General features: G+C 35.9%; 47 protein-coding genes, 3 other RNA genes and 3 riboswitches. Of the genes, 12 read left to right on the top strand and 38 right to left on the bottom strand.

Annotated features, from left to right (window positions below):
* Positions 1-106 precede the first annotated feature (106 nt).
* Positions 107-592, bottom strand: a complete 486-nt coding sequence (locus DN410_RS00345; RefSeq protein WP_001026467.1) for a QueT transporter family protein — start codon at positions 590-592, stop codon at positions 107-109.
* Between the two features lie 6 nt (positions 593-598).
* Positions 599-643, bottom strand: a riboswitch (PreQ1 riboswitch).
* A gap of 132 nt (positions 644-775) precedes the next feature.
* Between DN410_RS00345 and DN410_RS00350 the strand changes: the two genes are divergently transcribed.
* The 3 genes from DN410_RS00350 to DN410_RS00360 all read left to right on the top strand — a co-directional run bounded on the left by DN410_RS00350 (position 776) and on the right by DN410_RS00360 (position 3,023).
* Positions 776-1,648 carry an aldose 1-epimerase family protein gene (locus tag DN410_RS00350; protein ID WP_149174876.1) on the top strand — a complete coding sequence of 291 codons (873 nt, stop codon included), beginning with the start codon at positions 776-778 and terminating at the stop codon, positions 1,646-1,648.
* Positions 1,649-1,717: 69 nt separating this feature from the next.
* On the top strand, positions 1,718-2,104 hold the full coding sequence (locus DN410_RS00355) for a reverse transcriptase-like protein (protein WP_088231524.1): 387 nt from the start codon (positions 1,718-1,720) through the stop codon (positions 2,102-2,104).
* Positions 2,105-2,117: 13 nt separating this feature from the next.
* Complete coding sequence (locus tag DN410_RS00360) at positions 2,118-3,023, top strand: DMT family transporter (protein ID WP_149174877.1); 906 nt, start codon at positions 2,118-2,120, stop codon at positions 3,021-3,023.
* Between the two features lie 2 nt (positions 3,024-3,025).
* On the opposite strand, the gene DN410_RS00365 is transcribed toward DN410_RS00360, so the two are convergent.
* Complete coding sequence (locus DN410_RS00365; protein WP_001195212.1) at positions 3,026-3,286, bottom strand: DUF6123 family protein; 261 nt, start codon at positions 3,284-3,286, stop codon at positions 3,026-3,028.
* Positions 3,287-3,468: 182 nt separating this feature from the next.
* Here DN410_RS00365 and DN410_RS00370 point away from each other — a divergent pair, with 182 nt between their 5' ends.
* Complete coding sequence (locus DN410_RS00370; RefSeq protein ID WP_149174878.1) at positions 3,469-4,029, top strand: cysteine hydrolase family protein; 561 nt, start codon at positions 3,469-3,471, stop codon at positions 4,027-4,029.
* Positions 4,030-4,070: 41 nt separating this feature from the next.
* Here DN410_RS00370 and DN410_RS00375 read toward each other — a convergent pair whose 3' ends face one another.
* Positions 4,071-4,931, bottom strand: coding sequence for a GNAT family N-acetyltransferase (locus tag DN410_RS00375; RefSeq protein WP_149174879.1), 861 nt, complete (start codon positions 4,929-4,931; stop codon positions 4,071-4,073).
* Between the two features lie 122 nt (positions 4,932-5,053).
* Here DN410_RS00375 and DN410_RS00380 point away from each other — a divergent pair, with 122 nt between their 5' ends.
* Positions 5,054-20,080 (top strand): DUF7507 domain-containing protein, encoded by a 15,027-nt coding sequence (locus tag DN410_RS00380; RefSeq protein WP_149174880.1) that lies wholly within the window; start codon positions 5,054-5,056, stop codon positions 20,078-20,080.
* A gap of 74 nt (positions 20,081-20,154) precedes the next feature.
* Here DN410_RS00380 and DN410_RS00385 read toward each other — a convergent pair whose 3' ends face one another.
* The 6 genes from DN410_RS00385 to DN410_RS00410 form a co-directional block, all read right to left on the bottom strand.
* The gene (locus DN410_RS00385) at positions 20,155-20,295 is read right to left on the bottom strand and encodes an FbpB family small basic protein (RefSeq protein ID WP_001227801.1); all 141 of its coding nucleotides are present in this window, start codon (positions 20,293-20,295) and stop codon (positions 20,155-20,157) included.
* A gap of 182 nt (positions 20,296-20,477) precedes the next feature.
* On the bottom strand, positions 20,478-21,344 hold the full coding sequence (locus DN410_RS00390; protein ID WP_149174881.1) for a 5'-3' exonuclease: 867 nt from the start codon (positions 21,342-21,344) through the stop codon (positions 20,478-20,480).
* 129 nt (positions 21,345-21,473) lie between these two features.
* On the bottom strand, positions 21,474-22,199 hold the full coding sequence (locus DN410_RS00395; RefSeq protein WP_149174882.1) for a P-type ATPase actuator domain-containing protein: 726 nt from the start codon (positions 22,197-22,199) through the stop codon (positions 21,474-21,476).
* Between the two features lie 346 nt (positions 22,200-22,545).
* Positions 22,546-22,709: riboswitch (M-box (ykoK) riboswitch) on the bottom strand.
* A gap of 106 nt (positions 22,710-22,815) precedes the next feature.
* Entirely contained in the window at positions 22,816-23,202 is a 387-nt protein-coding gene (locus DN410_RS00400) for a DUF350 domain-containing protein (RefSeq protein WP_088231533.1), read from the bottom strand.
* Positions 23,195-24,433, bottom strand: coding sequence for a glutathionylspermidine synthase family protein (locus DN410_RS00405; RefSeq protein WP_149174883.1), 1,239 nt, complete (start codon positions 24,431-24,433; stop codon positions 23,195-23,197). Before DN410_RS00405 ends, DN410_RS00400 begins: the two co-directional genes overlap by 8 nt.
* Positions 24,434-24,436: 3 nt before the next feature.
* Positions 24,437-24,748, bottom strand: coding sequence for a hypothetical protein (locus DN410_RS00410; RefSeq protein ID WP_149174884.1), 312 nt, complete (start codon positions 24,746-24,748; stop codon positions 24,437-24,439).
* A gap of 83 nt (positions 24,749-24,831) precedes the next feature.
* Between DN410_RS00410 and DN410_RS00415 the strand changes: the two genes are divergently transcribed.
* Positions 24,832-25,281, top strand: a complete 450-nt coding sequence (locus tag DN410_RS00415) for a hypothetical protein (protein ID WP_149174885.1) — start codon at positions 24,832-24,834, stop codon at positions 25,279-25,281.
* A 54-nt stretch (positions 25,282-25,335) separates the two neighbouring features.
* Here the strand turns inward: DN410_RS00415 and ssrS (DN410_RS00420) are convergent.
* The 5 genes from ssrS (DN410_RS00420) to DN410_RS00440 form a co-directional block, all read right to left on the bottom strand.
* Positions 25,336-25,519, bottom strand: a non-coding RNA gene (ssrS, locus tag DN410_RS00420) — 6S RNA.
* Positions 25,520-25,540: 21 nt separating this feature from the next.
* Positions 25,541-25,723, bottom strand: a non-coding RNA gene (ssrS, locus tag DN410_RS00425) — 6S RNA.
* A 116-nt stretch (positions 25,724-25,839) separates the two neighbouring features.
* Entirely contained in the window at positions 25,840-26,673 is an 834-nt protein-coding gene (locus DN410_RS00430) for a sulfurtransferase (protein ID WP_149174886.1), read from the bottom strand.
* 2 nt (positions 26,674-26,675) lie between these two features.
* Positions 26,676-26,948: a YpbS family protein gene (locus DN410_RS00435; protein WP_000451820.1), complete on the bottom strand. Its 273-nt coding sequence runs from the start codon at positions 26,946-26,948 to the stop codon at positions 26,676-26,678.
* Between the two features lie 24 nt (positions 26,949-26,972).
* Positions 26,973-27,440, bottom strand: a complete 468-nt coding sequence (locus DN410_RS00440; protein ID WP_097949070.1) for a GNAT family N-acetyltransferase — start codon at positions 27,438-27,440, stop codon at positions 26,973-26,975.
* Positions 27,441-27,511: 71 nt separating this feature from the next.
* Between DN410_RS00440 and DN410_RS00445 the strand changes: the two genes are divergently transcribed.
* Positions 27,512-27,766 (top strand): DUF3931 domain-containing protein, encoded by a 255-nt coding sequence (locus tag DN410_RS00445; RefSeq protein WP_000369735.1) that lies wholly within the window; start codon positions 27,512-27,514, stop codon positions 27,764-27,766.
* A 3-nt stretch (positions 27,767-27,769) separates the two neighbouring features.
* On the opposite strand, the gene DN410_RS00450 is transcribed toward DN410_RS00445, so the two are convergent.
* Entirely contained in the window at positions 27,770-31,429 is a 3,660-nt protein-coding gene (locus tag DN410_RS00450) for a dynamin family protein (protein WP_149174887.1), read from the bottom strand.
* A gap of 549 nt (positions 31,430-31,978) precedes the next feature.
* Between DN410_RS00450 and DN410_RS00455 the strand changes: the two genes are divergently transcribed.
* Positions 31,979-33,142, top strand: coding sequence for a DUF418 domain-containing protein (locus tag DN410_RS00455; protein ID WP_149174888.1), 1,164 nt, complete (start codon positions 31,979-31,981; stop codon positions 33,140-33,142).
* A gap of 15 nt (positions 33,143-33,157) precedes the next feature.
* Here DN410_RS00455 and pbuX read toward each other — a convergent pair whose 3' ends face one another.
* The 13 genes from pbuX to DN410_RS00525 form a co-directional block, all read right to left on the bottom strand.
* Positions 33,158-34,480 carry a xanthine permease PbuX gene (gene pbuX, locus DN410_RS00460; protein ID WP_071709743.1) on the bottom strand — a complete coding sequence of 441 codons (1,323 nt, stop codon included), beginning with the start codon at positions 34,478-34,480 and terminating at the stop codon, positions 33,158-33,160.
* Positions 34,481-34,483: 3 nt separating this feature from the next.
* The gene (locus DN410_RS00465) at positions 34,484-35,077 is read right to left on the bottom strand and encodes a xanthine phosphoribosyltransferase (protein ID WP_149174889.1); all 594 of its coding nucleotides are present in this window, start codon (positions 35,075-35,077) and stop codon (positions 34,484-34,486) included.
* 107 nt (positions 35,078-35,184) lie between these two features.
* A riboswitch (purine riboswitch) is annotated at positions 35,185-35,286 on the bottom strand.
* 116 nt (positions 35,287-35,402) lie between these two features.
* Complete coding sequence (locus tag DN410_RS00475) at positions 35,403-36,149, bottom strand: type I methionyl aminopeptidase (RefSeq protein WP_149174890.1); 747 nt, start codon at positions 36,147-36,149, stop codon at positions 35,403-35,405.
* A gap of 139 nt (positions 36,150-36,288) precedes the next feature.
* On the bottom strand, positions 36,289-36,762 hold the full coding sequence (locus DN410_RS00480) for a GNAT family N-acetyltransferase (RefSeq protein WP_149174891.1): 474 nt from the start codon (positions 36,760-36,762) through the stop codon (positions 36,289-36,291).
* A gap of 46 nt (positions 36,763-36,808) precedes the next feature.
* On the bottom strand, positions 36,809-38,326 hold the full coding sequence (ypwA, locus tag DN410_RS00485) for a carboxypeptidase (RefSeq protein ID WP_149174892.1): 1,518 nt from the start codon (positions 38,324-38,326) through the stop codon (positions 36,809-36,811).
* 101 nt (positions 38,327-38,427) lie between these two features.
* On the bottom strand, positions 38,428-40,365 hold the full coding sequence (locus tag DN410_RS00490) for an ATP-dependent DNA helicase (RefSeq protein ID WP_000493699.1): 1,938 nt from the start codon (positions 40,363-40,365) through the stop codon (positions 38,428-38,430).
* 138 nt (positions 40,366-40,503) lie between these two features.
* Positions 40,504-40,686 carry a DUF3921 domain-containing protein gene (locus DN410_RS00495; protein WP_000376898.1) on the bottom strand — a complete coding sequence of 61 codons (183 nt, stop codon included), beginning with the start codon at positions 40,684-40,686 and terminating at the stop codon, positions 40,504-40,506.
* Between the two features lie 61 nt (positions 40,687-40,747).
* The gene (locus DN410_RS00500; RefSeq protein WP_071723219.1) at positions 40,748-41,887 is read right to left on the bottom strand and encodes a THUMP domain-containing class I SAM-dependent RNA methyltransferase; all 1,140 of its coding nucleotides are present in this window, start codon (positions 41,885-41,887) and stop codon (positions 40,748-40,750) included.
* 180 nt (positions 41,888-42,067) lie between these two features.
* An RNA gene (gene rnpB, locus DN410_RS00505) (RNase P RNA component class B) lies at positions 42,068-42,458 on the bottom strand.
* A gap of 87 nt (positions 42,459-42,545) precedes the next feature.
* The gene (gpsB, locus tag DN410_RS00510) at positions 42,546-42,881 is read right to left on the bottom strand and encodes a cell division regulator GpsB (RefSeq protein ID WP_000622432.1); all 336 of its coding nucleotides are present in this window, start codon (positions 42,879-42,881) and stop codon (positions 42,546-42,548) included.
* A gap of 97 nt (positions 42,882-42,978) precedes the next feature.
* Positions 42,979-43,533 carry an SLOG family protein gene (locus tag DN410_RS00515; protein WP_149174893.1) on the bottom strand — a complete coding sequence of 185 codons (555 nt, stop codon included), beginning with the start codon at positions 43,531-43,533 and terminating at the stop codon, positions 42,979-42,981.
* A 56-nt stretch (positions 43,534-43,589) separates the two neighbouring features.
* Positions 43,590-44,027, bottom strand: coding sequence for a CotD family spore coat protein (locus DN410_RS00520; protein ID WP_149174894.1), 438 nt, complete (start codon positions 44,025-44,027; stop codon positions 43,590-43,592).
* Positions 44,028-44,182: 155 nt separating this feature from the next.
* Entirely contained in the window at positions 44,183-44,719 is a 537-nt protein-coding gene (locus DN410_RS00525) for a YppG family protein (RefSeq protein ID WP_149174895.1), read from the bottom strand.
* A 177-nt stretch (positions 44,720-44,896) separates the two neighbouring features.
* On the opposite strand from DN410_RS00525, the gene DN410_RS00530 reads away from it, so the two are divergent.
* Positions 44,897-45,088 carry a YppF family protein gene (locus DN410_RS00530; protein WP_149174896.1) on the top strand — a complete coding sequence of 64 codons (192 nt, stop codon included), beginning with the start codon at positions 44,897-44,899 and terminating at the stop codon, positions 45,086-45,088.
* 25 nt (positions 45,089-45,113) lie between these two features.
* On the opposite strand, the gene DN410_RS00535 is transcribed toward DN410_RS00530, so the two are convergent.
* Both DN410_RS00535 and DN410_RS00540 read right to left on the bottom strand, forming a co-directional pair.
* On the bottom strand, positions 45,114-45,458 hold the full coding sequence (locus DN410_RS00535; RefSeq protein ID WP_149174897.1) for a YppE family protein: 345 nt from the start codon (positions 45,456-45,458) through the stop codon (positions 45,114-45,116).
* A gap of 15 nt (positions 45,459-45,473) precedes the next feature.
* The gene (locus DN410_RS00540; RefSeq protein ID WP_001252037.1) at positions 45,474-45,716 is read right to left on the bottom strand and encodes a hypothetical protein; all 243 of its coding nucleotides are present in this window, start codon (positions 45,714-45,716) and stop codon (positions 45,474-45,476) included.
* An 85-nt stretch (positions 45,717-45,801) separates the two neighbouring features.
* Here DN410_RS00540 and DN410_RS28695 point away from each other — a divergent pair, with 85 nt between their 5' ends.
* Positions 45,802-45,981 (top strand): phage portal protein, encoded by a 180-nt coding sequence (locus DN410_RS28695; protein ID WP_370456761.1) that lies wholly within the window; start codon positions 45,802-45,804, stop codon positions 45,979-45,981.
* Between the two features lie 115 nt (positions 45,982-46,096).
* On the opposite strand, the gene DN410_RS00545 is transcribed toward DN410_RS28695, so the two are convergent.
* Positions 46,097-47,122 carry a DUF2515 domain-containing protein gene (locus DN410_RS00545; RefSeq protein WP_149174898.1) on the bottom strand — a complete coding sequence of 342 codons (1,026 nt, stop codon included), beginning with the start codon at positions 47,120-47,122 and terminating at the stop codon, positions 46,097-46,099.
* Between the two features lie 103 nt (positions 47,123-47,225).
* Between DN410_RS00545 and recU the strand changes: the two genes are divergently transcribed.
* Positions 47,226-47,828, top strand: coding sequence for a Holliday junction resolvase RecU (gene recU, locus DN410_RS00550; protein WP_000155592.1), 603 nt, complete (start codon positions 47,226-47,228; stop codon positions 47,826-47,828).
* A gap of 66 nt (positions 47,829-47,894) precedes the next feature.
* Positions 47,895-50,564 (top strand): PBP1A family penicillin-binding protein, encoded by a 2,670-nt coding sequence (locus tag DN410_RS00555; RefSeq protein WP_149174899.1) that lies wholly within the window; start codon positions 47,895-47,897, stop codon positions 50,562-50,564.
* A 25-nt stretch (positions 50,565-50,589) separates the two neighbouring features.
* Here DN410_RS00555 and DN410_RS00560 read toward each other — a convergent pair whose 3' ends face one another.
* The 7 genes from DN410_RS00560 to dinG all read right to left on the bottom strand — a co-directional run bounded on the left by DN410_RS00560 (position 50,590) and on the right by dinG (position 57,546).
* Complete coding sequence (locus DN410_RS00560; RefSeq protein WP_149174900.1) at positions 50,590-51,108, bottom strand: YpoC family protein; 519 nt, start codon at positions 51,106-51,108, stop codon at positions 50,590-50,592.
* Positions 51,109-51,111: 3 nt separating this feature from the next.
* Entirely contained in the window at positions 51,112-51,759 is a 648-nt protein-coding gene (nth, locus tag DN410_RS00565) for an endonuclease III (protein ID WP_000933029.1), read from the bottom strand.
* Positions 51,760-51,774: 15 nt separating this feature from the next.
* Positions 51,775-52,482 (bottom strand): DNA replication protein DnaD, encoded by a 708-nt coding sequence (gene dnaD / locus DN410_RS00570; RefSeq protein ID WP_149174901.1) that lies wholly within the window; start codon positions 52,480-52,482, stop codon positions 51,775-51,777.
* A gap of 121 nt (positions 52,483-52,603) precedes the next feature.
* Entirely contained in the window at positions 52,604-53,791 is a 1,188-nt protein-coding gene (gene aspB / locus DN410_RS00575) for an aspartate transaminase AspB (protein WP_149174902.1), read from the bottom strand.
* An 18-nt stretch (positions 53,792-53,809) separates the two neighbouring features.
* On the bottom strand, positions 53,810-54,313 hold the full coding sequence (locus DN410_RS00580) for a cell wall elongation regulator TseB-like domain-containing protein (RefSeq protein ID WP_149174903.1): 504 nt from the start codon (positions 54,311-54,313) through the stop codon (positions 53,810-53,812).
* A 7-nt stretch (positions 54,314-54,320) separates the two neighbouring features.
* Positions 54,321-54,491: a YpmA family protein gene (locus DN410_RS00585; protein ID WP_000412179.1), complete on the bottom strand. Its 171-nt coding sequence runs from the start codon at positions 54,489-54,491 to the stop codon at positions 54,321-54,323.
* A gap of 253 nt (positions 54,492-54,744) precedes the next feature.
* Positions 54,745-57,546 (bottom strand): ATP-dependent DNA helicase DinG, encoded by a 2,802-nt coding sequence (gene dinG / locus DN410_RS00590; protein ID WP_149174904.1) that lies wholly within the window; start codon positions 57,544-57,546, stop codon positions 54,745-54,747.
* Positions 57,547-57,671: the final 125 nt, after the last annotated feature.

A 57,671-nucleotide genomic window follows, 5' to 3' on the forward strand; every position in this document is an offset into this window, starting at 1 on the left:
ACTTCTTATATATATTTTATTATATTTTACCAAGAGTCACAGTATTATATTCACTATAATCACATACAAAAAGAGCTATCCCCTATAGGGATAGCTCTTTCATCTATTACATAAATCTTTCAAATTGTACTCGTTTATTAATCCAGTACATTACAGGCATACCGATCGCCATGACAACAAATTCACCGATTGCACATGTTAACCAAGTCAACATAAATGGTAAATCAAATGCAAGATGAAGTTCGATCGCAATCATAAACATTGTAATCGTAAAGATAACTGTATTAAAAATCATACGAGCCCAAACACCTTTAATAAATCGCATAGAAATAATCGTTGCAACTAATGCAAGAATAGATTGCCCTACTCCAAATACTAAATCGTAAGCGATCATTGGTGAGAAAAAGAGATTCGTTAAAAATACACCTAATACAATTCCGTAAATTGCTTTCTTATTAAATACAACGAGATGATTAAACATCTCTGAAATACGAAACTGTACATTCGTAAAGCCAAATGGCTGAATAAGCATAGAAACAGCAATATATAATGCCGCTAAAATACCATTACCGACTAATGTTCTTATATTCATGACAAAATCTCTTTAGTTTTTTTACGTGGGATGGTTTCGAACCACGTTATTCGTTTTTTAAGCAACAAGATTATATTTTAAGCGGTAGCCCCCCTTTCGTCAATAGATCCCTATCATAAACTACCTTTTTCCTTGTAGACAACGTATAATGAAACATATGAAATATTTAGGAGGTTTCACTTCATGACTGCAACAATTCAAAACGAAAAAGTGATCGTTTCCATCTCTGACAAAGGTGCAGAATTACAAAGCGTTCGCTTAAAAGAAGACAACACAGAATATTTATGGCAAGGTGATTCTACTTATTGGGGACGCCGTGCACCAATTTTGTTCCCGATTGTTGGCCGATTAGTAGATAATACATATTATGTAGATGGAAAACCTTATTCTTTAACACAACACGGCTTTGCACGTGATCTTACATTCTCTGTAAAAGAACAAAGTGAAACGAAAATTACTTATATTGTTAAGAGTAATGAAGAAACATTAAAAAAATACCCATACGAATTTGAATTACTCGTTTCTTATGAGCTAGATGGACAAATCGTTCATGTAACATATGACGTAAACAACCCTACTTCAAAGGAGATGTTCTTCTCAATCGGTGCACATCCTGGATTCAATTTCCCGTTATTAGACGGCGAATCATTTACAGATTATCATCTATCTTTTAATGGTCCAGAACGATTAGAAACAAGTGTACTAGAAGGACCTTATCTTTCAAATAACAAGCAATTAATCGCTGAACATACGAATGAATTACCACTTACATACGATTTATTCAAAAATGATGCGCTTATTTTTGAAAATATGAATACGAATGAAATTTCGATTCGTTCTCATAAACATAATAAATTTGTAAAAGTAGAATTTGACGGATTCCCATTTGTCGGTGTATGGACCCCAGGGAATAATGCACCTTTCTTATGTATCGAACCTTGGTATGGAATCGCTGATGAAGTAAAACCAGCAAAAGATTTCAAAGAAAAAAAAGGAATTCAGTCTTTACAAGCGAATGAAACATTTACATGTCGTTACAGCATTACAATTGGATAAATACTCTATCCCCTACTTTGAGAACACTTGTAAGTAGGGGATAATCTTATAATTTGGAGGTTTCTCATTTTGATTGAAGTATATATTGATGGTGCAACAAAAGGAAACCCTGGCCCTTCTGGTGCTGGAGTGTTTATTAAAGGCGTACAACCACCTGTACAATTGTCATTACCACTTGGGACAATGTCCAATCATGAAGCAGAATACCACGCTTTACTTGCAGCATTAAAGTATTGCACGGAGCATAATTATAGCATTGTATCTTTTCGTACAGATTCTCAGCTTGTTGAGCGAGCGGTTGAAAAAGAATACGCAAAAAATAAAATGTTTGCACCACTTTTAGATGAAGCATTGCAGTACATAAAAAGTTTCGATCTCTTTTTTATTAAGTGGATTCCAAGTAGTCAAAATAAAGTAGCTGATGAATTAGCTAGAAAAGCTATCTTACAAAATTAATGGGGGTATGAGTGTGAAAAGAGAGTGGATTGCTCCTCTTGCTTTATTATTTGTCTCTTTTATTTGGGGAGCTACGTTTGTTGTCGTTCAAAATTCTATGTCTTTTGTCGGGCCATTTACTTTTAATGGTATTCGTTTTTTATTCGCCGGAATTATTTTATTATTCGTTCAAATGATTTTCTCAAAAAAAACTTCAAAACAAGATATAAAACAGAGTAGTCTCGCTGGATTAACCGTTGGATTGTTTTTATGCGTTGGCTATGTATTACAAACATTCGGTTTACTTTATACAACTTCTTCAAAAGCTGGTTTCTTAACAGGGCTTAGTATCGTTATGGTACCAATTTTGTCTTTTATCTTTTTAAAACAAAAAGCTACCATTTTTATCGTAATTGGCATTGCTGTAGCAACAGCAGGTCTATACTTATTAACAGCTGGTGATTCTTTTCAATTAAACATTGGAGATATTCTCGTTCTCGGTTGTGCTGTCGCATTCGCTGCACATATTCTCATTAACGGATTTTTTTCTAAAAAAATCTCCCCTTTATTATTAAGCACGTCACAAGTATTAGCTGTTGGTATGTTTTCTTCTATTTGCGCTTTTTTATTTGAAGATTGGGAAAAATTGTTTTCAGTAGCACTATGGACGAATTCTTCCTTTTTATTCGCTCTATTTCTAACTTCCCTATTCGCGACATCCATTGCTTTTTTCATTCAAACATCAGCACAAAAACATACGTCTCCAACGAGAGTAGCAATTATTTTCGCAATGGAGCCCGTTTTTGCTGCCTTAACAGGCGTTCTCGTTGCAAACGAACAACTTTCTATTTCCGCTATTATTGGATGCCTATGTATTTTCCTAGGCATGGTTTTTGTTGAATTACCTTCAAAAACAAAAAAAGAAGCGCAGGCTGCGTGAAGTTACGCTTGTAACTTCCGCATAAAAGCCTTAGCGCTTTTTTTATCTGTAATTTCTTCCTCTTTCAATCGTTCTAATAACGCAACAAAATAACTGCCATCAAACTGCAATTGATGTTTAATTGTCGCTTCTATTGCTGCATTTACAATCCCATCAGATGCACCCGTATATCCTTGTCCGAACATAATAAATCCTTGTGCTTCCTCTGATAATTTAAATCCTTTCGTATGTAAGAATGAAAGATAATCTTCTACTGTTTGCATGTTATTCCCACCTACTCAAAAATTCTCCATCTCCTATCATACATGTTTTTACACGCTATGAGAATGAAATTTCTTTGACAACTTTGTAAATCAATCATCTACTTCACTTACAATGGAGGATTTCCTTACAATATGAAGGAATATGTACAGTGGAACTTATTTCATATTAAAGGGGAGACATGATGAAACAAGCACTATTAATTATCGATGCTCAGCAAGAATTAATTGATGGAAATGAACAAGAAAGTGAAGTTTTTCGTAAAACCGAGTTATTATCTACACTCAATACAGCTATACAGAAAGCAATAGATTCCAATGCTCTTATTGTTTTCGTAAGAGATATCGATGTTGCTTCTGGTAGTGGCGTAGGCTTTGAAGTACATAATCAAATTAAAGTACCTCAGTCTGCAATTCTTATTAATAAAGCAGCAACAAATTCATTCTACGGTACTTCATTACTTGAACTTTTAAAAGAAGAAAAAATCAATCATATTGTAATAGGTGGCTGTAAAACAGAATATTGCATCGACACCGCCGTTAGAACAGCCACTGTACAAGGATTTGATGTTACATTAATTAAAAACGGTCATTCAACAACTGACTCTAACGTATTGTCTGCCGAGCAAATTATTGGTCATCACAATAAAACTTTACATGGGCATTATAACGTTGATCATTTTTCTATGGTGAGGGATATCGAGGAAGACCTCTTTCAACCTACTCATGACCAATATCGTGATTAAATTATCTAAAAAAGAATCCTTACGTGAAAAGGATTCTTTTTTCATCCAAAAATTTGCGCTGCAATACTGTATAGTTCTCCATTTCTTTTCAAAAATTGACCACTATTTTTCATCATTATTGGTGGTGTATTAACCTTTTGAAAGCCAAGAACCTCTAATTGATTCATAAAACCTTTCTTCCCTTCTGGTACATCAATTCTTAGTTTACCATTATTCCCTTTTGCTAAATCATGTACAATTCTCATTGCCATCTCATCATTTTTAGCAACGACCGGCCCTATTATTTTATTTTCTGATGTTTGTATGTTTAAACCGTAACCTAATACATTTTGTGCCTTATCCTTTACAACGATGCACTGTTCACTTTGTATAATTCTTTTCTTTAAAAATGCTTTTCTATTTGTTCCAAACGCATATTCATCTATTTTTATTATTTTTTCTAAATCACTCTCTTCATAATGCATCATATAATCTTCATTTCCTACACAATAATCATTCGCATTGTACGAGTTACATATGTATTTAGAAACATAGCTTACTGCCCTAAATCCTAATTTTTCATATAAAGGCTTCCCCTCATCCGTAGCAATCAACATAATTGGAGTATGAGCTGATACGCTTTTAACGCATACATCCGTTATTATCTTTCCAATCCCTCTCCCCTTATAATCTGGATGTACAATCACCATTCCGATAGACGCTAAATTCTCCCCATATAATACTATTGCCGCGCTAGCAATTAGTTCCTCTCTCTCATTCCAAACACCGTATACAATCCCTGCGTTAAAAATAGTCTCAATTTCTTCTCTGTTATAATCCCACCCAATATAAGAAGATAATGATACAATATCCCCTATTTTTTCTTCCCTAAGACGCTCCACGCTATATGCCAATTCTCTCATTCTCCACCTCATCACTTAGACGTTTGAATCAATCTTCCCAATTCAACTTGTACATGTTTCCCTTTATTTGTCACACACATATCCTATTTTGACCAAGACTATATTGTAAATGAGGTGACAACATGCCCATTACGAATCGATTTTCTACCACCACTAACGGCGCACTCGCTATTACAGGAAACACTTTAGGCTTAAGTAAAATTAGTAATCAAAACCGTGCTGGTACAATCGGGGCAATTGGTGCATTCGCAACTACAAATACTGCTTTACAAGTCCCTACTTTTCCTGCTGGTACAACATTAACCTATACACAAAATAGTTCTACCGCTATTTTAAATATACCTGCTGGTAGTACGATCCTTTACGCCGAACTCGTTTGGGGTGGAAACTATTTATCTCGTGATCAAAACATTACAAGTGTATTAGGAAACCCCGTTTCTTTTACAACACCTGTTTCAACATACTCGGTTACTCCTTCAGCTGTTACAGCTTCAAATCAAACTTTCGTTTCAAATTCTATTACATTTGGCTTTTACACTCGTTCAGCAGACGTAACAACTCTCATTCAAGCTGGAGGTTCTGGTTCCTATACTACAGGAGCTGTCCCTGGACTTGTAGATCCTATAGATGCTTCTAATGGAACAATTAATTCAGCTGGATGGACGCTTATCGTCGCTTATCAAAACGGGACATTACCCGCAAGAAACTTAACCATTTATGTAGCAGGCAACCGCGTTTCTGCAGAAACTGGTAGTGCCGATGTATCTGTCTCAGGATTTTTAACACCTTCAGGAGGACCTGTAAGCGGGCGATTATTTTTAAGTTCTACCGAAGGAGATGCTGATTTAACCGGGGATCAAGCTTTATTTGGACCCAATTTCAGTTCATTAAATGCTTTATCTGGGCCAAATAATGCTGTAAATAATTTCTTTGGTTCTCAGGTCAATAATGCTGCCGGAAACTTAGATACAACTGGGACATTTGGAACGCGAAATCAAAGTGCTTCTACAGGCACAAATATCTCCGCTGGTCGGCAAGGTTGGGACATTACTTCTATTGATATTTCTCCTTATTTAACAAATTCTCAAGTGTCCGCCGCAATCCGTTTAACAACTAACGGAGACGCGTATATGTTAAATACAGTCGGTTTACAAATCAACATAAATTCACCTAATATACAAGCAACGAAAAGCGTGAATAAAAGCGTCGCTGCAATTGGAGATGTCGTCACTTATACCGTTACTATCCCTAATACCGGGCTTCTTCCCGCCAATAACGTTATTTTTATAGATAATCTTCCTAACGGGACTTCCTTTATACCTGGCACTGTAACGGTAGATAGCGTACCACAAACAAATGCAAATCCTGCCGCTGGTATATCTCTTGGAACAATTAATAACAGTGTTTCTCGTACAGTAACTTTCCAAGCGACTGTCGTTTCTCTTCCAAATCCAAATCCGATTTCTAACACTGCTAATATTACATTTCAATATACACCAATTGCTGGAGGAACAACCTTTAACGGTCTTGCAACAAGCAACTCTGCAGGAACACAAATTAACCTCGCAGATATTAATGGAACAAAATCAGTTAACAAACTTTTTACCGATATTGGTGAAACGTTAACTTACAATATTGCCTTAGCTAATATAGGAAATATCGCTGCAACTAACGTTATATATACGGATCCGATTCCTAGCGGGACTACTTTCATTCCAGGGAGTGTAACTGTTAACGGGGTTACTCAAGCAGGAGCAAATCCTGCTACTGGTATATCAATTGGATCTATTGCTGCAAATTCTACTACTACTATTTCATTTCAAGTATTCGTTCCATCTATTCCCCAAACAAATCCAATATTAAATAGTGGTACAACGACATATCAATACATTCCTGTGCCAAATCAACCGGCAGTAAGCGGGACTGATACGACGAATATTGTCTCCAGTCAAGTGAATAACGCTACTGTAACAATGACGAAAGCGGTAGATAAAAATTTTGCAGATATTGGTGATACACTAACGTACACCGCTTCCTTTACAGGTACAGGTAATACGAATGCGAACAATGTTATTTTTACAGATGTCATTCCTACCGGAACAACTTTTGTTCTAAACAGTTTAACAATAGATGGCACGACACAAGTGGGCGCAAATCCCGCTAACGGTGTGAACATTGGATCGATCCCAACTGGTACAACAAAAAATGTTTCATTTCAAGTAGTAGTAAATACAATACCCGCGTCAAATGTCGTATCTAATGGATCAAGTGCTTCTTATCAATACACCGTCACCCCTAGCCAATCACCCGTTACAAAAAACATTTCTTCTAATCTCGTTTCCACTCAAATTAATAATGCGAATGTAACATTAACAAAATCAACAAACAAACAATTTGCTACAATTGGTGAAACAATCAGTTATACAATCCTTATTAAAAACAGTGGAAATACAGCTGCAACTAACGTACAACTAACAGATCCACTTCCAAACGGAACGATATTGACTCCTGGTACTGTAACACTAAACGGCGTTTTGCAAAATGTAGATTCTCTCGTTGCTTTACCTATCGGTACAATTCCTGGCGGAGCTACTTTTACCCTTTCTTTCCAAGTAACTGTCATCAATATTACCGCCCAAAATCCGATCATTAATAATGCTTTCGCTCCTTATTTATATACTGTAAATCCAAGTCTGCCACCAACTTCAAAAACAGCAAATTCTAATTCTGTTACATCTACTATTAGACTAGCAAACCTTCAAGCTACTAAATCTGTAGATAAAACGTTTGCAGAAGTTGGAGATGTATTAACTTATACCTTCGCTCTTACAAACAATGGAAATGTTACGGCGAACAATGTATTACTATCCGATGCAATTGCGAACGGTACTTCCTTTGTACCGAACAGTGTTATAGTTAACGGTGTTACTCAACCAGGCACAACACCAGCTAGCATCAATATTGGTAGCATCAATGCTAATACTACCATTACAGCTTCATTCCAAGTATTAATAATTAGTATCCCAAACCCAAATCCTATTTCAAATAGCGCTTCTATTTCCTATAACTTTATCGTTGATCCAAACGCTTCACCTGTAAGTAAGAACACTACTTCAACTACTACATTTACTCAAGTAAACGATGCAAATGTCATTTCAGCCAAAACAGTGGATAAAGGGTTCGCTACTGTAGGGGATGTATTAACTTATACCGTCGTTTTAACGAATGCAGGAAGTGTTTCTGCTAATAGTCCAACTTTCATAGATACAAATCCAGATGGAACTACCTTTATCCCAAACACTTTCCTTATTAATAATGTGCTACAAAATAACGCAGATCCGAACATTGGTGTTCCCTTGCCTGCCATTCCTGCAAACGGCTCAATTACCGTCTCTTATCAAGTAACTGTCACCTCTTTACCAACACAAAATCCAACAATAAATTCATCTAGTACACAGTATAGTTTTATTTTAAATCCAGGCGATCCCCCAACTATCGAAACATCTTTAAGTAACACTGTAAGTACACAAATCAACTTAGCAAATGTAGTTATTGTCAAACAGGTAGATTTAACTATTGCAGATGTTGGGCAACCAATCACATATACAATTGCTTTAGCTAACTCTGGAAATACTCCAGCAAATAATGTAGTTGTTACCGATATACTCCCTTCTGGCACAACTCTCGTACCGAATAGTACTTTTATAGGCGGTGCTTTACAGCTAGGCGCGGATCCAAGTATCGGTCTTCAAGTTGGTACTATTCCAGCAGGCGGAATTACAACAATTGTTTTCCATATTAGTGCAAATAGTTTACCTTCACCAAATCCAGTTCAAAACAGTGCTGCACTTCAATATAGCTTTATCGTCGATCCAGTTTTACCTGCTGTTGTGAGAAACGCTACTAGTAATATAGTAACTACACAAATTAATACTGCTAATATTGTTACTACGAAGCTAACGAGCACAAACTTTGCTGATATTGGTGATTCTATAACGTATACAACTACTTTAACGAACAACGGAAATATTTCTGCTTCTAATGTAACGTTTACTGATATCATTCCAGCCGGCACTAGCTTCATTCCTAATACAGTAACGATTAATAATGTCCCTATAGCCAATGCAAATCCTGCTAACGGCATCTTGATTGGTACAATAGGTGCGAATTCATCACGTACTATTGCATTCCAAGTTTTTGTACCAACTATCCCTGCTGTAAATCCGATTATGAATCAATCAAGCACTTCATTTCAATATACGTACGATCCAGCCAAACCAGCTGTAGCGCAGATGGTTGCTTCTAACACTGTACAGACAACTATTAATAACGCCTCTATTACCGCTGTAAAATCTGCTGACAAACAGTTTGCCAATATAAATGATATTATTACGTACACGACTACTTTAACGAATAATGGGAACGTTCTAGCATCAAATGTAATTTTTACAGATGTTATTCCAAACGGGACATCGTTTATTCCTAATAGTGTAACAGTAAACGGCAATACACTCCCTAATACAAACCCAGCAAGTGGAATTGCAATTGATCCAATAAACCCTAATACAAGTTCAACAATCTCATTTCAGATAAAGGTAAACTCCATACCTAGTCCAAATCCAATCCCGAATCAAAGTAATACAACATACCAATATATCGTAAATCCTAACTTACCTCCTGCTTCCGCCAATGCGCTAAGCAATCTAATAACAACTCAAATTAATAACGCTACAATCACCGCTACGAAGTCAGTGAATACACCGACAGCTGCAATTGGTGATATCGTTACTTATACGATTGCAGTTACGAACACAGGGAATATTCCTGCTAGTGCTACAGTTTTAACAGATGGACTCGGTGCAGGCGCTTCATTTGTCCCAAACTCTGTAACTATCGATAATATTCCGCAGCCAGGGTTAGATCCATCACTTGGTATTCACTTAGCAGATATTCCACCAGGAGATACTGTATTCATTACTTTTCAAGCACAAATTTTAGCGATACCACCTAGTGGTACAGTAACAAATAATGCTCTTGTAAATTATGAATACTCCGTGAATCCAAACCAATCACCCGCTGTTGATAGTACAATTACAAATACAACGGTTACTCCAATTATTGATGCTACTTTAGTTTTAAATAAAAATGCGAGTACAACTTTCGCTACGATTGGTGATACGATTACATTCACTTCATCTATTACAAACACTGGAAATACTACTGCAAACAACATTGTTTTTACAGACACAATTCCAAATGGTACTGCCTTTGTCCCAAATAGCTTTAAGATAAATGGTGTAACTGTCCCGAATGCAAATCCACAAAACGGTATCAATATTGGTAACTTGAATGCAAATGCATCGATTACACTCAGTTTTCAAGTAAACATTACAACACTTCCAAACCCTAATCCAATTCCGAACAAATCATCGCTTCAATATAGCTTTATTGTTGATATAAATGAGCCGCCTGTTTCACGAACAGTTCAATCCAATAAAACCTTTACACAAGTAAATACTGCTTCCGTTATCGCAACAAAAACTGCAAGCAGTGCATTTGCTGCTGTTGGAGATACAATTACGTATACAACTACCCTCACTAATAGCGGAAATACTACCGCAAATACACCTGTTTTTATAGATATATTACCTAATGAACTTTCATACGTTCCTGACAGCGTACAAATTAACTCCATTCCACAACTTGGATTTAGGCCAGATAATGGGGTGCCTTTAGACTCAATTCCAGTTGGAGGATCGGTAACAATTAGCTTTCAAGCTATTGTTGGCTCAATACCAGCTACAAATCCAACGTTGAATCAATCTAACACAACATACTCTATCATTGTTGATCCTACCCAGCCGCCAGTGACAGAAACAGCTACAAGTAATCCAACTTTAGTTCAAATTAACGAAGCAATTATTCAAGCAACGAAAAGTGTGGATCGACTATTTTCTGACATCGCACCTGGAAATTCATTTTTAACGTATACTGTTTTATTGAAGAATATCGGGAACGCGACTGCTACTCATATCATTTTTACAGATCCGATTCCAAATAATACAGTATTTATAGAGGATAGCGTTCGAGTAGGTGGGGTTTTATTACCTGGAGTAAATCCAGCGAACGGAATACCAATTGGGGATATTATTGCAGGAGATTTTATAAACGTTACCTTCCGTGTGCAAGTAGTTAGCATCCCAAATCCTATTTTTACAATCGGACCTGGAGGACCAAACTCACCAGTTGTAAACGGCGCTTCCATTGATTATCAATTTATGACAGGACCTAATTTACCACTTGTTTCACGAAATACGACATCTAATTCTGTTTCGACACAAATAAATTCTGGAGAAATTGTGGCAATCAAATCTGTAGATAAAACTTTCGCAACGATTGGCGATACAATTTCTTATACCATTACATTAAGTAACCCTGGAAATGTCACTTCGCAAAATATAATTTTCACAGATATTTCACCTGAAGGAACAACATTTATTTCCGGAACTTTGACAAATGATTCTGGTACACAGCAAATTGGAAATCCAGCTAGTGGCATTCAGATTGGAAATATAAATCCAAGCGGAACGGCCGTTATTACTCTCAATGTACTTGTTACAAACATTCCAAGTATAAATCCAATTACTAATTTTAGTTTTGTACAATTTCAGCATATTGTCGATCCAAGTCAACCAGTTATCACTCAAACCGCTTCATCGAATACCGTTACTACGACAATAAATAGCGCAATATTAACTACCACAAAAAATGCTGATAAATCCATTATTTCTGTTGGCGATACAATTACGTATACATCTACTATTACAAATACAGGAAATACAACAGCAACGAATATTACATTCACAAGCGCTATTCCAGCTAACACTACATTTATACCAAATTCCTTCACAATCAATGGTATGCAGCAATTTGGTGCACGGCCAGCGCTCGGAGTAACTATACCAAATATCGCCCCTGGCGCAACAGTAACTGTTACTTTCCAAGTAAATGTTCTTTCTGTACCCCCTTCAAGTTCAATTATGGGGAACGATACAATTTTATACTCTTATACTGTTGATCCAAGCGCAGCTCCTATTACTACTTCTACTTCAACGAATATCGTTACAAACCCTGTATTAGATGCTATGATAACGATGGTAAAATCGGTCGATCAAACAATTGTAACACTAGGTGATACCATTACCTATACTACAATTTTAACGAATAATGGCAATACAAATGCAACGAATATTGCTTTCACTGATCTTATACCAGATGGTACAACGTTCATTCCGAATAGTGTCACAATCAATGGCAGTACACACATCGGACTCGATCCTAATACAGGTATAACAACCGGATCAATTGCCCCTAACAGCTCAATATCTATAGCATTTCAAGTTACCGCTACTTCGACTCCTGTTCAAAATCCTATTGCCAATGCGGCTACTGCTTCTTACTCATTTATCGCTGATCCAAATGCACCGATTGTTTCAAGAACTGCTACTTCAAACACTGTATTTACTACAATTAATACCGCTACAATTCTTTCATCAAAGCAAGTGGATAAAACCTATAGCCAAATCGGAGATACAATCACCTATACCGTCGCTTTAACAAACAACGGAAATTCCTCCGCACAAAATGTTATTTTTACAGATACCGTGCCAAGCGGAACCACATTTATTGCAAACTCATTTTCTATTAATGGAATTCCTCAAATTGGTGCGAATCCAACAAACGGTGTAAATATTGGGCTTATAACAGCTGGGTCTACAGTAAATATTTCCTTCCAAGTAAACGTAACCTCCTTCCCAACTGAAAATACCATTGTAAATTTCTCATCGACATCGTATCAATTAGTCTCACCACCTGATGCAGAAACTTCTATTAGTAATCCTGTTTCCACGCAAGTTACAGAAGCTATATTATCCATGACGAAAAATGAAAGTGTATCCTATGCAGATATTGGGCAAACTGCTTTTTACACTACTTCTATTACCAATGTAGGCAATACCGATGCAACTAATATTGTATTCACAGATGTATTACCAAGTGGACTCACATTTGTTCCTAACACATTAACCGTCGATGGCGTTTTACAACCTAACGCGAATCCAAATACAGGTGTATTACTTGCAGCACTTCCACCAAATGAAATATATAGTATCGTCTTTCAAGTTACAGTTAGCAGCATTCCACCTATTAATCCAGCACCGAATACAGCATCAACGACATATGAGTTTACTGTTGATCCTGTTAACCCTCCAGTGTCGAGTTCAGCTACTTCCAACACTACGCTTCTTCAAATAAATAACGCAAATATTATAAGTACAAAAACAGCAGATCTTACCTTTGCGGATGTTGGTAATACAATAACATTTACACTTAACCTCCCTAATACCGGGAATGTGGCTGCAACTGATGTTACCGTTATCGATATACTAGATAGCAATTTAAGTTTCGTTCCAAATAGTTTCACAGTTAATGGGCAAACCATTCCAAATGCTGATTTATCTACTGGTGTAAATATCGGTTCCATTAATGGTGGTAATACGGCAATCATCACATTCCAAGCAACTGTTACTACACTTCCTACACTTAATCCTATTTCTAATTCTGCTTCTATCACATATCATTATGTCGTTGATCCTAGCCAGCCATCTATTACAACTTCTAATCAATCTAATACAACAACCACACAAATTAATAGCGCTATCCTTACTGCACAAAAAAATTTAAATGTGTCAACAGTAGATATTGGGCAAGATATTATCTACACCGTTACAATTACAAATAGCGGCAATGTTAGTGCAACAAATGTTATTTTTACCGACCTTATTCCAGACGGAACTTCCTTTGAACCCCATAGTTTTACACTTAACGGAACTAGCATCCCAAATGCAGATATCATTACAGGCGTCCCAATTGGTGATATCGCGCCAAACCAATCTGTCATTGTGGCATTTAATATTATCGCAGATGAAATCCCGCCTATAAATCCAATTACCAATCAAGCTAGCGTTAACTTTCAACATATCGTTAATCCGGCTAATCCACCAGTTTCAAAAAACATTACTTCTACTACTGTTTCAACAAAAATCGAAAGTGCAATTTTAAACACGATTAAAATCGGAGATAAAGCTTTTGCAACGATTGGTGATACGATTACGTATACAACTACGATTACGAATACAGGAAATATTCCAGCTAACAACGTTGTTTTCTCAGATCCTTTACCATCATGGACACAATTTGTGACAGGATCAGTTGTTGTTGACGGTACTTCATTACCATCCGCTTCTATCATTGACGGTGTTGGCATAAATACAATCAATCCAAATCAAACTGTAACAATCATATTCCAAGTTCAAATTGTAAGCAATCCAACAACATTCACTCCTGAACTTCAAAACTTAGGATTTGTGAACTTCCAATATAACGTAGGCAATGCATTACAGGCTCAGCCTGGCAACGTGGAAACGAATGTCTTCGTTACTTCTATTAATTCAGCAATACTTTCAGCTGTAAAAACTGCTAGTACAGCCTTTGCAAATATTGGAGACACGATCACTTATACCGTTTTAATTCAAAATAGCGGCAATACAAACGCTACGAGTGTAAATTTCTCAGACCTCATTCCAGCAGGAACGACCTTTGTTGAAAATAGTTTTGCTTTAAATGGGAATACCATTCCAGGTGCAAATCCAAATAACGGAGTTAATATCGGAACCGTTAGCGCGGGTAGTTCCTTAGCTGTTACTTTCCAAGTCATAGTTACATCTACTCCACCTTCAAATCCAATTACAAACGTTGCATCTATTCAATACGCATTCATCGTTGATCCGGCAGCGCCTCCTGTTACAGGCACAATAAATTCTAATAGCGCTTCAACACAAATTAATAACGCGACTGTTACAACTGTTTTAGAAGCAAATCGAACAATCGTATCTATCGGAGATGTAATTACGTATACAGCAACATTAACGAATACTGGAAACTTCCCTGCAAACTCTGTATTACTCATTAACGGCATTCCTGAAGGAGCATTATTTGTTCCGAATAGTGTTACACTCAACGGGATTTCACTTCCAGATGCAAGTCCAACTCTCGGTATTCCAGTTGGTATTATAGCACCAGGTGATTCTGCTACTATTACGTTCCAATTTCTTGCAAGCTCTATTCCACCGCAAGGAGCAATTATAAATCAAGCACTTACAAGTTACACATATATTGTCGATCCGAGTCAACCTCCAGTTACAGCAACCTCCTCATCTAATACGGTTAGTACATCTGTCGTCGATGCATCGTTATCCGCAATTAAAAATACAGATTCTCTCGTACAATCTACTAACGGTACAATCACTTACACCGTAGTCATCCAAAATAACGGGAATACAACTGCAAATACAGTTACTTTAACAGATTTAGTCCCAGAAGGAACTGCATTTATTCCGAATAGCGTAACCATTAATAGCGTTTCTGTTCCAGCTGCCAATCCTAACGTAGGAATACCATTAAACTCCATCGCGCCTTCAGACATCATCACCATAACATTCCAAGTTATCGTTCAATCCATTCCAAGCGTGAATCCAATTTCTAATACAGCCCGTATTGACTATACTTTTATCGCCGATCCAACTGCTCCTATCATCTCTCGAACAATTACGTCTAATCCAGCGTTCACACAAATTTCGGATGCGAATGTTCTTTCTTTAAAAGCAGTCAATGCACAACAAGCAACAACAGGTGATATTTTGACCTATACGATAACGCTAGCGAATACCGGAAATATTCCTGCTACGAATCTCATATTTTCAGATACTATTCTAGAAGGAACTACATTCGTAGAAAATAGTTTTACACTTAACGGAACAGCTATACTTGGTGCAAATCCAAATGCAGGTGTTACTTTGCCTAACCTAGCAGCAAACGCTATTCACCTTATTTCGTTCCAAATTCTTATTAACGATCCATTCTCGCAACAATCGATTACAAATCAATCCAATACAACCTATACAATTCAACCAGATCCAGGGCAACCACCTATTACGGAAACATCTACAAGTAATATCGTCATTACAAATTTCGTGCAAGCACAATTGACAATTACAAAAACATCCAATCCAACAACTGTAGATATTGGTGGAACGATCCATTATATTTCTGAAGTGAAAAATATCGGAAACGTTGACGCAATAAATACTATTTTCACAGATTCTATTCCGGCTGGTACTACATTCGTTCCAGATACTGTCACAATTAACGGTGTCTTGCAGCCAGGTGTAAATCCAGAGAATGGAATACCGATTGGAACGATTCCATCAAACAATTCCAAAACAATACTATTTCAAGTACAAACTAATAATCCACCAACTGAAACCGAAATTATAAATCAATCATCTGTAAATTACCAATATGTAAGTATCCCTACAGCTTCACTAGTAACTCGCTCTGCAAATTCTAATATCGTAACAACATCACTTCAAAATGCAAATATTATTTCTGTTAAACAGGCGGATGTTACTTTCGTTGCCATCGGGCAAAATATTACCTACACAAATACACTACAAAATATTGGAACTGTTCCAGCTAACAATACGGTGTTCATTGACAACATTCCAGAAGGCACTATTTTCATTGAAGATAGCTTATCAATAAATAATGTGATTCAGCCTGGCGCGAACCCTGAAAATGGGGTTACTCTCGGCACGATACAACCAAATGAAACAGTCACTATTTCATTCCAAGTACAACTTACAAATATACCTCCTGGCAATACAGTCATTAATATTTCAGACACTTCGTACGAATACCAAATTGACCCTAGTTCTCCAATTATTCAGCGTAGATCGTTATCAAATGCAGTAAATACTGAAGTCCGTACAGCAAATGTTAGTGCAATTAAATCCGCTAACAGATCTATTACTCGCATCGGTCAAATCATCACATATACAGTCGCAGTTACAAACGCTGGTACAGTACCTATTACAAATACTCTCCTAATTGACGCAATTGCTGCTGGCACCACATTCATTCCAAATAGCATTCTTGTAGATGGCATACCAAGACCTAACGAAAATCCAATTACCGGAATCACCCTTAATATTATCCTTCCAAACAATACAATTATCGTTACGTTCCAAGTAAATGTAGTCTCTATACCACCACAAAATAACATTAGTAATATCGCCGTCATTCACTACGAGTATCGACCAGACCCAAGCACACCACCAATTTCAGAAACGACCTCTTCCAATGCTACAAATATACAATTTATTGATGCTATTCTTATCGCTACAAAATCCGCTAATACAGTATTAGCTAACATTGATGAAATCATTGAATATACAGTACTCATTCAAAATAACGGAGCCACTACAACTAACTCCATCTTTTTTACAGATACGATAGAGGATGGAACAGTATTTCTCCCGGGAAGTGTAATAGTTAACAATACTGCATTTCCTGCAGCAGATCCGAATATCGGCTTTTCCATCCCTAATATCGCATCAGGTCAAATGGCTACAATAACCTTCCAAGTTTCCGTTACGAATTTACCTGCTGTAAATCCAACACCTAATACTGCAAACATCGTCTACGACTTTATTTTCAACCCTGACTTTGCACCAATTCAAAAATCGACTACTTCCAACACTACTTTCGTTCAAATTAATGATGCTGATATCGTTTCACTTAAAACTGTTGATTTGACTTCTGTAACGATTGGCGATGTTTTAACTTATACAACAACTTTAACGAATACAGGGAATACGGATGCCACTGCTGTTGTATTTACAGACAATATTCCTGGTGGAACTACCTTTATTGACGGTAGCGTTTTAGTAAATAATATTCCGCAACTTAACGCCAATCCAAGTACCGGTATACTTGTAGGAACGATTGCTCCTAACATTTCTATCCCAGTCACATTCTCTGTTACCGTCGTAGATTTTCCGGCTAGCATTCGCATTCAAAATCAATCAACTTCTCGTTATACGATAAATAATGAAGAACAAGTATCGACTAGTAATATTACCTTAACTGAAGTCATTTCTGCCAATGTAATTGCGACCAAAACTACACCTATCCAATACGCTGACCTACAAACGATTATCCCTTACACAATTTCCATCACAAACAATGGGAATATACAAGTAGAAAACATTATCGTTACAGATATCATCCCAGCAAATACGAGCTTTATAGAGAACAGTGTTATTGTGAATGGAAACGCTCGTCCAAATGACACTCCACTTAGCGGTATACCAATTGATAACATTCCGCCTAATACGACAGCAACTATTCTATTCCAAGTACGGGTTACTTCGATTCCGCAAACAAATCCAATCTCTAACACGAGTACAATTGAATATCAATACACGGTACCGAATCGACCACCTATTAACGAAACTATCATTTCGTCTGCTGCCACAACAGAAATTAATCACGCGAATTTGAATAGTAATAAAGTTGTTGATCTTGCATTTGCGACAGTCGGTGATACGTTAACGTATCAGATTACGCTAAATCAAACTGGTAATATTGCAGCAAATGATGTAGTCATTCAAGATATGATTCCTCAAGGTACTACGTTTATAGAAAATAGCGTTATTGTAAACGGAGAAACTCTTCCAGGAGTTAATCCAGTAAGTGGCATACCAATTGGCACTATACTTGTTGGCGGAGATGTTATCGCTTCATTCCAAGTTTCTGTGACTTCTATCCCAACGCCTAATGAACTCAACAACAATGCAATTACTACCTTTAACTATATAGTCAACCCAAATAACGCACCTGTTACGAATACAACTACAACAAATACTGTCACAACGACTGTCCAAAATGATAATGTCTTTGCTATTAAGTCTGTTGATGTAACGAATGCCTTACCTGGTCAAACTTTAACGTATACAATTACGATTACGAATAGCGGTAATGTAACGATTGAAGATCTTTTCGTAATAGACACCGTACCAGTAGATACAACCTTCGTTACTAGTAGTGTTACGATTAACGGAATCAATCAGCCTAATGCGAATCCTGAAAACGGTATTCCGTTAGGCAATCTTGCTCCTAATGAAGATATTATTATTACGTTCCAAATAACAATATCTTCATCTACTCTTCAATCTGCAATCAATAATGATGCTTCTGTTTCCTACACTGTTACCATCGATCCAACCGAACCGCCTATTACAATTACAAAGCAAACAAATATCGTTACAACAACAATCGTTGATCCAATGGTTCTCATTGAAAAAACAGCTGACAAATCTATCGTCGTTATAGGAGATACTATTACATTCACATTAGAGATAGTTAATCATTCCCCAATTCCTACAGTAAGTACTTCCGTTTTAGATATGATTCCAGCTGGTACAACATTTATAGAAAATAGTGTAACAATTAACGGTACCCAAATCCCTAATATTCGTCCTGACACCGGTATGAATATCGGCGCTTTACCTGCTGATTCGGTAGCAATGATAACATTTGAAGTTCTCGTCACTTCTCTTCCTTCGAACAATACGATTATCAATTCCGCAACAGTTACAGCAGCTTTCCAATTGACACCACAGGATCCAATTATTACTTTCATCGTTAATTCAAACATTGTCCGCATACCAGTTCAATTTATTACTGCAGCAGTAATAAAAAATGCTTCTGTCAGCTCAGCTTATGTAAATCAATATTTTGATTACACGGTTCAAATTACAAATACTTCTAACATTTCACTTATAAACGTTTCTTTACAAGATACCATTCCAGCAGATTTACAATTTATGAATGGAACTGTCTTGATTAATGGTGAACGCTCTCCACTAGCAAATCCGAATGTCGGTTTCCTAATCGCTACTCATTTGGAACCAAATGAAACAATTATCGTGTTATTCACAGTACAAGTGATAAGTCCACCTGTTAATAATGAATTTAAAAATACGGCCAATATTTCGTTACAACTTCAAGTCTCACCTACTGACCCACCAATTACAGTAACCGTTACAAGTAACGAAAACATCGTCACCTTTATTCCCGAAAATCCAGATGAGACACTTCCAAATTTAAATTGCTTCTTTGACGGTGAACGTTTTATACGCATTACTCCTCGAAATATACGAAATTACATTTGGATTTGGTGGCGGTAATCAAAAAAATAAAAAGCTTGTAGTTTGGATACTCTCCAAATTACAAGCTTTTTTCACGAACAAAATTATAATACTCAATTACTAGTAGCGCTATATGCTACATGTCGTTTCTCAATCCGTTCTTCAATTTCTTTCATATTTTCCTTATTAGTTAGTAGAGATTGTTTATTTTCTATTAATAATTGTTTAAAGGATTTTCTCATTTTTTTTCGCATTTTCATTTTCCTCCTTGGGGGATGGTTTATATAAAAGATAAAGAATTATCTGTGTGTTCTTATAATAATTGATTGTTGTGAATTCCATTTGAACTTCACATGAAAATTTCGTTTATTTTCTGACAACTTTGTGAACAAAAAAGAAAGGCCGATTAAAAATATTTAATCGGCCTTTCTACTTCTTATAACATATTTATTAATATTTCAGGTCTTCCCCAATTCATTTCTTCACAAACGAATCTAAGTTTTTCTTCATCCATTGTGTGTAATCCTTCTTCTAGTGAACATGAAATAGGAACTTCACAATGAATTTGTGCTAATTGTAATGAAATATTTAAGTTCTCTAAATCACTTTCAATCTTCGTACGTTGCGCTTTCGTTAATGATTCCACATTTTCTAGTACAGCGGATACTGTTCCATGCTCTTGAATAAGCTTATACGCTGTTTTTTCACCGATACCTTTTACACCTGGATAATTATCGCTCGTATCTCCCATGAAAGCTTTCGCATGAACGATTTGCCACGGTTCCACACCTTTCTCTTCCATGATTTTCTCTGGTGTGTAATACTCGTAATTTCCTATTCCTTTACGCAGAAGCATAACTGTAACGTTCTTATTAACAAGTTGAAGTAAATCTGTATCACCTGTTAAAATATAAACTTCTGCTTCATTGCAGTATTGTTTTGCAAGCGTACCGATACAATCATCTGCTTCATACCCTTTCATACCGATAACCGGAATAGATAATTTAGCAGTCATTTCTTGTACTAAATCAAATTGCGGAATTAATTCTTCTGGCGGCGCTGCACGATTTGCCTTATAATTTGAGAACGATTCTGTTCTAAATGTCGTACTTCCCATATCCCAGCATGTTACGATATGTGTCGGTTCAATTGCTTGCATAGCTGTTAATAAATGTTTCATATAACCATGAATCCCGTTCGTCGGGGTACCATCTTGTCGTTTCATAAATTGTCCGTAGACACTTGTTGCATAAAAAGCACGAAATAATAGTGCCATACCATCAACTAATAATACCTTTTTCATAATCCCTCTCCTACCAAAAAATAATAACCCCACGTTATGACGTAAGGTTATATAAATAGATTACCATTCTACGTTTTTTCAACTTTGTCTATTATACATTGTTTTTGTATATTTAGCATCATTTACACATTAAGACATTCTACTACTACAAGTATGAAGAATTCCTGCATACGTATTTTTCCCAGTCGAAACAACGACAGCCTTTGCATTTCCGCCAACAATATATGTCCCTTTGAAACACACGTTTTCAAGTTCAAGTGGATTATAGTCTTTCATTCGTTTTAAAGGAATAAATCGTTTACGCTCAAGATGATAGCAACTTTCAAATTTCTCAACACTTGCATCGTTTCCTGTTAGGACAGATTCATTTACTAATAAATCATTCGCATAAATGATACGTACATCTGCTGGTACTGTATCACCTTCTGAAAGAAAAATCATATCACCAGGAACAAGCTCTTGTACTGGCAAATTCATCATTTTCAATTCACCGTTTAAACCTGTTACACTCGAACATTCTACTCGAGACACAGTAATTTTCTCACATTGTAATCCATCACGCACATGTTGTTTTGAAAGACCTGGAATCATTCCGCTTAGTTTTATCATTACTTCTGCAATACGTGCTCTTTTTGAAATCAATTCATTTCGACCGTATACTTGAATACGCTTTTGCGCTTCTTTCATGGATAGGCCGTCTCTAGTTGTTTTAAAATACGCAAATACAGATTTCACATCTCTTGTTGCGATTTCAATTAATAAATCTTTATTTTTTTGAAGCATTGTTTGTTCTTTCATTGATTTTTTACTTAGTTTATATGATGTGTTACCCACAGTTTTGTTTGCATATAACATATTATCGTCTCCTCCTTTACAACATAGGAAGAAACGCTTTGTTTCTCAATTTATCCACTTTATCGTGAAAGTGTTTAGCGCTTAAATATGTAAATAAACGCTACATTATGATAAATATAGAGGGAGGAACAAGTCGTTTCCTGCCTACATCATATATTTTTGATTTGAAGTATATGGGTAACGGAACCGAGTCAGAATTCGACATGCTCCTCACCTCCTCGTTTATTTTTATAGTTTATACTATGAAATTACTCATAGATTGGTAACAAAAAAGACCCCTACTCTTAAGAGAGTAGCGGCCATTACATACACAAATAAGAGATTTCTAATATCATTAGAAATCTACAGACCTCTCCCTCGTCGAGTTTTAGCACTGTATAGCATAGGTACATTACCAGCTACGTTAAGAAAAACCTTAATTCGATCATTCCTGTTGACCCATTGGCGTCTCTCGACATTTTTGGGCAGTAGCATTTCTCTATACAGGAGCCTCACCTAACAGAGACTTATTTTCATTACATAGAAAATGTTACTCTTATTTAAAATAGATGTCAACAGTAGCCTACAATTTTTTCGAAAGGGATGGTAAAACTACATACAAACTAACGTAAAGTTTTTAATACGTTATACAACCAGCAATTACAATCCCAATTGCAAGCGATAAAAACATAAGAAAAAGGCCGACCGCTTGATTATCTTCTTCGAGACTTTTGTTTATATTAAAGCGTGGTGTAAGCCACTCAGCTAAATAAAAGACAATAATTTGAGCCAAGATCCCAACAGCTCCCCATGAAACCATATCAAGAAGTGAAATGGAATTAGCTGCTGTCGAATATAAAACAATTGCTAGCCCAAGTAATCTTCCTCCCAGCACATAGCTTACCGCCTTATTTCCTTGAGCCATTAACTTAAATTCCTTTACTTTCGTTGTCACTTCCATTAGGAAGAGACCAACGCCTAAAAGTCCGAGTGTTACTGCTAAATATAATAAAAAATTAATCATTTTTTTCCTCCTTTTTCATACCTACCGGTAAATAGTACGATTCATTCCCCGTAATTTTTTCCCCAGCGCGAATACCGATACTACTCGCTTTTCCAGCGATTAAAAACGAACCAAACACATACGATAATTTCTCCATTCCTTTTTCAGTTTCCAAAAATATGACTGGAAGTTCTGTATACTTTTGAAATATCGGAAGTGACGATTTATATGTTTGATGTACATTTTGAATCATAATATTTTTTTCCTTATCACGAATTGTAATTGTGTCTCCTTCTCTACCAAATGAAGGCTTTTGGACGAAAGAACCTTTTCCTAAAAATAAATCTGGTTCTAAATAAGTAGGTAACATATATTCTTTAATCCACTGTTGTTCCTCACGTGTATAAAAAGCCCCTTCTTCTGCTAATCCCCAAATAAGACACTGAATTGATTTTGGCTGAAGTAAAAATGCTGACAAAGGATTTATGATAAAAAGCTTTCCCGCTTTTACAAGTTGTAGCAGTTCCACACCTACTAAATCTCCTGTTTCAGGATCTTGATCCTCAACTAAATCTTCTACCGGATATGTTTGGCGATATAAAACATCAATCTGCACTCCATCCCTATCCACTAAAGCATCCTTTGTAATTCTAAGTTCTGACATTGGCACTACTTTATTTTCAACATGGCATAGCTGACTCAAATATATAGTCGTATTCCAATCCTCTATATGCTCATGATGTGCTGTAAAAACAACATTTGGATTATCTATTCCCTTTATCGCTTCCATTACGGCTTTTGTAACACCAGAAGAAAGTAATCGTTCTTGACCCAAATTTGGATCATCATAGCCTAACTCTTCACAAATTTCCCCATTCATTTGAAAGCATTCCATAATAAAAGTTGGTGTATCGCTGTTAAACTCAAGCATTTTAATTTGGTTATCACCTGTTAAGACGAAATCAAATCGTGAAATAACAGATTCAGGATACAGCCCTTTTATTCTAATAAAAGGTAGGCTTGCAGGTGGAAAACCAAACTCTAGAAGCTGCTCGTCAGATAAACTCCGAAGAATTCTAGCAGTCTTAAAAAATATTTTCCCCATTCGTTCAGTTGCTAATTGTATTTGTCTCACAGTTTTTTCTGTTATTGAAAAAACATGAAACAAACTATACTCACTTTCATATAAATCCGACCAAAAATTTGGATATTTCGCATAAAATTCTTTTCGTTTCTTTATGTATTGCGACATATTTTATCCTCCGAATCCACCCTTCGAACCACTTCCAATTCCACCTTTAAATTCGGAAGAAGATTGGTACGATTTAAACGCTGATGAATTTTTGAAAGTGGATTTATTTTTATAGTATGTTCCGCCATAAAAGTAATGTCCTCGATAACCTGAACTACTATCATCACACTGCCATACCCCAAGTTCATCATCCCAATCCCAATCAGAACAACTGCCATCATTCGGTTCGGGGGGAACATCTTGTGCACAGCCAAATAAGGTGCCCGTCATTAAAGACGTTAACACACCGCCTACTAGCCATTTCGTTTTTGTCACCTTCGCACTCCCCTTTATAAAATATATTTCTATTATATAAGAAGCCATGATAAAGTAGAAGAAAAAGGAAGAAGAGGGATAAAATGCGCTTAGAATATCGGCTCAACGATGAAACAAACGGGTACCCTGCTTTATGGAACTACGCAAATATTTCTAACTCTGAAATCATCGCACGCATGACTTGTGAATATTTTATAAAAGAGAAAAATACATATGTTGTTACTGCAACTTCGGTAGATCCAGATGGAACGGTAGTTATATATATTCAAAAAGAAGTTTTTGCAAATGATCCTTCAGATCCTACATACTCCCATATAGGTTTTGAAATTAGAGAGCTCAGAGAAACGAGCTCAAGCATAGTTGATAGTAAAGATGTATGGAACTATGAAGAACTTTTACCTTCCCTTCATTCAGATATTATATATATTCAGCGCGACGGCATACATATGGAGTTCGCCTTAGATTCAAGAGAGATTGATGAAGACAGAAAGTGCTATATTTATTATGGAAACTTCACAGGTGAATCAAGATAACATTGACATTTTTATGCAACAAAAAAACCTTACGTATAAAACGTAAGGTTTTTATATAGTCCCACATATGCCGTTCTCTCTAGATGTCCATAAACCTGCTCTCACAGGTGGATGCTCTCACAAATGTTTGTAACTTCCCTCTTAAAAAGATGGCATGTTAGCTACATTTAAATATTGAACTTCCATATTAAACTTATTGGTTTAAGACATGCATAAGCTACGTACACCGTAGGAATTGTATATAAGTTTAGTTGAAATAAGACCCCCGCACGTGCCGCTCCTCGTAAATGTCCAAAAACCCGCTACTCGCAGGTGGATGCCCTCACAGTTACCGTACATCTTCCTCCACAAGGAAGGCTTGATGATGGTCGCTAAATATTGAGCTTCCGTATAACTAACATCGGTTTTAGACATAAATAAGTTACGTACACCGCAGGATGTATTATTTACTTGTCGTTATATTATCACATTGTTTCCAATGTGTAAAATACAATCTTTTTCGAGCAATCTCTTGCTTGTGACCTTATTTTAATACAAATTTTTTTCGCATGCAAGTGATTAATCTTCTTCTTTTGCAATTTGATTTTCTGGATAAGAAATCCAATCACTCCAGCTACCTGCATACAATTTAACATTTTTGAATCCAGCTAATCTCAATGCAAGGATATTTGGACACGCTGTAACACCAGAACCACAATACACAATTGTTTCCTTATCTCTTGAAAGATTTTGGAATCGCTCCTGTTGCTCAGCTCCATTTTTAAAATGTCCTGATTCTAGCACTCCATCCTTCCAAAAATAGTTTACTGCTGTCGGAATATGTCCTGCTTTCGGATCAACAAGTTCCTCTACACCAGCATAACGTTTCGGTTCTCTAGAATCAATTAACGTAACATCTGCACCTGCATGGATATTTTCTCTGACCGTTTCCATCGATACAAGCATATGACCTTGTATGTTTGCTCTGAATGTTTTTCGTATAACAACAGGAACTTCCGCTGTTATATGTAATCCATTCTCTTTCCAAGCAGGAAATCCGCCGTCTAATATATATACTTTCTCATGTCCTACATAACGGAGTAACCACCATAAACGAGAAGCATTTGCGCCAGCTTGACTGTCATACGCAATTACTGTCGTATGTTCATCAATACCAGCTTGTGAAAGCTTGTCTGCAAACTCTTCAATATTCGGTAATGGATGGCGACCACCATGTTCTGTTACAGGACCTGATAAATCTAAATTCAAATCAAAATATAACGCATGAAGAATATGTTCTTCCTCATACTTTTCTCTACCCCAATTAGGATTCGCTAAATCAAAACGACAATCGATTATACGGACGTTCTCATCTTCTATATGCTCACGTAACCATTCGACTGTAACTATCATCTTTAACGACCTTCTTTCTCTTGCAAACGACTTACATACTCCATAACCATTTCTTCTGTAACATATTTACGCTGTAGTGTGACACCATTTTTTGCAAGATCATTAATTTGCTTCGTTACAACATTAATGACATCAACCGAAAATTCTTTCCCATTTGACGCAAGAGATACGGCTGCTTCAATAGCTGCTTCACGCTGCGCATCTAATTGTAAACATGCTTTTACACTTTCATTTTGTTTACGAGAATGTGCTGTAATTGCTTTATGTACTTCCATCTTCTCTTCCCCCTAATAAATAAGTTATACTTTCTCATTCAATTCCATTGCAAGTCGAATCATATCACGACATACAATCCCATTTTCAATAATCTCTTCTTCATAATGCTTCGAAAAGTAATCAAAATCAATAGAAAAAATACGAAATCCACATTTTTGATATAAGGCAAGCTGTGAAACACTAGAATTACCCGTACCAACTTCAAGTTTAGACATACCATATCCTTTAGCAGTTTCTACAGCATGCTTCAATAGCTTCTTTCCAATCCCTTTTCCTTGCAAATGCTCTACAACCGCAATATTCATAATTTCCATCGTCTTCGGCCTTGTTTCCAAAAGAACATATACACCGACAACTCGGTCCTCTTGCTTAGCTACATATGTTAATCCTCTTTGCACATATGTATTAATTTGCTGTTCACTCGGATCAGCAAGTAGCAATAAAGATTTCGGTATAGCTTCTTTTGAAATATTCTCTATTACAACAGGCATAAAAATTCCCCCTTCTCTATTGTTCTAAACCCTCCTTGTCTACCATAAGTAATAGAAAGGAGGGATTCACCATGGACAACAATGAGAAAAAGTGCAACGTCATCTCTATTGATGGAAAGAAGAAGAAAAGCGACTCGTATTCCTATCCAAAATTAGTAGTAGAAAACAAAACATATGAATTTTCTTCATTCGTCTTATGCGGTGAAACACCAGACGGCAGACGACTCGTTCTTACTCATATGATTTCTACTGATGAATTTGCAGGGTTTGTAAAATCTTTAGATACTGTACTACAAAAGAAAATTGAACGAATATTTTTCTCATAACAACTATTTAACATAAATTTCTTTTTCAATTTCTACTAACTGATTTTGCAGTTGTTCTTTACTTTGTTCATATAGTGATACATCAATCGTTTCAGCCAATGCAAATAATATACTTTCATAATAATTCATTACATCTTGCTGCATCACTGTTTGGAATAAATTCCATTTTACATCCCACTCTTGCTTATAATGATGAACAAATAAATCTTTTTCATCTGCTACATAGTTTGATACGAACGGTTCTAATACCAATTTTGCGTCCTCTTGCATAAGAGCTTTATCATTTTTTTCAAAAAAGCTTTTCTCATTTTTGAAATGTGCTAGTGCTTTTTTGAAATCTTTTATTTCAACTGAAGGGAACGGTTCTTTATGTGTAATATCTTTATATTCATACTCCACTGTTCCACTCATAGAAATTGATTCATTTTCTACTTTGCAGTTCACTACAATTTCATCCTTTGCACGCTTCATCGCTTCATCTATCCACTTTTCAAGGCGTAATGATGTCGCACGCATTTCTTGTAATAAATCATGCTGAATAAATGCTACTAATTCCATAACGCACTGTTGTAACTGCACTTTTACATTTCCATCTGTTCGAAGTGACGCTGGATTAATAAATTCAGTAAACACATCGTTATAGCGTAGGAATAAGCGTTGTTGCACGTAATAAAGTAATTCTTTCACTTCATTTTGCATCGCTTGTTCTTCAGCTAGCACGCTATATGATGAAATGATATGAAGTAGCTGATCACGCTCTGCTTCATATTTTTTTGTTTGCTTCTCTTTTTCATCATTCCCCTGCTTTGCACCGTTTATCATATTGACAAGGAGATGATTTGCTCCTTGTAATGCGCCATATAGAGCATGCACAGACACAAGCATTAAATCTCTCATCATAAATGACGTGAACGATTCTTCAAACTTAGCAATTCCAGAGTTTTGTAAAATACCGTACTTCTCTTTTTCTATATTCATTCCTTGTTTCTCTTCAAGCGCACATAAACTTGAAATTGCAAATAAACGCGGATTTCTAATACCGTATTGCAGTAGCTGATCTGCGATGTAACCTTTTACCATTTCAAGTTCTTCCTCAGACTGTGCTAAATCAGCGGCATTAATTAAGAAGAACATTTTATCAAGTGCAAAAGTATCCTTTACACGACCGAGCTGAATTAAAAATTCACGATCAGCACGTGAAAACACATGGTTATAATATGTTACAAATAAAATAGCATCTGCATTTTTAATGTATTGGAAGGCAACGTCCGTATGACGTGCGTTAATAGAATCCGCTCCTGGCGTATCTACAAGCGCTACCCCCTGCCTTGTTAAAGCACAATCATAATAAAGCTCCATATACTCAACAAAACATGATTTTTCCTCATTTGCTACATAATCAGAGAACTCTTCTAATGTAACTTGTACTTGTTCTCCTAAATGAGTAGAAACTGCATCATATCCTTTTTGTACCGCTCGTAAAAAGCTAAATGTTGTTTTTTGCTTCCCGCTTGGTGACGGATATTTTATAATTTTTTCGATTTGCGATAACGCTTCTTCTAACGTATTAATTTCATAATGAAACAGCTTATAAACAGCTTTCATATCTTCTAATAGCGCCTGTTTTGATTTAAACTGAACAATTACTGTTCCGTGTGGTTTTTCCTCTGTGACTGGCAAAATTTGATTAATCGTTGCCGTCGTCGGATTTGGTGAGACAGGAAGCACCTTATCACCTAGCAATGCGTTGGCAAATGATGATTTCCCCGCACTAAAAGCTCCGAATAATGCTACTGTAAATTGTTTCGTTTCCACACGGCGTCTTTTTTCTATTACCTCTTGCTGTACATGCTTCAGTGCAGGCAATGGTTCTAATATTGTTTCAGCTTTTTTTACTTTTTCTAGTATACGTTGAATATTTAATACTGCCGTTCCTTTCAGCTCTTCCTCACGATCCATTACGTTACCACTTACGACTTCTTGCTCTTGTAGTGTGAATTTCTCACTAACAATTTGTTTTTTATTTTGCAATATCTCATCTATTTGCAATCCTTCTGGTGTAGCAATATGATCATGCCAAATGTTTTGTAAATACCCCTCATATTCCTCGAAATCATTACTGTATTGAACTTGCGTTTCTTTCGCCGTTTGCACCATCGTGTATGTTTCAATTTCTTCTTCAATACGAGCAACTGCTACCTTCACCTTTTGCTTTAAAACTACCGCACTCTTATCAAAAATTTGCTGTGCTTTTATAAAATAACGCTTCTTCAGTTCATTCGCTACATCCGCTGTATAAAGAAGTAAGTAATCACCAGTGAAACCGGCGCCTTGTTTAATTACTTCAGCCAACATTTCTGGTCCAAAAGCAATCTCTAAAGCATATATGTCTTTTCCAATTTCCTCTGTGAACAATCCTTCTTCTTTTAAGAAAGCTACAATAAATTCTTTCACATGAAAATCAAGTTGCGTTTCAACAGTCTTTTGCAAAGCAGAATAAAATGCTTCTAAACGTCTCTGTTTTTCTTGTTCCGTTTTCCCTTTCGCAAATAACAAACCAACTTTAAATTTCGTTAATTTCGTTTCTAAATACGCATTTGCCATTTCTCTCATTTCAAATGGCATTAAATACGCGTTATCTAATATAGCTTGCAAACCTTTTATAAATTCGTTTCTCACATAAGATTCTTTACTAGCCTCACGATTTTTAGTTTCAGTTAGCTCTTCCTTTTTTTCAACTACCTCTGCAATCGAAAGTGGTGATGCTAACTCTTCCTCATATTTCAAAAGATGCTTTTCATTTTCAGAAAGAATGAACGAGAAATGTTCTCCCAATAAATATTCTGTTTCTCTTTCCATTCCATTTCTTACATACTGTTCTTTTTCTTCCATAATAGAAGTTATTAACGCTTCTAAGTTCCCAATTTCATTATGTGGATGGTTCATCATTCTTAATGACGTATAATAAACACCATCTACTTCAATATCCCAGTTAGAGAACGATTGTTTTACACTATCCTGATAATTCTCAAACGATAATTCATTTTCTTTATGTTTATCTATTTGGTTTACAACGAGATAAACCGTTTTATTACGTTGTTTCAATTCTTTAACAAATTGCAAATTCACTTCCGATTGGACATGGTTATAATCCATCATATAGAAAATAACGTCTGCTAAATGAAGTGTCGATTCTGTTGCTAGTTGATGGGCATCATCTGTTGAATCAATCCCCGGTGTATCAACTAGCATAACCCCTTCAGGGATTGGCGCATCATTACGGTAAATATGAACACCAATTACCTCATCACCGTCTTTACAAATTTGTTTTAATTCTTCAGCTGAATATGCACCATCATACTCATACTGTTCTCCAGATTTAACTGTTACAACAACACGATCCATTCCTTTTTCAATCTTGACAACGTTAGCGCTCGTCGGAATCGGACTTGTTGGTAATAACTGCGCTTTATATAGATGATTCATCATCGTTGATTTCCCTGCAGAGAAGTGACCGCAGAACGCTATCATAAGCTGTTCTTGTTTATATTTTTGAATTACTTCAAACAACTTTAAGCTATTCTCTGCATCGCCGTGTTTTTGCCACTCTTCATAAAAACAAACAAGTTTTTTCATACCGTTTGTCTGTACTATGTTTGTCATCCCCTTGTTCCCCTTTATCCAAGATGTATATACTTTATCCCGCTATTTGCAAACTAATAATCAGTAAAAGATGAACCTCTCCACTCATTACAGTTTCACTTTACTATCATACTAAATTTTCAGCATATTCTCATTAAAAAATAAAAAATCCCTTTCATTCTTTTTACAAATGAAAGGGATTTTATGTCATATCATTCATTTTACTGTTCCTACTCCATTTAAAACATACTTCGCAATTACTGCATATACAGCGACCGTACCTGCTACTAATGCATATACCATACTCACGCACCAACCTTTTTGATAATGATTATCACTTTTGAATATATTTTATCATTAAAGAGAATCATTATCAACAACTTTCATAAAGAAAGCCCCTTATAAGAAGGAGCTTCACTGCCTGTTTTGAAGAAGTTAAAAACTTGTTGTGCACTCTTATTATATCTCATAATACCTTTCTTAACAGTTTTAAAAAATGGAAATATACCCTATACCCTCCATCTTACATTTTGTATAATAAAAGGGAATTACTTAACAAGGAGGAAAATAATGACACAAAATCTCACGCAAAGCGAGAGGATACACTCCATCGATATTATTAGAGGAATAGCTGTACTAGGTATTTTTCTTGTTAATTGGCCGGTTATTGCCGGAGTTGACTCACGTGATATTACAGGAATTTACGAAGGGATAGACAGCTACATCCGCCTATTTTACGATATGTTTATTCAAACAAAGTTTTATACTATCTTTTCATTTTTATTCGGCCTAGGCTTTTACATTTTTATGACTCGTGCTGAAGCGAAAACAGATCGTCCAAAAACTTTATTTGTTCGTCGCTTGCTTATTTTATTATTATTTGGTTTCTTGCATTACGTTCTTTTATGGGACGGAGACATTTTACATACTTATGCAATTACTGGATTTTTCTTATTTTTATTTTATAAAAGAGCGCCACGAACTATTTTAATCTGGGCAATTGTACTATTAAGTTTCATGCAATTGTTCACATTATTAGGCTCTCTTCTTATGTTACTCATGCCGGTAGATGAATTAGGTCTTTCTACAGCAATTATGCCGTTAGAAAACTGGGTCTTACAAATTACAGACAGATTCCATTCTTTCTATTCTGAAGCAATAAGTAACAGTCTTATTATGCTTCCTGAAACACTAGGATTGTTTTTACTCGGATTATATGCCGGTAAAAAAGATATTTTCCGCCGTGCAAAAGAATTAGATCCAAAGCTCAAAAAGTTGCAAATTATTATGTTCATTCTAACATTACCGATGTGGTTTATTATGGTTTATTTCTTTATGAATAATCAGCCATACACACCATTTTCTCTTATGGGTATTACGATGATAAGCGGAAAAACATTATTCATCTTCTACATTGTCACGCTCATGCGCTTATTACAAAAAGAAAAATGGCAAAACTTATTACGTCCATTCCAATACGTTGGACGAATGGCGTTAACGAATTACATCTCACATACAATTGTTACATTACTTGTATTCGGGCTACTATTCAAAAATGATTATCTTGCTCCATTATGGATAGGACCACTATTTTGTATCAGTTTCTATACGTTACAAATCTTTATTAGCCGCTGGTGGCTTTCTCATTACCAGTACGGGCCACTTGAATATGTATGGCGCCTTGGTACGTATGGAAAGATGATGCCACTTAAAAAGAAAAGCAAGGTCTCATAACGAGACCTTGCTTTTTTACGCTTCTCTTACTGCACTTTGTATCGGAACTGGTTCATCCTTTACTTTCACTTTACGCTGTGGCACCATATTAAACACGATATTTAACAATACTGCTGACGCACTTCCAAGTACAATTCCGTTATCAGTTAAAATACGAATGTTTTCAGGAAGTTGTGAGAATAACGTTGGAACGACCGTAACTCCAAGGCCGATTCCGACAGAACATGCAACAATTAATAAGTTTTCTTGTTTGCCAAAATCAACGCTACTTAACATTTTAATACCGTATGCCATTACCATACCGAACATTGCGAGCATAGCACCGCCAAGTACTGATTTCGGAATAATTGTTGTAATGGCTGCGATTTTAGGAATAAATCCAAGAACGATTAGCATACCACCGCAAGTATAAATAATAACGCGATTTCTTACTCCAGTTAATTGAACAAGTCCTACGTTTTGAGAGTAAGTTGTATATGGAAATGCGTTGAAAATACCACCTAACACCATCGCTAATCCTTCTGCACGATAGCCTTTTGTTAATTCTTTTTCACCGATTTTTTTATTACAAATATCAGATAATGCAAAATATACACCTGTTGCTTCTACAATTCCTACGCAAGCAACAAGAATCATCGTAATGATTGGTGTTAATTCAAATGTCGGTGTGCCGAAGTAAAATGGCTGAATACCGTGGAACCAATCAGCCTCTCCAACCGCTTGCAAGCTTACTTTCCCCATAAATGCTGCAACGATTGTACCGAATAAAAGACCTAGTAAAATAGAGATTGAACGGATAAACCCGTCAAAGAAACGATACATAATGATGATAAATAGTAACACACCAAATGCTAATGCTAAATTTTCAAGACTACCGAAATCCTTACTTCCTACTCCTCCAGCCATATCATTAATTGCTGCTGGAACAAGTGTAACTCCAATTACGGTAACGACAGATCCTGTTACAACAGGTGGAAACAGTTTTACAAGCTTTCCAAATAATTTCGCAAAAATAACAACGAATAACCCGGCAGCAATAATTGCTCCATAAATAGAAGACACACCGTATTGTTTTCCGATTGCAATCATCGGGCCAACCGCTGTAAATGTACAACCGAGTACAACGGGAAGTCCAATACCGAAAAAGCGATTTGATAATGCTTGTAAAATTGTCGCAACGCCGCACATTAATAAATCAATTGAGACTAAATACGTTAACTCTTTTTGATTTAAACCAAGTCCACCGCCCACAATAAGCGGAACGATAATCGCGCCCGCATACATAGCAAGCATATGCTGCATACCAAGCGATGCGATTTTAAATGGATGTTGCTTCATCGTTTATTTCACCCCCGCAGTTTCTTGCTGTACAAATGTAACTGTGCCGTTATCAAGTGATGCAATTTCTGCTAGTGATTCAACACGAACGCCTTGTTCACGAAGCTTCTTTCCTCCATCTTGAAATGCTTTTTCAATAACAATACCAATCCCTGCGATACTTGCTCCTGCTTGCTCTACTAGGCTCATTAAACCTAAAGCAGCCTGACCGTTCGCTAAAAAGTCATCGATAATTAAAACGCGATCATTTTCATCGATATGATTTCGGGATAATGAAATTTCATTCGTTTCTTGTTTCGTAAATGAATATACGTTTGCAACGTACATATTATCTTGTAACGTTAACGATTTACGTTTTCTTGCAAAGATTACTTTTACACCAAGTTCTAATGCAGCCATAACTGCCGGTGCAATGCCTGAAGATTCAATCGTTACGATTTTTGTAATGTTCTCTTCTTTAAAACGTTTAGCAAATTCTTTTCCGATCTCTTGCATAAGTACTGGGTCAATTTGATGATTTAAAAATGCATCTACCTTTAATACGTCACCAGATAAAACCTTTCCTTCGTTCAAAATCTTTTCTTGTAATACTTTCATGTTTGTTCCCCCTCTTATGCAATAAAAAACTCCAAAAGCCGCCACCACTCGTTACAAGTGAGAGACGCGCTTTTGGAGTTTCGCAAAAAAAGAATGCTAAACAAGCAAATATATTCGTCCTCACTCATAGTCAAAGTATTTACGGTACTTCGGTAGAAACTTGCAGGCCATATCCCCGCGATTATATGAGTGTAGCTAACTATTTATTTTATAGATGGATTATAACGCACTTTTTATACTTTGAAAAGCATTTATTAACAAAACACGTACAAATTTTATGAAATCATTATTTTCGTTCGAGTTTTGTAAACTCTTTCATTCCCAATTATAACTTCGTTAAAATGATTGGCCCATCTGTTGTAATCGCAATTGTATGCTCATATTGAGCTGATAATTTCCCGTCCATCGTTCTTGCAGTCCATCCATTTAAATCTACTTTCGAATAGCGCATACCTACATTTACAATGGGTTCAATTGTAATTACCATTCCTTCTTGTAGCTTAGGCCCTTGTCCTGGCTTCCCAAAATGAAAAATTGCTGGTTCTTCATGAATCTCCTTACCAATCCCATGCCCCGTAAAGTCTCTTGCAACCGAAAATCCTTCAGCGGCTACATAACTTTCAATTACATAACCAATATCCCCGACATGGTTACCGATTGTGGCCTGATTAATCCCTTTATACAAAGCACTTTCAGCTACTAACAATAACTTTTTCACTTCATCAGAACTATCTCCCACTACGTACGTCCAAGCAGAATCTGAAAGACCACCATTTAAGTTTACTACCATATCAATTGTTACAATATCACCCTCAGTTAAAGGAACATCGGCCGGAAACCCATGACACATTTCATCGTTTACAGATGCACATATCGCATATGGATATCCGTTGTAACCTTTCTGCTCAGATGTTGCACCATGCTCTTCTAAATATGCTTCAATAAACGTATTAATTTCTTTTGTCGTAATACCCGGTTTCATTATTTTCGCAATTTCTCTATGACATGAAGCAAGTAATTTTCCAGATTCATGCATTAAATCTATTTCATTTTTCGTTTTAATTATACTCATGCTGTCTCTCCTTACTAAACTTGCTATTTACTATTAAACTTCAATCATACACATCCTCTTCCAAAATTTCAAAACTTCCAATTACAAAAAGTATGATTTATTTCTGCATAAAAAAAACAGAAGGAGATTCTTCTGTTTTTTAATCATTTTTACATATATAACTCATTTTCAAAAACTCGAAACAACTTCCGTTTGTTTTCTGTATAAACGTCCCAACTGCTTCAAATCCTGCTCTTTTATACACTTTGATTGCTCTCTCATTAAATGTGGCTACTGATAATGTTATATACTTGCAACTGTATCTTTCTTTACTAAAAGCTAGTATAGCGTTTATAAACTGTAAACCAAATCCGTTCCCAGTTATATTAGGTCTCATTCCAAGACCTATATCAACCGTTCCATCATTTATTTTACAAACAGTAAAATAACCAATGAGAGTGCCATTTTCCTTCACAGAAAATGTATGATCCCCTCTACTCTCATCATGTAAAAATTCAGCTAAATCTTCTTCATCTGCCTCTATATCATAAAAAGAATATTCCCCTTCATAATGCCAGTTATATGCAATTTCTTCTGCTTCTTCTTGCGTCATTACTGTATATGTATAAACCATTCTTCTACCCCCTTTAAAAAAAGAGCTGCAATTCAGCAGCTCTTTTTTACAACTCATAAATCTCTTTATATTTCGCTTCTAAATAATCAGCTAAGTAGTTTGCATTTAATCCTTCGCCTGTTACATCTTCTAAAATTTCAAGTGGCTTTTTCGTTTTACCGTATTGGTGAATGTTTTCTGTTAACCATTCACGAATTGGTGTTACGTTTCCTTCTTCTAATAATGCATCAAAGTTCGGAATGTCTTTTAACATTCTTTGCTTAAATTGTGCTGCATACATATAACCAAGCGCATAAGATGGGAAGTATCCAAATGAACCACCAGCCCAGTGAACATCTTGCAATACACCTTGTGCATCGTTTGCTGGACGAATTCCTAAATATGCCTCCATCTTATCATTCCAAGCCACTGGTAAATCCTTCACTTGTAATGTGCCATCAAATAATTCTTTCTCAAGTTCATAACGAACCATAACGTGAAGCGGATATGTAAGCTCATCTGCTTCTATGCGAATAAACGACGGCTTTGATTCGTTAATCGCATCATAAAACTCATCTACTGATATATCATTGAATTGACCATCGCTATACTCTTTTAATAAATCATAATTTTTCTTCCAGAATGATTTATTACGACCGATAAAGTTCTCAAAGAACAATGATTGTGACTCATGAATACCCATAGATGTACCGCTACATAGCGGTGTACCTTCAAATTTCTCTGCAATATTTTGTTCATATACAGCATGACCACATTCATGAATTGTTCCAAACACAGCCATACGGAAATCTTTTTCATCATAGCGTGTCGTAATACGAACATCCCCTCTATTTAATGTAATCTCGAAAGGATGTACCGTTTCATCAAGACGACCTGCTTCAAAGTCATAATTCAATTGCTTTAATAGCTCTAATGTAAAGTTTTTTTGTTTTTCTTTTGAAAAATGTTCTGATAAAGCGCTTGTCTTTAATCTTTTTTGCGACTCTGATATTTCTTTTACGAGCGGAACGATACGCTCACGAAGTTGACCAAATACATGATCTAATACCTCTACTGTAATACCAGGCTCATACATGTCTAATAAAGTATTATATTTATATGTTTCGTAACCCCAATATGTAATAAATTTCTTTTTGAATTCAACAATTTTTTCTAAATATGGACGAAACATTTCAAAATCAGATTTTTCGCGAGCTTCTTCCCATACACTTTCTGCTTTCGCTTCTAATTTTACATACTCTTCATATTCCGCTTGTGGAATTTTCTTATTTCTATCATATTCTTTACGACATTCTTCAACCATTTTCTGCGTCGTTTCAGAAAGTTTATTTTCACTTATTAAAGCTTCAAGCTCTTTTAAATAATTTCCCATCTCATCTGAAGTCGACATAACAAACACTTCTGATGAAAGCATGCCGATTACTTCTGAACGCTGGTCCACACCTTTTTTAGGCGCACCTGTTCTTAAGTCCCAAAACATTAAGCTTAATGCCTCTCCATAATTCTCTATCTTCTTCACATATGCTAAAAATTGTTTTTCTACTTCATATGTAGCAACTGTCATCGTATAAAAACCTCCCTTTTCTACCTCAAACTTAATTCGACATGGAAACATAAATTCCTTTTATAATAGAAAAAAAGCTTGGCAAGCGCCAAGCTTTCTCCTTACAATTCTTTACCTTCTACTGGTAGTACGTTTTTCACCGCTTCTACCACTTTTTCATCTTCTGTATCAGATAAGAAGATTGATATAGCACCTTTATCGTCGCTCGTACGAATTAAACGGCCAATCCCTTGACGAAGACGTAAAATCATATATGGTACATCTACATCCCAGAATGGATCATTTACGTGCTTACGCTTCGCTTCAAACACAGGATCGTTTGGAGGGAATGGTAATGACCAAATAATAACATGTGATAATGATGAACCAGGAATATCTAAACCTTCCCATAAATGAACGGCACAAAGTACAGTCTCTTCTTCATTTTGGAAACGAGAAACGAGCTGACTAATTTCTTGGTCCCCTTCATATAAGAACGGAACGGACATTTGTTCTTTACTTACATATTCTTTGAACGCTGCAAGTTCTTGCGTTGTACGGAATAATACGAGCGTACGTCCATTTGTTTTCTGTATATTTTCAAGTGTATATTGACACTTTCTTTCCCATTCATTTTCTTTCGTATGTGATAGTAAGTTTACTGCCATTTGTTCTTCGTAATCAAATGGTGAGGCAACTGAGAATGATAAATAATCTTTTACCCCTAGGCTATTTGCTGTAAATGCGAATGAATCGTTGTTAGATAATGTAGCAGAAGAGAAAATATACGGGATTTTCTTCGAGAATACTTTCTCTTGTAATACTTCTTCAACTGCACGCGGCATAATTACTAACGTGAAGGCTCCATCACCTTCTTCACCCCACGTAATTACATTCTTCTCGTGCATAAACAAACGAAGTGAATGTTCTAACACATCTAAATGCTCATCAACGATATTTAAATCATACGTGTTTACTGTATGCATTTCACTTTCAAATACTAATGCATCACCGACTTCACCGATTTTTGCATAAAGTCGCTTCGCTTCAGCCGTTACTTTTTCTGTCACAGTAATTTCTAGACGATCAGAACCGGCAATTTCCTTTTTATTCTCTTGTAACACATCAAAGAATCGTTCAGTTTGCCAAATTGTTTCTTCTACTAAATGTGCAAACTCTTCACGAATATCGTTTTGTAGCAATCTCGTTAATAGTTGTTCCATCATCGTTTGCTTTAAACGATACGTTAAAGCTTTTTGTGCTGCATACTCTACAAGATGTCCTTCATCGAATACAACGCAACTACTTTCTGGTAATAACGGAATTTGTCCTTCACGCTTACGAGCATCGTACGTCCAAATATGATCCATATAGAAATCTTGAGAACAAATAATTAAATCTGCCGCTTTACGATAATGTTCACGTGATAGAGTTTGCCCGCAACGATGACGAGAATCACAAGTGAAGCAATCTTGGAAGTAATCCCAATTCACTTTTGACCATTCTTCATCATTTAAAAGCGGAAATTCTTTTCGATCACCGTAGTGAGTAAAGTTTTGCATCGTACCGTGGTCAAATACAAACTGCGGTAATTCGTAGTATACGTCTTCAATTACCTCTGGAGCTCGTCCACTCATAACATCTTCAAGTTTACGCAAACATAAATAGTTATCCATCGATTTCGCAAGTCTAACATCAACAGATAGTCCTAATGCCTCAGATAATTTAGCAATGTCCCCTTCTTCTTTCACAAGCTGCTCAATTAACGTTTCATCTGCACAAGCGATAATCGCTGGCTTTCCAGTATAACGTGCATAACAAATTGCATATAGAAGATATACAATTGTTTTCCCTGTCCCTACGCCTGCCTCTGCGAACATTACTTTCTTTTCTTGGAAAGCACGCTCTAATTGAAACGCCATAAAAATTTGTTCATCACGTTCTTCAAAGCCTTTTTCCGGAAGGATGTCGTAAAACACATCTCCAATCCACTCATTCAACTTATCATAAAAATTATCTTGTTTCCCTACTTCAAATGGTAATCTCTTCTCAGTAAACATCCTTAGCCTCCAACCAAAAAGTTTTTCTATAAAAAGATATAGCAACTGCTACTCATATGTGTGCAGCCACTTTCCCCTGTTGCCATACATAGAAATACACGAAAAAAAATTTTCCTTTCGAAAAAGGAAAATTTTCTTCTATATTAATGACTTTAAATACCGTTTATCAATCGCTGTTTCATGTGAAAGAGCTGACAAATATTCTTCTTGTGCTTTTTGTATTTCATCTACAATCACACCTTGACTATCCACTTCTTTTCCGAGCTCATCATACGTACGGTGAATAGCTTTTTGAATCATTGATAATTGAAAACTATCCATATCACTTCCTCCTTTACGCATTACATAATAGCCAGTATATGCGCGCTGGAGGAGTTTTATACTATGAATTACGCGGTGGACGTTTTCCGAAGTATTGGTAGTAGTCTGTACGGATAAATCCGTTAAACAACTTACGCTTTTTCGACGCATCTTTTCCGTAACACTTTTCAAATGCTTCGTAACTTGTTAATACATATGCTGACCATGTATCTAATGGGCGGAATACTTGTCCCATTTCTTTATACAATTGCTCAACAAGTGCTTTTTCACTTAAACGTTCTCCGTATGGAGGATTCGTTACAACGTAGCCATAATCCTCTTTTGTTGTGAAATCTTTTACTTGCATTTGTTTAAATGTGATTAAATCACCTAAACCTACTTCTTCTGCGTTATCTTGAGCAACTCGAATCATACGATGATCAATATCTGATCCGATGATTTGTAATGGTTGATCGTAATTCGCTAAATCTTCAGCTTCTTGACGAGCTTCACGCCAGTTTTGTTTACCTACCCAGCCCCACTCATCTGATGCGAAGCCACGGTTAAATCCTGGTGCGATATTTTGTCCAATTAATGCTGCTTCAATTGGAATTGTACCTGACCCACAGAATGGATCGACAAATGGACGATCTGGCTTCCAGTTTGTTAATTTAATTAAAGATGCAGCTAATGTTTCTTTTAGAGGAGCTTCCCCTTGATCCATACGGTATCCACGTTTATGAAGTCCAACACCACTTGCATCAATTGTTAACGTTGCGATATCCTTGAGCATAGCAATTTCAATACGGAATAAAGGACCATCTTCTTCAAACCAAGTTGTACGTTTATATGTTGTTTTTAATTTTTCAACGACAGCTTTTTTAACGATACGTTGGCAATCCGAAACACTGAATAACTCAGATTTTAAAGATTTACCGATAACCGGGAACTCCCCATTCTCTGGAATATAATCTCCCCAGTTTAATGCTTTCGTTTTTTCAAATAGCTCATCAAATGTTGTTGCTTTGAATTCGCCAACTTTAATTTTCACACGATCCGCAGTCCGTAACCATAAGTTCGTACGACAAATCGCCTTTTCATCTGCTTCAAATGTTACTTTGCTATTTTCTACTTGACATTCATAACCAAGATCGCGAACTTCTCGGGCAACTAACGCTTCAATACCCATTGCCGCTGTTGCAATTAAAGTAACTTTTCCCATTTACATTCACCTCTTATGTATATTCAAACAATAATTAATAGCAGTTTGTCCTATTAATCATTACATTTTACGAAGAATTTTCTCATTTACCATTTTAACTCATAATTTATTACTTCATACAAATAAAAAGCCCTCCTCTAACAAAGGAGAGCTGAGTTATTTCATAGTTGGTTCATAACGTTCTGTAAGCCATGTTCTGTTCCTTTGTACTGCAAACGGCCCACGCCTCGTACTCCGGTGGCAATCATCTATCTACAGGTTATACAACCTGTCCTTTCCCATCGTTCATTTCCTTGGAAAAGATTCCCCTACCATTATTTGGGTTTCTCGCTCGTGGGGTTTACCTCGTTCCACTCCTATCATTTCTTCAAGGACTTCGTCACTGTGGCACTTTAAAGGTAGTCAAACCATATCCGAAAGGACTTAGGTTTTTTCCCTGCCGTTAAACCAGCCTTACAGCCAGAATACCCTAGCTTATGAATTGGCTAGGCACGAACACTACAGCCATCTCAGGCCGTGCGAGCATGGACTTTCCTCTACAACGTTGGCGTTGCAGCGATTACCCAAACGTTATGACATCCATTAGTATAGTGGAAACAAAAAGATTTTGCAATGTTTTTTTCTATGTAAAATGCTTTAACCTTTTTATCACCAAAAATTATTCGTATAACTTACTTCCAAATACAGCTTTTTCTAAATTAGATAGACGTTTTAAAATGTCCGTATTCGTGTTGTTATATACTGGTTGTGCAACTGGTGTTTGTACAGGTTGTTGTGGAACTTGCGTTGCTACTAGTTTTTGTTCTTCTAGTTCACGCTTTAAACGAGCATTTTGTTGCTTTAATTGCTCAAATTCCTTGTGGAAAGCTTCATAATCTTTAATGATCATATCAAGAAACTTGTCCACTTCTTCTTGTTGATAACCTCTCATACCTGTTTTAAATTCTTTTTCTAAAATATCTTTCGCCGTTAATTTAATTTTATCCGAAATCATTTTCTTCACCTCAAATTTTTGCCAAAACTTTCATTAACTAAATTTTTTCAGAAACAATGCTTTTTGTCAATCATATATACGAGTACTATATTACATATTACTCAGCATTATTCCACTGTTCCTCTTCTATTATATCTTGTAAATCAGAAAAAAGAATGAAATAACTGTGATAATTTTCTATTTCTCCTTTTTTCTTTGCTACTTCTACAATATATTTGGGACTCCCTGGTTTTTCTTCATCATATACAGCTAAAAGTGCATCACTTTTTTCAATAAAAAATTGATTTTTTAATTTAAATTGCTCTGGACTTTCGTATTTCCGTTTCGTGATACTATCAATATGGTCTGCTTGAGAGAGAATAAATTCGTAATATTCACGATTATCTTCCTTCCAACCTTCCTCTTGTTCTAAAAATGGAGTAAATACCGCTAATTTTAAATCTGGATATTCTACTTGTATTTCAAAAACAACTTCAGCAGCCCATAATTCTACACCTAACTGGCCGCTTATTATAACCCACTCTAAACCATCTTCTACAAAAGCAGTTAATTTACGACGCAGCGCCTTTTTTATACATTCTACTCCTGGATGATCATTTTTAAATATTCCAAGTTCAAATGGCTTATATCCTGTTACTGCAATAACTTTCATATCCACACCTCAATTACAAAAAAAGAACTAGCATTTCGCTAGTTCTAACATATCATTTACTTTTTAAACATTCCACCAACGTTTGGTCCTACATTAGGTCCGAATGGTGACACGTTTGGTCCTACATTAGGTCCAAATGGTGACACGTTCGGTCCTACATTAGGTCCAAATGGTGACACGTTCGGTCCTGGTCCGAATGGAGATATTTGATGACCGTGGTGATGATGACCATGGCCACATGGTCCACATCCGCCGCCGAATCCTGGATCGATTGGGTCCACAATATTTACATTTGAATTTGTTTGTGGGAAGAAGTTTTGGTTTTTAATTTGTTGATGGTGTACATGTGTTGTATGCGTTGGGAAAATGTGTGGCACCACCGTTGTTGAAAAAGAATGTGTTACACACTGTTTCGTCGGATGAATGACAGGAGCAGTCGTACAAATAGGTCCTACAGGCTTATGCCCTCCAAAACAAGGATGACAATGATGCATAGTTTTTTCTCTCCTCTCTCATAAAAAAATCTGATTACACTTTACAGTATGAGAAAAGAGGTGAAGCCGCTTGTTATATACACCCATTTATTTCATGGAAATTTGTCTAGAACTATGTTTCATTCATAATATACATAATGGACAACAATCCATCATTATTTACCAAAAAAACCCCCAACTTGCTTAACGATTCCTGTCACTTGATTCATCGCATTCATCATTTGTCCAGCTGTATTCATCATTTTATTTACATCATAGTTACCATCTGAGTTTTTAAATTGGGAAACAAAACTAGAAAACTGACTCGGTTGCTGTTGTTGTTTTTGTTTATTCTGCGTCGGGTACGGTTGTTTTGGTGGATAAAACATCGCTTGTTGATTTCCATAGGGAGATGATGGCGGCATATAATATTGTGAATTCATATAAGGTTGCTGTTGTGGATCCATATAGGGCTGTTGTTGATCCATATAGGGCTGCTGTTGATTCATATAAGGTTGCTGCTGTTGATCCATATAGGGCTGCTGCTGTTGATTCATAAACGACACTTCAAATGGCTGGTAATAATTTTGATTTCCATAATGAGGCTCGAAAGGATACATATTATACCGTAAATATGTATCCGTATTATATTGGTACATATTTTGCTGTGCATATGGATTAGATTGTTGATATACGTTAGGTTGTTGAAACATGCATTCTCTCCTCCTTCACATAAGTTTCTACATATATAATATGTACCTGTAAAATAATTTGTGTGACGGAGTATCTGTCTATTTTTGTCGGAAGTTTAAATTTTTAAAAAATTAAGAAAGAAAACCCTTCCATGCTATGATAATGAAGAAGAAGATTCTCATGGGGGAGGAATCAACATGGTATTAGGGGATTTAAAACAAGCGTTTTCTCAAAAGAAGGGATATTCCACAGAAAGTGCAAATGAATTATTAGACTTTGCGAGACATTGGTATCTCGAAGGAAAAATATGTATTTCTGATTACCGAACATTAATAAAAGAATTAGAAATAAACGGGGCAACAAAACCTACAACAATGACAGAAGCTTAAAAAAACAAGAGGGTTTCCCCTCTTGTTATTTACATTGCTCAACTATATTTTGCAAAGTATACGAAATAGCTTGATGTGTTTCAAAGAATCGCTTACCTTTACCTTTATTTACAAAACATTGCAACACATTCGTTTGTAAATTATCGTACACTTGATCAATTTGCTGTACATGTATATACTTCGGTTTTTCTTCCTTAATCCACGTATAAGCTAATTCTTTCCACACCTTTAATTCCTCATCTACCATGTTTACAAATGGTTTCATATCCTTATAAAAATCATATTCGATCATTTCTCTTTTTTTCACATTCGCTTCATTATTATATTGCATGAGTTTTTCCGAAGACTGTATTAACGCCTCATACTTCATTTCATTCCCACCTTATTATGCACTCACTACGACGTTTTGAAATGTTTTCACCCAATTCCCTTTTTCTTCGTGATGCACTAATTTATTTTCCATATGCTCAATATGCATTTCTGTTATTTCTATCTTATTGCATATATTTTCACCTTTATCCTTTAATGCATGATTCATTCTAATCCCTATATTCATTTCCAGCAAATCGAGAGAACTTAACATTTGATCCATTTTTTTCATTACATCTTCCTTCTGAACCATCGCCATATATAAAACGCCTCCTTCTTTGCTTTTCCTTTGACATGTAATTTCGCCGCATGATTCCTCACTCCTGCTCACATGACAAAACTAGTTGTTATTCGTCAAAGAAATCATTTTGTATGTCATTTATGGAAATGGTAACAATACAAAAGGGAGGTGTATTAAGATGGCAAAGAACAAAAACGAGAACAAGAAGAAGCAAAACAAGCAACAAAATAAACCCGAAACTGGCAATCCAAAGCTAGACGGTCCAAACTTTCCTGCTACATAAAGTGATCCTTTAACCTCTTACTTTCTTTAAGTTTTGAGATTAAATCCTTAGCACACAGTAGGATTACTTCACATTAAGAAGTCCCGTCTTCATTTAAGACGGGACTTCTTTTTTATTATATCATGAACTCATCCATCCTTTTAACAAAACGATTTACGATAGAAGCAGCATAGATTTGCTCCCTCTTTCTTTTATACCATTCTGTTATATCAACTTCCCCCTTATACTCTTCTGGTAAAAACAGCTCATTTATTTCCGTATCTCTACAAAACCAATCTCTCATACTTATTTCCTTATGTGCAACAGCAGGATAAACCTCTCTAAGGGTTGGCGTACAAGATTTTCTAGCTTCTCTTACATAATATTCATAATCTGCTCTTGATCCTGTGTGTATCGTTTGCAATGCAAACCTATGGAATAAACTTTTATACTTCGGATGAAATAGTAACTCTGCTAATTTCTTCCCTAGTTCTATACGCTTCTGTAATGTTTCAAATTGATAAACTGAAAAACCATACATATTCCCTTCAACGGTTGGAAAAATAACGGCACTAACATGAAACATTTCTTGCAATTTAAAAAGTGCTGTATGGAATACATGTTTTTTAAAATATGTATTCTCAATAACTGGTTTTTGAATTTTATTTTGTTCATTTATAATAAGCGCTATCATAAGCCTATTTATATCTTTTTTCTCCCAAAAATATATCCATTCTTTTTCCATAAAAATTGATACGTTGAAATATTGTAACAAATGGAATAGTGGCACCTGCCTCCTCTTACTTTCTTCGTATAACAATAACTGAGGAAATGCATCTAAAAAAATAATCCAATTTGCTTCTTCATAAGTCAAAAACAAATGTTTTTTTACTGTTTGAGGTAAAACAGTAGCATAATACCTCCCTTTTAAATCAGTCATATTCCATCCCGCATTTCTCGAGACCATACTCGCTAAAAAAGCCCACCTAATTTCACTATTTCTTACATAATATTCTTGATAAGACTGCGTTCGAGAAATGTTGTCCATATTAGCTATTTCTATTTCCCTCTTAATGTTGTAAACCATTGTTTTTTCTTCTTCTGTACACACTATATTTTTACGATATTGTTTAATTTTTTCATAATCATTCCATGTAAACATGAATAAGTCATCATACCTTTCTTCAAAAAGGTCACATCTTTTTTCATTTTTTGTTATAATCACCTTTGTAAGTAATTCTTAGCAAGTTGGGAGTGGACACACTATGACCATTCGTTACCCAAATGGAAAACGGTATAATCAAGCTTCACAACCTCATAAAACACCAATTAAAAAACATACTTATAGTAATAGAGGTATGTCCCTTGAAGAGGAACTGAATGAAACAAATGAATATTACTTAACCCATAATATTGCATGTGTACATAAAAAACCGACACCTCTTCAAATTGTAAAAGTAGATTACCCCGCTCGAAGTGCTGCAGTGGTAAAAGAAGCGTATTTTAAACAACCTTCTACAACAGATTACAACGGTGTATATAAAGGGAAATACATCGATTTTGAAGCGAAAGAAACAAAAAATAAAACTAGTTTCCCACTTCAAAACTTCCACCTTCATCAAATTGAACATATGAAGCAAGTGATTGCTCATAATGGAATTGCATTTGTTATTATTAAATTTACACTTTTTGATGAACTTTATTTACTCGATGCAAAACATATTATTGCATTTTGGAATCGTCAAAATACTGGTGGACGTAAATCAATTACGAAAGAAGAAATAGAAGAGCATGGCTCTTTATTGTCATGCGGTTATCACCCTCGGATTGATTATATCCGTGTACTAGACACGGTTTATTTTTCGTGATAGAGTCATCACTAAGGCTCTTTTTTCGACTTTTGGGGGAGAGAATGAAAGGTAGGAGAAAGTATAATGTCAGATAATTATCGTTCTCGTACAGAACGAAATCATGTGAAAAATCAAAAGAAAGAAACCAATAAAGAAGAAAAACCAAAGAAAAAAGGCTCCTTTTTTAAGAAATTTCTTATAGGTTGTCTACTTCTTGGTATCGTTGGTCTCATAGCTAGCGTTTCCGCTTTCTTTGTAATGGTAAAGGACGCTCCAAAATTAGACAAATCAAAACTTGTTAATCCTTTATCTACAAAGTTTCTTGATAAAAACGGAAATTTCTTCTATGAATATGGTGCTGAAAAACGAACCCATGTTACTTACGATCAAATTCCAAAAGTAGTTGAAAATGCATTCCTTGCGACTGAGGATTCACGCTTCTATGATCATAATGGAATTGATTTTAAACGCACTACTAAAGCAGTTATGGAAAATGTCACTGGTGGTTTCGGTTCCCAAGGTGGTAGTACGATTACGCAACAAGTAGTTAAAAACTATTTTCTAACGATGGACAAAACTGCAAAACGAAAAGTGCAAGAATGGTACTTATCTTACAAATTAGAGCAACAATACTCTAAACATGAGATTTTAGAAATGTACTTAAACAAAATTAACTTAGGTAACCGTTCGTATGGTATTGCAACAGCAGCCCAAAAATATTATGGCAAAGATTTAAAAGACTTACAATTGCATGAAGCTGCAATGCTCGCTGGTTTACCCCAAGGTCCTAATATTTATGATCCAACAAAACCAGATAATGTTGAACGAGCAACAAACCGTCGTAATGTCGTATTATCATTGATGAATCGACATGGTTATATAACAAAAGATGAAATGAATAATGCAATGAAAATCCCTGTAACTGAGGGCCTTCAACCGTCTTCAGAAGTAACTGAAATGAAGTATCAAGCATTTTTAGATGCTGTTGTAAAGGAAGTTGAAAAAGAATATCCGGATGTAAATATCGGTTCAGATGGTTTAACGATCCAGACAACACTTGATCAAGATGCTCAAGATTACGCTGATAAAATTATGGATGGCAATCTTATTAAGTATCCAAACGATCAATTCCAAGGATCATTCGTATTTATGGATACACAATCTGGAGAAGTTCGAGCAATTGGCGCTGGACGTAAAGAAAGTAAGTCTACTTTCAAAGGTCACAATATGGCAATTGATTTAAAACGCCAAGTTGGTTCAACAATGAAACCAATTTTCGATTATGGTCCAGCTATTGAGAATTTACAATGGTCTACTTATCATCAGTTAAATGACTCAGAGTATACATACTCTGATGGTACAAAGATTAAAAATGCTACAAACAGTTATAAAGGAGATGTGTCCCTACGTGACGCACTAAAAAAATCTTTAAATATTCCTGCTTTAAAAACAGCTCAATCGGTAGGACTTGATAAGTCAAAAGAATTCGCTAAAGGTCTAGGGATGACATTTAAAAAGGATACTGTTTTTGAATCAACTGCAATTGGTAGTAATGAAAGCTCTCCGCTAGATGTTGCTGGAGCTTATGCAGCATTTGGAAATGATGGCATGTACAATAAACCTCATTTCGTTAAAGAAGTTACTTTCCCAGACGGGAAAAAGAAAAGCTTTAAACCAAAAGAACAACGTGCAATGCAGGACTATACAGCTTACATGATTACTGACGTTCTTCGTGACGTAGTAAAACCTGGGTCTGGCGGTACAGGTCCAACAGCATACGTTTCAGGTGTAGACGTAGCAGGTAAAACAGGTACCCAAAACTTTGATAAATCTGTTATTAAAAAATATGATATTCCAGCTGACGCCAACCGAGATAGTTGGTTCGCAGGATATTCACCTCAATATACAATGGCCGTGTGGACTGGTTACGAAAAGGATGGCCCAGAAAATTATATTGGTGATCGATCTACTAGAATCGCGCAGCAAATGTTCCAAGTAATGATGAGCAAATTTGCTACAGATAAATCCCGTTTCGAACGTCCTTCTTCTGTACAAGAATTAAACGGTGAGTTATATGTAAAAGGTGCAAAGAAAGATGCAGTGAAACAAATTAAAGTAGATGCACCTAGCGGCCTTAATGTCAATTTCGATGGTGCTAGCACAGTTACACTAAACTGGTCTGGACCAGCAGAAGTTGATGCATATGCGGCAAGCTATAAAGCGACTGACGGTTCAAGTGGTAGTCTATCAATAAGTGGTACGACAGCTACTCTTGGTGGCATTAAACCAGGCGTTACTTACAGCTTCTCTGTAGTAGCGAAAAAAGGTACTGGAACAAGCCCTGCAGTTGGTGCATCCTTCACTGCCCCTGGCGGAACTCCAGCCCCAGATGCTAAGAAAGCTGAAGAAGAGGCTAAGAAAAAGGCTGAAGAGGAAGCTAAGAAAAAAGCTGAAGATGAACAGAAAAAAGCTAATGAAGATAAACTAAAACAAGAAGAAGCTCAAAAGAAAGCCGCTGAAGAACAGCGCAAACAACAAGAACAGCAACAACAGCAACAAGAGCAACAAGAGCAACAACGTAAACAGCAAGAAGAAGCTCAAAAGAAAGCTGAAGAAGAGGCTAGAAAAAAAGCTGAAGAGGAAGCTAAGAAAAAAGCTGAAGAAGAGAGCAAACAACAAGAACAGCAACAACAGGATACTGGAGGAGATCCTACTCCTCACGCAGACGGAAATGTTGTTACAACAGAGTCCTAATAAACAAAAAAGAAGTCCATTTCTCTTAACGAGAAACGGACTTCTTTTTTGTTATCATTTTCTTTACATGTAGCTTTTCTATTTCGATATACAACTGTGCTAATTGAATGTAAGAATGATAATTACTCGGTTTTTTTATAATAAATGAATATCTTTCCATAAAATTAACAGGTTGCACTTCTAATTTATTCACATAATCTTCCATATTATGCAAACTATGAACAGGTTGCTCATTTAACCAGTATAGAATCGATAGCAAATGCGCTGCAAAAAGAATCATTGGACTTTCAGCTTCTTGCTTTTTTCTGTTTCGAAACAGTGTAGCAATTTCTTCATGCTTGTTTTTCCATACATTCAACATCGTAGGAATACTTTTTTCAATTTCATTCCATGGCTCATATTGTCTTTCAATGTCAAATATAAAGTAAGTATTTTGTATTATCTCTTCAAAAGATTGTTCTATATTATACGTAATCGAATTTACGCCTTCTTTAAAAAATGGTACGTATCGAAATTCTTTCGGTATTTCTATAACTCGCTCCATCCTTTAGTTCCCCTTCATTCTCTTCTTTCCCTCTCGACATACTTCTAGCAATCGGCACTCTTCACATTGTGGTCGCTGCGCTTTACAGTGATAACGCCCAAAGAAAATCATGCGGTGATGTGTAACGCTCCACTCATCCATCGGAATTTTCTTCATTAACGTTTTTTCCACTTCTAATACAGAGTCTTTCCATCTACAAATTGCTAATCGTTTACTCACCCGTTCAACATGCGTATCAACCGCAATCGCAGGCATTCCAAATGCTACTGATGCGACAACATTTGCTGTTTTCCTGCCTACACCTGGTAATTTCGTAAGTTCATCACGGTCTCTTGGTACTTCTCCATTATAATCATCTAATAACATTTGGCTTAGCTTTTGAATATTTTTTGCTTTATTTCTATACAATCCAATAGAGCGTATATCTTGTTGTAATTCTTCTAGAGAAACACTTAAATAATCTTCAGGTGTTTTATACTTTTGAAATAAATTTTTCGTCACCTTATTTACAAGTGCATCTGTACATTGTGCAGATAATGCCACCGCGATTACAAGTTCAAACGGATTATCATGAATTAATTCACAATGTGCTTCTGGATACATATCCGCCATTGTGTCTAAACAATAACGAATTTGTGTTTTATTTAACATATACTTCCTCCTACATTACTGCTCCAACCAATTATAAAAAGGCACTTTCCCAGTAAATTTCGTCTCTTGTTTCGTCGTTTGTTGCGCTCGTTGCTGATTTGCTCTAAATTTCCGCCCTTGATTTTGAGCTTGATCTACTGTTTTAATGCCATTCTTTTTCCACTCAAATAAAATACGGTCAATATATCGGAAATTCAACTTACCACTCATCACGGCTTCCCTAAGAGCCGCTTGAATTAAATTCGGATGATGTTGATCCTGATCTTCCCACATTCCTAACGTTTCACATTCAAATGGCGAAAGTGGTCTTCCAAATTCTTTTTCAAATACTGTATATAAATTGACTTGCATCTGTTTTTTTTCTTTTTGTTCTTCCTCTATTGATTCATCCATTAAGAAATGCAATATTTTTTCCCATAACGGTTGTAAAGAATAACTTTCGCACATCATCGCTTCTGATCTTTGTCCACCTTCTAGTGATAAAAAACCTTTTTGAATCAATGCCTGAATTACCTCCATACATTTCATTTCTGTTATCGTCATCCGTTCTGAAATCTCTGAAGGAGTCGGAAACGAATTACCCGATTCTAAAAATGTGTGCACATGAAGTACAACCATAAATTCCGTCTCATTTAAACCTAATTTTTTATAATGCATCATTAACAATTTTGGAATTGCAATACTTCCCTGCTCAAACCACTGTAACATCATTTTCTTTTTCATCACCAAACACCTCGCTCTCTAGTATAACACACCTTTCGCTATTTCTTTTTGCCACAATTCGTCAAAAAAACCTTCCTATTATGTAGGAAGGTTTTTTGTATTACATGAATAAAGTATACAATTAAGCTTGCACTTTACTTTTCATGAAAGTATGAATGCGTTCTAATGCTTTTTCTACTTGTTCAAGAGATGTCGCATATGATAAACGGACGTTATTTGGAGCCCCAAATCCTGTACCTGGTACAAGAGCTACTTTTTCCTCTTCTAATAAAGCTTTTGCCCACTCGTCAACTGTATCATATCCTGATAAAGCTACAGCTTCCTTCACGTTAGGGAATAAGTAAAATGCACCTTGTGGCTTAATACAAGTAAAGCCAGGGATTTGAATTAATTTATCATAAATAATGTTTAATCTTTCTTCAAACGCTTGACGCATTATTTCTACAGGTTGTTGTGAGCCTGCATATGCCGCCATCGCGCCGTATTGAGCAATTGAAGTAGGGTTTGACGTACTATGACTCGCTAAGTTCGTCATCGCTTTAATAAGCTGCTTATTTCCTGCTGCATATCCAATACGCCATCCTGTCATAGAATGAGATTTAGATACACCATTAATAATTAGGGTTTGTTCTTTTAATGCATTAGAAAGCTGGGCAATTGAAGTATATTCTGCACCACCATAAATTAACTTCTCATAAATTTCATCTGAAACGATTAAAATATTATGTTCCAAACATACTTCTCCAAGCTGTTGTAATTCTTCTTTGCTGTAAATCATTCCTGTTGGATTGCTCGGTGAATTAATAATAACTGCTTTCGTTTTTTCTGTAATTGCCTCACGTAGCTGCTTCGCTGTAATTTTGTACTCATTGTCTTCTAGACCTTCTACATAAACCGGATTACCGCCAGCAAGCTTTACTTGTTCTGGATAACTTACCCAGTAAGGAGTTGGGATGATAACTTCATCTCCTTCATCAAGTAATACTTGGAATAATGTATATAATGCATGTTTTGCACCATTACATACAATAATCTCAGATGGATCATACTTAATACCTTGATCGCGCGTAAATTTCTTCACAATTTCTTGCTTTAACGCTTGCAAACCACCTGTTGGTGTATATTTCGTATGTCCTTCTAACATCGCTTTATGCGCCGCTTCCATAATATGTTCTGGTGTATTAAAGTCAGGTTCCCCTGCTCCTAATGCAATTACATCATGACCTTCTGCTTTTAATGCTTGTGCCTTTGCTGTAATTTCTAAAGTTGAAGACGGTGTTAAAGCAGCTACTCGCTTTGCTAATTTCATTTGTGGTTCCCCCTACATCTATTTTTCAATGCTGTAATGTGCAGCATATTCCCCATTTTGAAATTCTAGATAATAATACGTATAACGATCTTCCTGATCAATATATGTAATTTCCCACAACGGAATATCGTTTTCAGCACCTAATTTTACTTTGACAATTTGTTTTGGCTTCGGCTTCGGCTCATCGCCTTTTCCAGTTGCTTGGTCTGCCAATCTTTGTAAAGCCTCTTTTTCAGAAATGCCTTCACTCTTTTTCTTCACAAGAACATTTCCTTTTTTATCAGGTACCCAAACAATAATCGCTTCTCCTTTTTCATCTGTACCTTGTACGACTGTATATGAAGATTTTCCGTTATAATAATCAACCGATTTTACCTTTGTAAGCTTTGCTTTTTCTTTAGCAATTTCTACAGATTTTGATTCTTTTGGAATTTTCTTTTCCATCGTTTTATTATAAACATACGCCCCGTATATTCCGCTAGCAACGATAACGATAATGATTGCAAAGATCCACTTTTTCATTGTATCACTACGTTCTGTAAATGGTAAATACAGCTGTTTCTTTGTCTTTTTCGTCTAATGCTAATCCGAACATAAGGTCCTGCTCTTTTAACGTACGATTCAAACTATCAACAATTTTATACAAATCAGACGAATACTTAATACGCGTCGTTGATAGTACTTCGATTTTCTTCTCCATGAAAAACTCCTCCGTTACACAAAAATTTCTAATTATAGAAGAACGCAATGCGGTTACAATAAGAGTACATTCTTTACAACCCCTGCTTCATCACCCATCTATTATAGCAGGACATGTACAGCAAAAAAAGGTTTCAAGTCGAAAACCAATACATTTTGTATACAAGAAGTAAGAAAAATAAAATTCCTCCTACCCACATTTTTTACGCCTGAAGTTTCTAATTACTTCAGGCGTATTTTTCTTCCAAAATTTATCAACTTGATGGTTCTTCTAATTGTACTAATAATTCTTCTAATGGCCCCTCATAAAGTGGGACATTCGGAATGGATTGTAAAAATCGTTTTCCATAGGAAGAACTCGTCAAACGACGATCTAACACTACTACGGTTCCCGTGTCTGTATTCGTTCGAATTAAACGCCCAAATCCTTGTTTAAAACGCAATATTGCTTGCGGGAGCGCTAATTTAGCGAATACATCCTCACCTTGATTTTTTAACCATTCACCTTTCGCTTCCATCATTGGCTGATGGGGAGGTGTAAATGGAAGACGAACAATAACTAGACAACTTAAGGCATCTCCCGGAATATCTATCCCTTCCCAAAAACTACTTGTACCTAACAAAATCGATTTGTCGAACTCTTGAAACTTTCGAATTAAACGGCTTCGGCTTCTATTATTCACACTTTGTGTTAATAATAAATAACCTTCTAATTCATCATTATTTTTCAAATTCGTATAGGCTTCTTTCAACATTTCATACGAAGTAAATAAGACGAGCATTCTACCTTTTGTAGTTTTCGCTATCTTTGCGATATGTGCCGATACAGATTCAATATACTCCTCATTACTTACTTGCTTAATAAAAGGCACATCCGTTGAAACCATTAATTTCATTTGTTCATCATAACGAAATGGCGATGGAACCTTTAATGTGTTTGGAGCAAAATCATGTAAGCCAAGCTCCTCTTTTATATAATCAAATGTATCGTTAACTGTTAATGTGGCAGATGTAAAAATAACACTCTTTTTCTCTGTTAAAAATTCATCAGCAAATCTTTCACCAATATGAACAGGTTGCGCATATAAAACAGTCGAATGAATCGTTCCTTTCGTTTCCGTCTCCATCCAAGTTACATATGCATTTTTTTCTAATACGAGTAACTGTAATGATTCTGCCATCTTTCTCAGCAACTCAATTAAATGCATAAATTCACCCGTAACAACATGCATCTCCCATTCTAACTTACTTTGCAATATATCCACTTGTTTCTCAAGATTAGTCACTAGTCTTCTTAATTCATATACAAAACGATTTGTTAATTCAACGATACTATCCCACAACTTACCTTTCTCTACCTCTGTGTTATATCGATAAATGAGAGGCATATTGTTTGGACCTTGCTCTTGCTTCGTTTGTTTAAATATAAAAGTGCGTAACATTTGAAATAGTTCATCTGCATCAAATTTTAGTTCCTTCAAACTATGACTTATCATACGGAAAGTCGAACGAGATGCTTGCTCTGACTTTTTCATCATTTTATATACTTTAGACAGCACATCATCCGTTTCTAGTGTACCAAGACGAGATAAAATCAATTGAAAATACATACAGGAAAACTGTTCACCTAATGTTCTACTCGCAGCCTCTTCAATATGATGAGCCTCATCGAAAATAATATATTCGCATGAAGCAAATAATGGTTCTTCACTTGAAAAATCTTGGAATAATAACGCATGATTTGTAATAACGATATCTGCAAATAAAGCTTTATTCTTTGCTCGCTGGTAAAAACAACGACTAAACCAATTACTTTGCATACCGCCTGGACTATATGCATCACTACAAATACGATTCCATAGTAACTTTCCGCCCTCAGGAATATTTAATTCGTCACGATCACCCGTTTCAGTTTGCAGTAGCCAAACTAAAATCTTCGCCTTCGTAAGTGCCATATCATAATTTTTCTCTTCCTCTTGCAAAGCATACTCAAATTTATGTAAACAAAGATAATGCTTTCTTCCTTTTAGAAGAGCTACCTCAAATACAAATGGCATTATTTTTTGTAACAACGGAATTTCTTTTTCCAATATTTGTTGTTGAAGTTGTACCGTCTGTGTACTGATAATGACAGGTTCTTCTTTTTTCTTTGCAAAATAAAGACTAGGAAGTAAATAAGCAAGAGTCTTTCCAGTCCCTGTACCCGCTTCAATAAGAGAAAAACGAGAATCTCTTAACGCCGTATATATCTCTTTCATCATCATTTGCTGACTTTCTCTTCTTTCAAACTTTGGCATTTGTAATTCCAGTTTATCCATCGTTTTATTCAAGAAAGCATCAAACTTTAATGAACATGTTTCTCCAATGCTTAAAGAATAGTTCCGTTTGCGCAGCGCAATATTTCGATGTACTTCATACTCCGCTATCTCTTCTTTACCGTGCATTACTTTCTTTAAAATATTTTCAGAAAGCACATCAGCTATATCACTTTGGAACACATCGCTTAATTCATAAAGAGATTGTAATGTGACAAGTGGTAACTTTTCAATTTCATTTAAAAATTGTAAAAACAATTCCGCTGTTGCAAGAGCATCACTATCCGCACGGTGTGGTTGATCATGCTCGAGTTCATGTTTTTTAGCTAAATCACGTAATTTATAACTATCAGCTGTTGGCAAAAGAATTTGGGCCAATTCAACCGTATCGATTTTCGGACAATGTATTTCTGTATATCCAGCCTGTCTTAATTCTTCATTTAAAAAATTCCAATCAAAGTGAACATTATGCGCAACGAAAGCCGCACCTTGTAATAGCTCAACAATCATCGGGGCTACATCTTGAAATAACGGGGCTTGTTTTACAAGATTTTCATCAATCCCTGTTAATTCTGTAATAAATGGTGGGATTTCTCTCTTTGGGTTAACAAAAGACGAAAAAATCTCCAATATCTCTCCATCTTCTACTACAACAGCTGCAATTTGGGTAATTTTATCCTTCCCATCTTTCCAGGAGTTCCCTGTCGTCTCTAAATCAACAACGACATAACGCTTACTCATATATGTAACACCTCAATTTCTTACCTATCAAACACAAAAATTATATAATGTTACTATACCACGTTTTATCTCATCTTAATGAAAAGATGCACAAAAAAGCTACCTCTGTAATAGAGATAGCCTTT

The organism is Bacillus sp. SH5-2, from assembly GCF_008368905.1.
GTDB classification, from domain to species: domain Bacteria; phylum Bacillota; class Bacilli; order Bacillales; family Bacillaceae_G; genus Bacillus_A; species Bacillus_A luti.

What these genes read in the sequence shown, in the direction of transcription:
- dnaD (WP_149174901.1), bottom strand. Translation starts at nt 52,482, where the DNA reads ATGAAAAAGAAAATGATGTTACAGTGGTTTGAGCAGGGAAGTATTGCA.
- DN410_RS00475 (WP_149174890.1), bottom strand. Translation starts at nt 36,149, where the DNA reads ATGAGTATAATTAAAACGAAAAATGAAATAGATTTAATGCATGAATCT.
- DN410_RS00415 (WP_149174885.1), top strand. Translation starts at nt 24,832, where the DNA reads ATGCGCTTAGAATATCGGCTCAACGATGAAACAAACGGGTACCCTGCT.
- DN410_RS00500 (WP_071723219.1), bottom strand. Translation starts at nt 41,887, where the DNA reads ATGGGAAAAGTTACTTTAATTGCAACAGCGGCAATGGGTATTGAAGCG.
- DN410_RS00380 (WP_149174880.1), top strand. Translation starts at nt 5,054, where the DNA reads ATGCCCATTACGAATCGATTTTCTACCACCACTAACGGCGCACTCGCT.
- DN410_RS00430 (WP_149174886.1), bottom strand. Translation starts at nt 26,673, where the DNA reads ATGATAGTTACAGTCGAATGGTTACGTGAGCATATAGAAGATGAGAAC.
- nth (WP_000933029.1), bottom strand. Translation starts at nt 51,759, where the DNA reads ATGTTAAATAAAACACAAATTCGTTATTGTTTAGACACAATGGCGGAT.
- DN410_RS00350 (WP_149174876.1), top strand. Translation starts at nt 776, where the DNA reads ATGACTGCAACAATTCAAAACGAAAAAGTGATCGTTTCCATCTCTGAC.
- DN410_RS00480 (WP_149174891.1), bottom strand. Translation starts at nt 36,762, where the DNA reads ATGGTTTATACATATACAGTAATGACGCAAGAAGAAGCAGAAGAAATT.
- DN410_RS00455 (WP_149174888.1), top strand. Translation starts at nt 31,979, where the DNA reads ATGACACAAAATCTCACGCAAAGCGAGAGGATACACTCCATCGATATT.
- DN410_RS00515 (WP_149174893.1), bottom strand. Translation starts at nt 43,533, where the DNA reads ATGAAAGTTATTGCAGTAACAGGATATAAGCCATTTGAACTTGGAATA.
- DN410_RS00560 (WP_149174900.1), bottom strand. Translation starts at nt 51,108, where the DNA reads ATGGAGCGAGTTATAGAAATACCGAAAGAATTTCGATACGTACCATTT.
- DN410_RS00450 (WP_149174887.1), bottom strand. Translation starts at nt 31,429, where the DNA reads ATGACAAACATAGTACAGACAAACGGTATGAAAAAACTTGTTTGTTTT.
- pbuX (WP_071709743.1), bottom strand. Translation starts at nt 34,480, where the DNA reads ATGAAGCAACATCCATTTAAAATCGCATCGCTTGGTATGCAGCATATG.
- DN410_RS00495 (WP_000376898.1), bottom strand. Translation starts at nt 40,686, where the DNA reads ATGGATAGTTTTCAATTATCAATGATTCAAAAAGCTATTCACCGTACG.
- recU (WP_000155592.1), top strand. Translation starts at nt 47,226, where the DNA reads ATGACCATTCGTTACCCAAATGGAAAACGGTATAATCAAGCTTCACAA.
- DN410_RS00465 (WP_149174889.1), bottom strand. Translation starts at nt 35,077, where the DNA reads ATGAAAGTATTACAAGAAAAGATTTTGAACGAAGGAAAGGTTTTATCT.
- DN410_RS00395 (WP_149174882.1), bottom strand. Translation starts at nt 22,199, where the DNA reads ATGTTATATGCAAACAAAACTGTGGGTAACACATCATATAAACTAAGT.
- DN410_RS00375 (WP_149174879.1), bottom strand. Translation starts at nt 4,931, where the DNA reads ATGAGAGAATTGGCATATAGCGTGGAGCGTCTTAGGGAAGAAAAAATA.
- DN410_RS00400 (WP_088231533.1), bottom strand. Translation starts at nt 23,202, where the DNA reads ATGATTAATTTTTTATTATATTTAGCAGTAACACTCGGACTTTTAGGC.
- DN410_RS00385 (WP_001227801.1), bottom strand. Translation starts at nt 20,295, where the DNA reads ATGCGAAAAAAAATGAGAAAATCCTTTAAACAATTATTAATAGAAAAT.
- dinG (WP_149174904.1), bottom strand. Translation starts at nt 57,546, where the DNA reads ATGAGTAAGCGTTATGTCGTTGTTGATTTAGAGACGACAGGGAACTCC.
- DN410_RS00370 (WP_149174878.1), top strand. Translation starts at nt 3,469, where the DNA reads ATGAAACAAGCACTATTAATTATCGATGCTCAGCAAGAATTAATTGAT.
- DN410_RS00540 (WP_001252037.1), bottom strand. Translation starts at nt 45,716, where the DNA reads ATGGCGATGGTTCAGAAGGAAGATGTAATGAAAAAAATGGATCAAATG.
- DN410_RS00405 (WP_149174883.1), bottom strand. Translation starts at nt 24,433, where the DNA reads ATGTCGCAATACATAAAGAAACGAAAAGAATTTTATGCGAAATATCCA.
- DN410_RS00445 (WP_000369735.1), top strand. Translation starts at nt 27,512, where the DNA reads ATGGACAACAATGAGAAAAAGTGCAACGTCATCTCTATTGATGGAAAG.
- DN410_RS00345 (WP_001026467.1), bottom strand. Translation starts at nt 592, where the DNA reads ATGAATATAAGAACATTAGTCGGTAATGGTATTTTAGCGGCATTATAT.
- DN410_RS00390 (WP_149174881.1), bottom strand. Translation starts at nt 21,344, where the DNA reads ATGAAAAAGGTATTATTAGTTGATGGTATGGCACTATTATTTCGTGCT.
- DN410_RS00555 (WP_149174899.1), top strand. Translation starts at nt 47,895, where the DNA reads ATGTCAGATAATTATCGTTCTCGTACAGAACGAAATCATGTGAAAAAT.
- ypwA (WP_149174892.1), bottom strand. Translation starts at nt 38,326, where the DNA reads ATGACAGTTGCTACATATGAAGTAGAAAAACAATTTTTAGCATATGTG.
- DN410_RS00525 (WP_149174895.1), bottom strand. Translation starts at nt 44,719, where the DNA reads ATGTTTCAACAACCTAACGTATATCAACAATCTAATCCATATGCACAG.
- gpsB (WP_000622432.1), bottom strand. Translation starts at nt 42,881, where the DNA reads ATGATTTCGGATAAAATTAAATTAACGGCGAAAGATATTTTAGAAAAA.
- DN410_RS00545 (WP_149174898.1), bottom strand. Translation starts at nt 47,122, where the DNA reads ATGTTTACATGGAATGATTATGAAAAAATTAAACAATATCGTAAAAAT.
- aspB (WP_149174902.1), bottom strand. Translation starts at nt 53,791, where the DNA reads ATGAAATTAGCAAAGCGAGTAGCTGCTTTAACACCGTCTTCAACTTTA.
- DN410_RS00580 (WP_149174903.1), bottom strand. Translation starts at nt 54,313, where the DNA reads ATGAAAAAGTGGATCTTTGCAATCATTATCGTTATCGTTGCTAGCGGA.
- DN410_RS00530 (WP_149174896.1), top strand. Translation starts at nt 44,897, where the DNA reads ATGGTATTAGGGGATTTAAAACAAGCGTTTTCTCAAAAGAAGGGATAT.
- DN410_RS00435 (WP_000451820.1), bottom strand. Translation starts at nt 26,948, where the DNA reads ATGGAAGTACATAAAGCAATTACAGCACATTCTCGTAAACAAAATGAA.
- DN410_RS00585 (WP_000412179.1), bottom strand. Translation starts at nt 54,491, where the DNA reads ATGGAGAAGAAAATCGAAGTACTATCAACGACGCGTATTAAGTATTCG.
- DN410_RS00490 (WP_000493699.1), bottom strand. Translation starts at nt 40,365, where the DNA reads ATGTTTACTGAGAAGAGATTACCATTTGAAGTAGGGAAACAAGATAAT.
- DN410_RS00520 (WP_149174894.1), bottom strand. Translation starts at nt 44,027, where the DNA reads ATGCATCATTGTCATCCTTGTTTTGGAGGGCATAAGCCTGTAGGACCT.
- DN410_RS00440 (WP_097949070.1), bottom strand. Translation starts at nt 27,440, where the DNA reads ATGCCTGTTGTAATAGAGAATATTTCAAAAGAAGCTATACCGAAATCT.
- DN410_RS00365 (WP_001195212.1), bottom strand. Translation starts at nt 3,286, where the DNA reads ATGCAAACAGTAGAAGATTATCTTTCATTCTTACATACGAAAGGATTT.
- DN410_RS00535 (WP_149174897.1), bottom strand. Translation starts at nt 45,458, where the DNA reads ATGAAGTATGAGGCGTTAATACAGTCTTCGGAAAAACTCATGCAATAT.